General features: G+C 62.5%; 55 protein-coding genes and 1 pseudogene (1 of these 56 running past the window's edge). 29 read left to right on the forward strand and 27 right to left on the reverse strand.

The genetic code is table 11. The features are described from left to right. On the reverse strand, nt 1-1,162 hold the 5' portion of the coding sequence (locus IVA82_RS15710) for an acyl-CoA dehydrogenase family protein (RefSeq protein ID WP_247387534.1). Its footprint begins 74 nt before the window's first position; the window shows 1,162 of its 1,236 coding nt (coding positions 1-1,162); it begins with the start codon at nt 1,160-1,162; its stop codon lies beyond the left edge, outside the window. Nucleotides 1,163-1,379: 217 nt separating this feature from the next. Here IVA82_RS15710 and IVA82_RS15715 point away from each other — a divergent pair, with 217 nt between their 5' ends. Continuing rightward, entirely contained in the window at nt 1,380-2,051 is a 672-nt protein-coding gene (locus tag IVA82_RS15715) for a TetR/AcrR family transcriptional regulator (protein ID WP_247387535.1), read from the forward strand. 222 nt (nt 2,052-2,273) lie between these two features. Here IVA82_RS15715 and IVA82_RS15720 read toward each other — a convergent pair whose 3' ends face one another. The 7 genes from IVA82_RS15720 to IVA82_RS15750 all read right to left on the reverse strand — a co-directional run bounded on the left by IVA82_RS15720 (nt 2,274) and on the right by IVA82_RS15750 (nt 7,628). Beyond that, nucleotides 2,274-2,489 (reverse strand): hypothetical protein, encoded by a 216-nt coding sequence (locus IVA82_RS15720; protein ID WP_247387536.1) that lies wholly within the window; start codon nt 2,487-2,489, stop codon nt 2,274-2,276. Between the two features lie 116 nt (nt 2,490-2,605). Beyond that, a complete protein-coding gene (locus IVA82_RS15725) occupies nt 2,606-2,812 on the reverse strand; it encodes a 3-keto-5-aminohexanoate cleavage protein (protein ID WP_247387537.1) in 207 nt (68 codons plus the stop codon). Between the two features lie 38 nt (nt 2,813-2,850). Beyond that, entirely contained in the window at nt 2,851-4,080 is a 1,230-nt protein-coding gene (locus IVA82_RS15730) for a CaiB/BaiF CoA-transferase family protein (protein ID WP_247387538.1), read from the reverse strand. A gap of 155 nt (nt 4,081-4,235) precedes the next feature. Continuing rightward, complete coding sequence (locus IVA82_RS15735) at nt 4,236-5,441, reverse strand: MFS transporter (protein WP_247387539.1); 1,206 nt, start codon at nt 5,439-5,441, stop codon at nt 4,236-4,238. 173 nt (nt 5,442-5,614) lie between these two features. Further along, nucleotides 5,615-5,818 carry a hypothetical protein gene (locus IVA82_RS15740; protein WP_247387540.1) on the reverse strand — a complete coding sequence of 68 codons (204 nt, stop codon included), beginning with the start codon at nt 5,816-5,818 and terminating at the stop codon, nt 5,615-5,617. Between the two features lie 26 nt (nt 5,819-5,844). Continuing rightward, nucleotides 5,845-7,179: a sorbosone dehydrogenase family protein gene (locus tag IVA82_RS15745; RefSeq protein WP_247387541.1), complete on the reverse strand. Its 1,335-nt coding sequence runs from the start codon at nt 7,177-7,179 to the stop codon at nt 5,845-5,847. Further along, a complete protein-coding gene (locus IVA82_RS15750) occupies nt 7,176-7,628 on the reverse strand; it encodes a DUF2231 domain-containing protein (RefSeq protein WP_247387542.1) in 453 nt (150 codons plus the stop codon). Before IVA82_RS15750 ends, IVA82_RS15745 begins: the two co-directional genes overlap by 4 nt. A 391-nt stretch (nt 7,629-8,019) precedes the next feature. On the opposite strand from IVA82_RS15750, the gene IVA82_RS15755 reads away from it, so the two are divergent. Genes IVA82_RS15755 through IVA82_RS15785 form a run of 7 tightly spaced genes read left to right on the forward strand, consistent with a single transcriptional unit; the run spans nt 8,020 to nt 15,491 of the window. Further along, nucleotides 8,020-8,340: a helix-turn-helix transcriptional regulator gene (locus IVA82_RS15755; RefSeq protein WP_247387592.1), complete on the forward strand. Its 321-nt coding sequence runs from the start codon at nt 8,020-8,022 to the stop codon at nt 8,338-8,340. Then, on the forward strand, nt 8,340-10,355 hold the full coding sequence (gene hyfB, locus IVA82_RS15760; RefSeq protein ID WP_247387543.1) for a hydrogenase 4 subunit B: 2,016 nt from the start codon (nt 8,340-8,342) through the stop codon (nt 10,353-10,355). The genes IVA82_RS15755 and hyfB overlap by 1 nt, the downstream gene beginning before the upstream one ends. Continuing rightward, nucleotides 10,346-11,302 (forward strand): NADH-quinone oxidoreductase subunit H, encoded by a 957-nt coding sequence (locus tag IVA82_RS15765; RefSeq protein WP_247387544.1) that lies wholly within the window; start codon nt 10,346-10,348, stop codon nt 11,300-11,302. Before hyfB ends, IVA82_RS15765 begins: the two co-directional genes overlap by 10 nt. 5 nt (nt 11,303-11,307) lie before the next feature. Then, nucleotides 11,308-11,970 (forward strand): hydrogenase-4 component E, encoded by a 663-nt coding sequence (locus IVA82_RS15770; RefSeq protein ID WP_167770753.1) that lies wholly within the window; start codon nt 11,308-11,310, stop codon nt 11,968-11,970. Continuing rightward, complete coding sequence (locus tag IVA82_RS15775; protein WP_247387545.1) at nt 11,967-13,418, forward strand: hydrogenase 4 subunit F; 1,452 nt, start codon at nt 11,967-11,969, stop codon at nt 13,416-13,418. Before IVA82_RS15770 ends, IVA82_RS15775 begins: the two co-directional genes overlap by 4 nt. A gap of 18 nt (nt 13,419-13,436) precedes the next feature. Continuing rightward, nucleotides 13,437-14,948: an NADH-quinone oxidoreductase subunit C gene (locus IVA82_RS15780; protein WP_247387546.1), complete on the forward strand. Its 1,512-nt coding sequence runs from the start codon at nt 13,437-13,439 to the stop codon at nt 14,946-14,948. A gap of 9 nt (nt 14,949-14,957) precedes the next feature. After that, the gene (locus tag IVA82_RS15785) at nt 14,958-15,491 is read left to right on the forward strand and encodes an NADH-quinone oxidoreductase subunit B family protein (RefSeq protein ID WP_247387547.1); all 534 of its coding nucleotides are present in this window, start codon (nt 14,958-14,960) and stop codon (nt 15,489-15,491) included. 156 nt (nt 15,492-15,647) lie between these two features. Here IVA82_RS15785 and IVA82_RS15790 read toward each other — a convergent pair whose 3' ends face one another. Then, nucleotides 15,648-15,968, reverse strand: coding sequence for a helix-turn-helix transcriptional regulator (locus IVA82_RS15790; protein ID WP_247387548.1), 321 nt, complete (start codon nt 15,966-15,968; stop codon nt 15,648-15,650). 270 nt (nt 15,969-16,238) lie between these two features. Between IVA82_RS15790 and IVA82_RS15795 the strand changes: the two genes are divergently transcribed. The 6 genes from IVA82_RS15795 (at nt 16,239) to IVA82_RS15820 (ending at nt 22,844) form a co-directional block, all read left to right on the forward strand. Then, complete coding sequence (locus IVA82_RS15795; protein WP_247387549.1) at nt 16,239-16,715, forward strand: class I SAM-dependent methyltransferase; 477 nt, start codon at nt 16,239-16,241, stop codon at nt 16,713-16,715. Between the two features lie 2 nt (nt 16,716-16,717). Further along, complete coding sequence (locus IVA82_RS15800; RefSeq protein ID WP_247387550.1) at nt 16,718-16,972, forward strand: hypothetical protein; 255 nt, start codon at nt 16,718-16,720, stop codon at nt 16,970-16,972. 625 nt (nt 16,973-17,597) lie between these two features. Beyond that, nucleotides 17,598-19,250, forward strand: a complete 1,653-nt coding sequence (locus IVA82_RS15805; protein WP_247387551.1) for an ABC transporter substrate-binding protein — start codon at nt 17,598-17,600, stop codon at nt 19,248-19,250. Nucleotides 19,251-19,288: 38 nt separating this feature from the next. After that, on the forward strand, nt 19,289-20,299 hold the full coding sequence (locus IVA82_RS15810; protein WP_247387552.1) for an ABC transporter permease: 1,011 nt from the start codon (nt 19,289-19,291) through the stop codon (nt 20,297-20,299). Continuing rightward, the gene (locus tag IVA82_RS15815) at nt 20,296-21,141 is read left to right on the forward strand and encodes an ABC transporter permease (RefSeq protein ID WP_247387553.1); all 846 of its coding nucleotides are present in this window, start codon (nt 20,296-20,298) and stop codon (nt 21,139-21,141) included. The genes IVA82_RS15810 and IVA82_RS15815 overlap by 4 nt, the downstream gene beginning before the upstream one ends. Next, nucleotides 21,120-22,844 carry an ABC transporter ATP-binding protein gene (locus IVA82_RS15820; protein WP_247387554.1) on the forward strand — a complete coding sequence of 575 codons (1,725 nt, stop codon included), beginning with the start codon at nt 21,120-21,122 and terminating at the stop codon, nt 22,842-22,844. The genes IVA82_RS15815 and IVA82_RS15820 overlap by 22 nt, the downstream gene beginning before the upstream one ends. Nucleotides 22,845-22,913: 69 nt before the next feature. On the opposite strand, the gene IVA82_RS15825 is transcribed toward IVA82_RS15820, so the two are convergent. From IVA82_RS15825 to IVA82_RS15835, 3 genes are all read right to left on the reverse strand, one after another. Beyond that, the gene (locus IVA82_RS15825; RefSeq protein WP_247387555.1) at nt 22,914-23,315 is read right to left on the reverse strand and encodes a VOC family protein; all 402 of its coding nucleotides are present in this window, start codon (nt 23,313-23,315) and stop codon (nt 22,914-22,916) included. A 133-nt stretch (nt 23,316-23,448) separates the two neighbouring features. Beyond that, nucleotides 23,449-24,231: a class II aldolase/adducin family protein gene (locus IVA82_RS15830; protein ID WP_247387556.1), complete on the reverse strand. Its 783-nt coding sequence runs from the start codon at nt 24,229-24,231 to the stop codon at nt 23,449-23,451. Between the two features lie 16 nt (nt 24,232-24,247). Then, nucleotides 24,248-25,240, reverse strand: a complete 993-nt coding sequence (locus tag IVA82_RS15835; protein WP_247387557.1) for an NAD(P)-dependent oxidoreductase — start codon at nt 25,238-25,240, stop codon at nt 24,248-24,250. Nucleotides 25,241-25,459: 219 nt separating this feature from the next. Here IVA82_RS15835 and IVA82_RS15840 point away from each other — a divergent pair, with 219 nt between their 5' ends. Continuing rightward, nucleotides 25,460-25,858, forward strand: coding sequence for a VOC family protein (locus tag IVA82_RS15840; protein WP_247387558.1), 399 nt, complete (start codon nt 25,460-25,462; stop codon nt 25,856-25,858). 11 nt (nt 25,859-25,869) lie between these two features. Here the strand turns inward: IVA82_RS15840 and IVA82_RS15845 are convergent, their stop codons facing one another. From IVA82_RS15845 to IVA82_RS15885, 9 genes are all read right to left on the reverse strand, one after another. After that, entirely contained in the window at nt 25,870-26,256 is a 387-nt protein-coding gene (locus IVA82_RS15845; protein ID WP_247387559.1) for a ferredoxin family protein, read from the reverse strand. Between the two features lie 150 nt (nt 26,257-26,406). Next, nucleotides 26,407-27,852, reverse strand: coding sequence for an FAD-binding protein (locus IVA82_RS15850; protein WP_247387560.1), 1,446 nt, complete (start codon nt 27,850-27,852; stop codon nt 26,407-26,409). 397 nt (nt 27,853-28,249) lie between these two features. Then, on the reverse strand, nt 28,250-28,597 hold the full coding sequence (locus IVA82_RS15855; RefSeq protein WP_247387561.1) for a DUF3088 domain-containing protein: 348 nt from the start codon (nt 28,595-28,597) through the stop codon (nt 28,250-28,252). 27 nt (nt 28,598-28,624) lie between these two features. Then, nucleotides 28,625-28,945, reverse strand: a complete 321-nt coding sequence (locus IVA82_RS15860; RefSeq protein WP_247387562.1) for a ferredoxin family protein — start codon at nt 28,943-28,945, stop codon at nt 28,625-28,627. Beyond that, the gene (locus IVA82_RS15865) at nt 28,942-30,570 is read right to left on the reverse strand and encodes an FAD-binding protein (RefSeq protein ID WP_247387563.1); all 1,629 of its coding nucleotides are present in this window, start codon (nt 30,568-30,570) and stop codon (nt 28,942-28,944) included. The genes IVA82_RS15860 and IVA82_RS15865 overlap by 4 nt, the downstream gene beginning before the upstream one ends. 24 nt (nt 30,571-30,594) lie before the next feature. After that, the gene (locus IVA82_RS15870) at nt 30,595-31,377 is read right to left on the reverse strand and encodes a MetQ/NlpA family ABC transporter substrate-binding protein (protein WP_247387564.1); all 783 of its coding nucleotides are present in this window, start codon (nt 31,375-31,377) and stop codon (nt 30,595-30,597) included. Between the two features lie 42 nt (nt 31,378-31,419). Continuing rightward, a complete protein-coding gene (locus IVA82_RS15875; RefSeq protein WP_247387565.1) occupies nt 31,420-31,662 on the reverse strand; it encodes a hypothetical protein in 243 nt (80 codons plus the stop codon). A gap of 29 nt (nt 31,663-31,691) precedes the next feature. Beyond that, a complete protein-coding gene (locus tag IVA82_RS15880) occupies nt 31,692-32,483 on the reverse strand; it encodes a MetQ/NlpA family ABC transporter substrate-binding protein (RefSeq protein WP_247387566.1) in 792 nt (263 codons plus the stop codon). A 42-nt stretch (nt 32,484-32,525) separates the two neighbouring features. Continuing rightward, nucleotides 32,526-33,845 (reverse strand): PLP-dependent transferase, encoded by a 1,320-nt coding sequence (locus tag IVA82_RS15885; RefSeq protein ID WP_247387567.1) that lies wholly within the window; start codon nt 33,843-33,845, stop codon nt 32,526-32,528. A 254-nt stretch (nt 33,846-34,099) separates the two neighbouring features. On the opposite strand from IVA82_RS15885, the gene IVA82_RS15890 reads away from it, so the two are divergent. From IVA82_RS15890 to IVA82_RS15900, 3 genes are all read left to right on the forward strand, one after another. After that, entirely contained in the window at nt 34,100-35,509 is a 1,410-nt protein-coding gene (locus IVA82_RS15890; RefSeq protein ID WP_247387568.1) for an LLM class flavin-dependent oxidoreductase, read from the forward strand. Between the two features lie 165 nt (nt 35,510-35,674). After that, nucleotides 35,675-36,640 (forward strand): aliphatic sulfonate ABC transporter substrate-binding protein, encoded by a 966-nt coding sequence (locus tag IVA82_RS15895; protein WP_247387569.1) that lies wholly within the window; start codon nt 35,675-35,677, stop codon nt 36,638-36,640. 61 nt (nt 36,641-36,701) lie between these two features. Then, nucleotides 36,702-38,042 (forward strand): LLM class flavin-dependent oxidoreductase, encoded by a 1,341-nt coding sequence (locus tag IVA82_RS15900; RefSeq protein ID WP_247387570.1) that lies wholly within the window; start codon nt 36,702-36,704, stop codon nt 38,040-38,042. On the opposite strand, the gene IVA82_RS15905 is transcribed toward IVA82_RS15900, so the two are convergent. After that, nucleotides 38,039-39,139 carry an LLM class flavin-dependent oxidoreductase gene (locus tag IVA82_RS15905; RefSeq protein ID WP_247387571.1) on the reverse strand — a complete coding sequence of 367 codons (1,101 nt, stop codon included), beginning with the start codon at nt 39,137-39,139 and terminating at the stop codon, nt 38,039-38,041. The two genes, IVA82_RS15900 and IVA82_RS15905, sit on opposite strands and share 4 nt — an antisense overlap. A gap of 360 nt (nt 39,140-39,499) precedes the next feature. Between IVA82_RS15905 and IVA82_RS15910 the strand changes: the two genes are divergently transcribed. The 6 genes from IVA82_RS15910 to epsC are packed head-to-tail and all read left to right on the forward strand — an operon-like array spanning nt 39,500 to nt 44,891. Beyond that, nucleotides 39,500-40,282 (forward strand): ABC transporter permease subunit, encoded by a 783-nt coding sequence (locus IVA82_RS15910; protein WP_247493410.1) that lies wholly within the window; start codon nt 39,500-39,502, stop codon nt 40,280-40,282. Further along, nucleotides 40,279-41,010, forward strand: coding sequence for an ABC transporter ATP-binding protein (locus IVA82_RS15915; protein ID WP_247387572.1), 732 nt, complete (start codon nt 40,279-40,281; stop codon nt 41,008-41,010). The genes IVA82_RS15910 and IVA82_RS15915 overlap by 4 nt, the downstream gene beginning before the upstream one ends. 17 nt (nt 41,011-41,027) lie before the next feature. After that, nucleotides 41,028-42,032 (forward strand): NrtA/SsuA/CpmA family ABC transporter substrate-binding protein, encoded by a 1,005-nt coding sequence (locus IVA82_RS15920; protein WP_247387573.1) that lies wholly within the window; start codon nt 41,028-41,030, stop codon nt 42,030-42,032. Nucleotides 42,033-42,047: 15 nt separating this feature from the next. After that, nucleotides 42,048-43,280: an acyl-CoA dehydrogenase family protein gene (locus tag IVA82_RS15925; protein WP_247387574.1), complete on the forward strand. Its 1,233-nt coding sequence runs from the start codon at nt 42,048-42,050 to the stop codon at nt 43,278-43,280. A gap of 49 nt (nt 43,281-43,329) precedes the next feature. Further along, entirely contained in the window at nt 43,330-43,902 is a 573-nt protein-coding gene (locus IVA82_RS15930) for a flavin reductase family protein (protein WP_247387575.1), read from the forward strand. Nucleotides 43,903-43,940: 38 nt separating this feature from the next. Further along, a complete protein-coding gene (epsC, locus tag IVA82_RS15935; protein WP_247387576.1) occupies nt 43,941-44,891 on the forward strand; it encodes a serine O-acetyltransferase EpsC in 951 nt (316 codons plus the stop codon). On the opposite strand, the gene IVA82_RS15940 is transcribed toward epsC, so the two are convergent. The 4 genes from IVA82_RS15940 to IVA82_RS15955 are packed head-to-tail and all read right to left on the reverse strand — an operon-like array spanning nt 44,888 to nt 48,612. Then, nucleotides 44,888-45,757 carry an ABC transporter permease gene (locus tag IVA82_RS15940; protein ID WP_247387577.1) on the reverse strand — a complete coding sequence of 290 codons (870 nt, stop codon included), beginning with the start codon at nt 45,755-45,757 and terminating at the stop codon, nt 44,888-44,890. The two genes, epsC and IVA82_RS15940, sit on opposite strands and share 4 nt — an antisense overlap. Beyond that, nucleotides 45,750-46,610, reverse strand: coding sequence for an ABC transporter ATP-binding protein (locus tag IVA82_RS15945; protein ID WP_247387578.1), 861 nt, complete (start codon nt 46,608-46,610; stop codon nt 45,750-45,752). Before IVA82_RS15945 ends, IVA82_RS15940 begins: the two co-directional genes overlap by 8 nt. Continuing rightward, the gene (locus IVA82_RS15950; protein WP_247387579.1) at nt 46,607-47,665 is read right to left on the reverse strand and encodes an ABC transporter substrate-binding protein; all 1,059 of its coding nucleotides are present in this window, start codon (nt 47,663-47,665) and stop codon (nt 46,607-46,609) included. The genes IVA82_RS15945 and IVA82_RS15950 overlap by 4 nt, the downstream gene beginning before the upstream one ends. 20 nt (nt 47,666-47,685) lie before the next feature. Then, nucleotides 47,686-48,612 (reverse strand): TauD/TfdA family dioxygenase, encoded by a 927-nt coding sequence (locus tag IVA82_RS15955; protein WP_247387580.1) that lies wholly within the window; start codon nt 48,610-48,612, stop codon nt 47,686-47,688. A gap of 725 nt (nt 48,613-49,337) precedes the next feature. Here IVA82_RS15955 and IVA82_RS15960 point away from each other — a divergent pair. From IVA82_RS15960 to IVA82_RS15980, 5 genes and pseudogenes are all read left to right on the forward strand, one after another. Next, nucleotides 49,338-50,174, forward strand: coding sequence for a methyltransferase domain-containing protein (locus IVA82_RS15960; protein WP_247387582.1), 837 nt, complete (start codon nt 49,338-49,340; stop codon nt 50,172-50,174). Nucleotides 50,175-50,217: 43 nt separating this feature from the next. Beyond that, the gene (locus tag IVA82_RS15965; protein ID WP_247387584.1) at nt 50,218-51,561 is read left to right on the forward strand and encodes an LLM class flavin-dependent oxidoreductase; all 1,344 of its coding nucleotides are present in this window, start codon (nt 50,218-50,220) and stop codon (nt 51,559-51,561) included. Nucleotides 51,562-51,606: 45 nt separating this feature from the next. After that, nucleotides 51,607-52,418 (forward strand): annotated as a pseudogene (locus IVA82_RS15970) (MetQ/NlpA family ABC transporter substrate-binding protein). Between the two features lie 363 nt (nt 52,419-52,781). Continuing rightward, a complete protein-coding gene (locus IVA82_RS15975; protein ID WP_247387586.1) occupies nt 52,782-52,934 on the forward strand; it encodes a hypothetical protein in 153 nt (50 codons plus the stop codon). Nucleotides 52,935-52,986: 52 nt separating this feature from the next. Further along, nucleotides 52,987-53,499, forward strand: a complete 513-nt coding sequence (locus tag IVA82_RS15980) for an Lrp/AsnC family transcriptional regulator (RefSeq protein WP_247387587.1) — start codon at nt 52,987-52,989, stop codon at nt 53,497-53,499. Nucleotides 53,500-53,683: 184 nt separating this feature from the next. Here IVA82_RS15980 and IVA82_RS15985 read toward each other — a convergent pair whose 3' ends face one another. Then, nucleotides 53,684-54,085 carry a hypothetical protein gene (locus IVA82_RS15985; RefSeq protein WP_247387589.1) on the reverse strand — a complete coding sequence of 134 codons (402 nt, stop codon included), beginning with the start codon at nt 54,083-54,085 and terminating at the stop codon, nt 53,684-53,686. Nucleotides 54,086-54,904 lie beyond the last annotated feature (819 nt).

The raw sequence follows: 54,904 nt of genomic DNA on the forward strand, positions 1-54,904 counted from the left end.
CGTCAGCGAGACGCAGCGTGCGGATGCCGGCATAGTCCTTGGCAAGGCCGGCCTCGTCCGAGACGCCGGCGCCGCCAAAGGCCTGGATCGCCTCGTCGATGATCTTCAGCGCCATGTTGGGCGCTGCGACCTTGATCATGGCGATCTCGGCTTGCGCGGTCTTGTTGCCGACCTTGTCCATCATGTCGGCGGCCTTGAGGCAGAGCAGACGCGTCATCTCGATGTTGGTGCGGGCCTCGCCGATGCGCTGCTCCCACACCGAATGCTCCACGATCTTCTTGCCGAACGCGGTGCGCGACATCAGCCGCTTCACCATCTTCTCCAGCGCCTCCTCGGCCTTGCCGATGGTGCGCATGCAGTGATGGATGCGGCCCGGACCGAGGCGGCCCTGCGCGATCTCGAAGCCGCGACCCTCCCCGAGCAGGATGTTCTCTTTCGGCACCCGCACGTTCTCGAGCAGCACCTGAGCGTGACCATGCGGCGCATCGTCGAAGCCGAACACGGGCAGCATCTTCTCGACCTTGATGCCGGGGGTGTCGAGCGGAACCAGGATCTGCGACTGCTGCTGATGCTTGGCCGCCTTGAAGTCGGTCTTGCCCATCAGGATCGCGATCTTGCAGCGGGGATCGCCGACGCCGGATGACCACCATTTGCGGCCGTTGATGACGTAGTGATCGCCGTCCTTCTCGATGCTGGTCTCGATGTTGGTCGCATCCGACGACGCCACCGCCGGTTCCGTCATCAGGAAGGCGGAGCGGATCTCGCCATCCATCAGCGGACGCAGCCATTTGCGCTTCTGCTCCTTGGAGCCGTAGCGCATGAACACTTCCATATTGCCGGTGTCTGGCGCGGAACAGTTGAAGACTTCCGAAGCCCAGGAGATGTGGCCCATCTGCTCCGAGAGCAGCGCATATTCGAGATTGGTCAGGCCCGCGCCGCGGAATTCGTCGTCCTCATGCTCGTTTGGCGGCATGAACATGTTCCAGAGGCCTTCGGCCTTCGCCTTCTTCTTGAGGTCTTCCAGGACTGGGATCACCTTCCAGCGATCGCCGCTCTTGTCCTGCTCGTTGTAGATCGGCACCGCAGGGCGCACGTGCTTGGTCATGAAGGACTGCACGCGGTCGAGCCATTCCTTCTGCTTGGGCGACAGATCGAAATCCATGGGACGCTCCTCGTCTCTCTGTTTTGCAAACCGCTTTTGTGCCGGACTGTCCTCCCGCCTGCGCTGGTCCGCAAGCGCGAATGCATCGCCTGCGGCTTGCCGAGAAACCTGGTCGCAGTTGCGCTGGGTTCTCTGTTGCGGATTGACTTTTCCCGGTCTTCAAACGATAGTTTCATACAACTGTTTGAATTGCAACTCCCCTCCCCTGAGGGCATCCATGGCCAGCGATCATACGAGGTCTGCCATTCTCGCCGCCGCCGAGCGGCTCTATGCCGATCGCGGTTTCGGCGACGTGACGCTGCGCGACATCGTCGCGGAAGCCAATGTCAACCTGGCTGCGGTGAACTATCATTTCGGCTCGAAGGACGAGTTGATCGCGGAACTGTTCGTCACCCGCTCGATTGCGACCAACCGCGAGCGCCTGCACGAATTGAAAACGGCCGAAGAGCGAGGCGGCGGCCGCGCGCCGATCGAGGTGATCTTGCGCGCCCTGGTCGGCCCGACCTTGCGCGGCTGCCTGGGCCCGCAGAACCAGCGCTCGACCGCGGCGCGCTTCATGATCCGCGCCTCGATCGAGTCCGTGCCGCCGATCCGCCGCATCAAGAACCGCGAGATCGACCATCTGCGGAAATTCGTCGGCGCGATGCGCCGCTCGCTGCCAGACCGCAGCGACGTCGATATCTACTGGGGCCTCAATTTCGCACTTGCGATGGCGCATCACACCATCCGCGAGAGCGAGCGGCTGACGAAACTGTCGGAAGGCAAATGCGATCTTGACGACGTCGAGGACGTCGTCGCCCGCGTGGTCAGCGTCGCAACGATGGCTCTGACGGCGGGACGAGTGGAGACGAAGGCGCCGGCGCGCGCGCTGGCGAGAGACGCACGCTAGTGCGCTGCGCTCCATCTCCCCGTTCTTACGGGGCGATAGTTGGGGGCTGCTTCCACAACGACGATGAAAGTTGGACTTGCGGAGAGTCCCCCTCACCCGGAATCCGCGCTACGCGCGCATTCCGACCTCTCCCCGCAAGCGGGGCGAGGTCGGATAACCGCCTGACTACATCATCTTGCAGCTGGCATGCTTCGCTTCTGATCAAAGTGTCCGCGAGAGCGGCTAGGCGTGCTGTGGCATCTCCTCGGCCTCTTCCTTGGCGAGCAGCAGCAGCATCTCGATGCCCATCTCGCCTTCCTGCGGCGAGCGGATGAACTTTATTTCGTCGGAACTTTGCCGCAGCGCGGCAACGATCGCGACAGCTTGGTTGGCCGTTGCCGCCTCGGTCGCCAGGACCGCCGTCTGGTTCCTGGACTGAAACCCGATCGTGTAGGACATTTGTTTCTTCCCCCGAACGCTAATGCACCGGATGCTCAAGATGGGATCAGAGTCGGGCGAAAAGTGGAAGCCGGGTCGACTACGGACCGGATTCACTTGGGGATTGCGGGCAAGCTTCAGGCAAGCCCGAGTATTGCGCGTCCTCTGCGGTCGCGACGATGGCACCGGGGCTCTTGAGGAGCCCCACGGCATGCGCGACGGGTTCCGCATTGGTCGTCGCCAACACGCTCTTGGACATATAACAATACGCTCTTGGACATATAAAGATTGTCCTCCATGCCGACGCGGACATGGCCGCCGAGCAAAAAGGCCTGCGCCAGCATCGCGAATTCGGCCCGCCCGAGAGGCGAAGCAAGAAGCGTCAGATCACGCCCTGCTGCTTCAGCGTCTCGATCTTACCGGCATCATAGCCGAGTTTACCACCGAGCACCTCCTGGGTGTGCTCCCCGAGCAGCGGCGGAGCGCGGTAGGTCTCGATCGGCGTCTCCGAGAAGGTCAGCGCGTTGCGGATCAGCGACAGCTCCGGATCGAACTTGTGCTTCGTCTTCACCCGCATGCCGCGCTCCTGCACGTGCGGATCGGAAAACACCTGCGAGAAATCGTTGATGGGACCTGAGGGCACCCCGGCCTTCTCGAGCTCATCGAGCCAGTAGGCCACCGGCTTTTTCAAGAACAGGCCGGCGAAGATCGCCATGATTTCCCTGCCGTGCACGACGCGGTCGTTGTTCTTGAGGAAGCGCTTGTCATTGGCAAGCTCGGGCTCCCCAAGCACCGCGCAGGTGCGCTGGAACTGGCCGTCATTGCCGACCACCAGCATCAGCTCGCCGTCGGTGCAGCGGAACACGCCGGCCGGCATGCCGCCATTGCCCCAGGTGCCGCGCCGCGGCGGGGTTGTGCCGTTGACGAGGTAGATCTGGAGCCAGTGGCTGAGCGAGGCGATCACGGTGTCGAGCAGGCAGACGTCGAGATGCTGTCCGACACCATCATTGGCGTCGCGATGGTAAAGCGCCGAGAGAATCCCGATCGAGGTATTCATGCCGGTCATGTAGTCGACGATGGAGGGACCGACTTTCATGGGGCCCTCGCCCGGCTCGCCGTCCATATGGCCGGTGACGCTCATCAGGCCGCCCATCGCCTGCAGGATGGCGTCATAGCCAGCGCGCGGCGCGTAGGGGCCGGTCTGGCCGAAGCCGGTAACCGAACAATAGATGATGCCGGGATTGACCGCCTTGATCGTCTCGTAATCGAGCCCGTAGCGCTTGAGATCGCCGACCTTGTAGTTCTCCATGAAGACGTCGACGTCTTTGGCAAGCTCGCGGATGATCGCCTGCCCCTCGGGCTTGGCGATATTGACGGTGACCGACTTCTTGTTGCGGTTGGCGCAGAGATAGAACGAGTTGTTGTTGTTCGCCTTGCCCTCGGGATCGGTCAGGTATGGCGGGCCGAACGCGCGCGCGTCGTCGCCGGTGCCGGGCCGCTCGATCTTGATCACCTCCGCACCGAGATCGCCCAGCATCTGGGCCGACAAAGGTCCCGCGAGCACGCGCGTGAGGTCAAGGATCTTGATGCCTGAAAGCGGCAGGGCCGACATGTCGATTTCCTCCGGGAACTGGGTCTTGGCGCGGCGGCTCGAAGCGGACCTGCGCTTCCTGCGGATACACTATTTTGGGGCGCTGAGCACTGCACTTCGGGCATACGGCCATCCGCCCGCCGGGCCGCACGGTGGTGAATTCCGCGACGCGAATATCACACCGCGCCGGCCGCAGCCATCTGTGGCCGCCTGCGGCGGAGCAGGACCAGGATCAGCACGGTTGCACAAGAGCAGACAAAGGTGAGACTGAGCGCACCGCGGCTGCCGAACTGGGTGAGCAGGCCGACAAGCAGGGGCGGAGAAAGCGCGGAGGCCAGATTGAGCGGCAGCGCGATCATCGACATTGCCCTGGTGAACGCGGCCTGGTCGTAGAAGACCAGCGGGATCGTTGCCCGCGCCACCGCCATCGCGCCGCTGCCGGCGCCATAGAGCAGGATGAAGACGGCGACCGCCCAGGTCGCCCCCTCGCTCATCATCAGGAGCAACATGGCGACCGGCAGCGCCGTCCCTGCGACCAGGCCCGTGGTGATTCCGTCCCATCGCCCGGCGCCGAGGAAGTCGAGCCCACGAGCGCTGACCTGGATCACGCCGAGCATCGAGCCGAACGCGAGCGCCTGCGCCGGCGCCAGCCCCTCTGCCCGGAGCAGCTCGATCATGATGGCGCCTAGGCCGAAATTGACGAAAGCATTGAGCGTGATGGCGGCGACGACGAGGCCGAACGTGCTTCGGGGGATCGCAGGCGCATCCGCAGGCTTGACCGCCGTACCGCCCTCACCCTTGGCGACGCTGCGGCGCGGAGCGGCGAATGCATAGAGCGGAACGGAGACGAGGATCAGCATGGCCGCGTAGACGAGGCAGGTCCAGCGCCAGCCGAGGTGAGCGCTCAGGAACGACGTGGCCGGCCAGAAGATGCTGCTCGACAGCCCCGTCACCAGCATCAGCGCGCCGATGGCGTTCTTGGCCTGCCGCCCGGCGACCTCGTTCAGCATGATGTAGGCGCCGGTCGAGAGCGTGGCGCTGCCGGCCATGCCGAGGATGATCCAGGTGGCGAAATAAAGCACCGGCTCGCGCGCCAGGGACAGCAGAACGAAGCCGGGTACCGCCAGAACCGTGCCGGTCATCATGACCTTTCGCGCGCCATGCCGCGCAAAGACCCTGGCCAGCCAAGGGGCGCACAGCCCCATCGCAATATAGAGAACCGAGGTGCCGGCGAACACCGCCGGCAGGCTCATGCCGAGATCGGCCGCGATCTCGCGCCCGACGATGGCGGGAAGCCCGATCGTGCCCCACCCGACCAGTTGGGTGATCGCCAGCACCAGCAGGACGCCGATGAGCCTGCTGTCAGATTTCAGGAACCGCATTCCAATCGTCACCCACCCGGCAGGCGCGGATCACGCCTGTGCGGAATGTCTTACCCGCACCCGCCGCGATCAGGAAACGTCGGTTCCGAATAGCACCGCGGCGCCAGCCGCAGGTCGGCTCTACGAAGGCAACACAAGGAGCAATGGTCGAAGCATTCGTCTTTCCGGCTGAGCTAGCTCCCGAGTGCAGTCTCACCCGGCTCGCGCCCGGGCACGCTGACATGGACTTCATGTCCCTGGCGCAGCGCCAGCGAGGCCGCAGCCACCGCCGATTCGAATGCCGATTCCTTGGTGGCGTATTTTCCGTTGATGTTGCCGTCGTGCAGCACGCCCCATTCGTCCTGCACCGGCACGATTGCGTATTGAGCAAGGCCCATTGTCCAACTCCTCCCGTTCTCAAGGTCTATCGTTGCGTGACCTGCGGATGCGTTGCGGTGACCCGCCACACCGTGTTGCCGCTGTCGTCGGCGACCAGCAGCGCGCCGGTCTTGTCGATGGCGACGCCGACGGGGCGGCCGCGCGCCTGATTGTCGCTGTTCAAGAAGCCGGTGACGACGTCCTGCGCCGGTCCGCTCGGCTTGCCGTCGCTGAACGGCACGAACACGACCTTGTAGCCGTTCAGGACCTGCCTGTTCCAACTGCCGTGCTCGCCGACGAAGGCGCCGCCACGATAGGCGCTCGGCAGGCTGTTGCTGGTGTTGAAGGCGAGCCCGAGCGGCGCGACATGCGAGCTCAGCGCGTAGTCCGGCACGATCGCCTTGGCGACGAGATCCGGCCGCTCCGGCTTGACGCGGGGATCGACGTGCTGGCCGTAATAGCTGTAGGGCCAGCCATAGAAGCCGCCGTCCTTCACCGAGGTCATGTAATCGGGCACGAGATCGGGGCCGAGTTCGTCGCGCTCGTTCACCACCGTCCACAGCGCCCCGGTCTGCGGCTCGAAGCTCAGGCCGTTTGGATTGCGCAAGCCGCTTGCAAAGATACGCCAGCGGCCACTGGCACGATCGACCTCGAGGATCGCGGCGCGATTGTGCTCGGCCTCCATGCCGTTCTCGGTGATGTTGCTGTTGGAGCCGACGCCGGCATAGAGCTTCGATCCATCGGGGCTTGCCACCAGGCTCTTGGTCCAGTGATGGTTGATCGGCCCGCCCGGCAGCGGCGTCAGCACCGTGCCGGGCGCGGTGATCTTGGTGTCGCCTTCGGTGTAGGGATATCTGACGATCGCGTCGGTGTTGGCGACATAGAGATCGTTGCCGACCAGCGCGACGCCGAACGGCGAGTTGAGATGGTCGAGGAACACGCTCTGCGTCTCCGGCACGCCGTCGCCATTGCTGTCGCGGAGCAGCGTGATGCGGTTGCTCGGACCGCTATCGCCGCCGGATGTCGCCCAGGATTCGACGAAGCCCATGACGATTTCCTTGGGCCGCTTGATCGGTGCGCCCTTCGGCGCCTTGGATTCCACCACCAGCACGTCGCCATTGGGAAGCACGTAGAGGGAACGCGGATGCTGCAAGCCCGTTGCGAATGCCTTGGCCTGCAGGCCCTGCGCGACCGTCGGCGTCTCGTCCTTCTTCCAGCCGACAATGCGCGCGATGTGGATCGGCGGCAGCAGAAATTGCCGGAGCTCCGGCAGCGTCGGGTTGGGGCCGACTTGCGCCTTGGGATCGCCGCTGCCGTCATCGCAGCCGGCGAGACACAGCAGCGAAGAGCACAGCAGCGCGCGGGCAAGCATCGATCTCATGGCGCAACTCCCACGCCGTGGCGATACACCATGGCCCAGCCGAGCCAGCCGGTGATGGGGAGGATCAGCACAGTGATCACCGAAAGAATGAGCCCCGTCGGCCACACCGAGGTCCAGGCGTCGCGCGCGTGGATCAACACATTGACGATCGCCAGGATCAGCGCCAGCCCGTTTCCGATCAGATGCGGCCACGCCGGCGTCTGCGCCCGCACCAGATGGTTGCCGAGAAAATCGGTCAGGCCTGCGATGGCCGCCAGCACGCCGAAGATGACGCCGACGATCAAGAGCCAGGCCGAAAAATCCGCCCACATGATCTCGGCGGTGACGACATAGGCAATGTCGGTCAGCAGCGCGCCGACGAAGCACGCGATCGGAACCGGCACCAGCATCGGATGAATTGGATGGCCGGCGATTTGCGCGGTGGAGCGCAGGCGCACAGCTTCTTGCACGGTTGGCCTCGTGACATTTCGTCCACTCGACCCGCCAACTCGTGCTTGCCGCGAAGGTTCCTGCGGAAGGCTTTAGCTCCCCGCTGTCAGCGCGGTGCGGTCGGAGTTCGCACCTCCGTCGACTCGGTGGAGCGCCGCGAAGTTTGCGAAAGAGGGTTGGACCAGCAGTATCGCTGAGGCGCCGTTCCACAAAAACTGCGACGTCAGATTTGGAGCGGCTGCTGCGCGGTAATCGTTATGCCTGGGCCCCTGCAAGCGCGTATGCCTGCGCCCGAAATGGATCCCTTAGAATAGATATCCTAGATATCATTTCTTGACAAAATTACCTCATTAGTTAGGATACAAGAATGATTTAACATTGGCTGGAATCCCGACGTTGAAGCAGATATCGATGATCACGGCAGCTCAACTGCGGGCTGCCAGGCTGCTTCTCGGCGTCGATCAGCGCCGACTTGCCGAACTCTCCGGATTGTCGGTCCCAACAATCCAGCGAATGGAAGCGAGCGAAACGATAGTTCGAGGCAATGTCGGCTCGCTGGTCAAGCTGATCGCTGCATTCGACGAAGCCGGGATCGAGATGATCGACGAAGGCGCCGTCAGCGACTCTCAAGGACGCGGGGTGCGACTGAAGATGAATTCGGGTTCGGCAAAAACCTACCCGCACAATCAGTCCGAACAAGAATCATCGAACGGAACGAGGGGCTCTGCCTGATGTCTTCCCTCGTTCTGCAAATGTCATGCGCCGCGGGATTGTTGGGGATCGCCGTGCTCGCGATCATGCTCAGTCGCGCAAAGACCTCCACGACAATCATCTACCGCGCCACCACGGCAGTTTCCCTTGTCGCATTGTTCGGATCGATCCGCTTTCTGGTCGGCGAGGCCCCGAATGCCTCCGGCCTGGTCTTGCCGGTCGGGCTACCGTGGCTTGGCGCCCATTTCCGCCTGGATGCGCTGGCGTCGTTTTTTCTCGTTGTGGTCAATCTGGGTGGGGCGTCAGCAAGCCTTTATGGTCTGGGCTATGGGCACCATGATCCAGCGCCGCATCGCGTGCTGCCTTTCTTTCCTGCCTTTCTGGCCGGCATGAACCTTGTGGTGCTGGCGGACGATGCGTTTTCCTATCTGCTCTGTTGGGAGTTTATGTCGCTGGCGTCATGGGCGCTGGTCATGGCGCATCACCGCGAGCCAGGCAATGCGAAGGCAGGTTACGTCTATCTGGTCATGGCGAGCTTCGGTACGCTGGCGTTGCTATTGGCCTTCGGTCTGTTGGCAGGACCGACTGGAGACTACGGATTTGCGGCCATTCGCGCGGCCCGCCACACGCCTTACGTGGCCACGCTGGTATTGATCCTGATGCTGCTCGGAGCAGGCTCAAAGGCTGGCCTTGTGCCGTTGCACGTCTGGCTGCCGCTCGCACATCCCGCAGCGCCAAGTCACGTTTCAGCGCTGATGAGCGGCGTCATGACCAAGGTGGCGATCTACGGCTTCATTCGCGTCACATTCGATCTGCTGGGGCAGCCAATCTGGCCGGCGAGCGTCGTCGTGCTTTTCCTCGGCGGCATCACCGCCGTCATGGGGATTCTCTACGCCTTGATGGAAAAGGATCTGAAGCGCCTGCTGGCCTATAGCACAATTGAGAATATTGGCGTCATTTTTGCGGGCCTCGGCCTTGCCCTGGCCTTTCAGGCCAATGGGCAGAAGCTGGCGGCAGCGCTGGCCTTCACCGCCGCGCTGTTTCACGTACTCAACCACTCCTTCTTCAAGAGCCTGCTGTTTTTTGGAGCCGGCGCCGTCCTGACTGCGACCGGCGAGCGGGACATGGACAAGCTCGGTGGTCTCATCCATCGCATGCCATTCACCAGCTTCGTCGTTCTTGTTGGCTGCGTCGCGATCTCGGCTCTGCCGCCTTTCAACGGTTTCGTTTCGGAATGGTTGATGTTCCAGGCCGTGCTGCAAAGCCCGGAGTTGCCGCAATGGGCACTAAAGATCATGGTGCCGGCGGTCGGCGCACTATTGGCCCTGGCGGCTGCGTTGGCCGCGGCATGCTTCGTCAAGGCGTTCGGCGTGACATTTCTCGGGCGGCCGCGCAGTACGGCAGCAGAAGCCGCCCACGAGGTCGATCGCTACTCGTTGTCAGCTATGTTTATCCTTGCCGCACTTTGCCTGCTCGCTGGCATCCTGCCGGGGCTGGTGATCGATGCGCTTGCGCCGATCACGATCGATATCCTGGGTGGCCGAATGCCGATCCAGGCCAATGAACCCTGGCTTTCAATCGCACCGATTGCAGAGAGCCGCAGTTCATACAACGGATTGCTGGTGATGATATTCATCACGGTATCGGCTTCCCTTTCCGTCTTCGTGATCCATCGCTTCGCCTCGCATGCGCTGCGGCGGGGGCCTGCCTGGGGTTGCGGTTTTTCCGATCCCACTCCTGCAGCCCAGTATTCGGCTGAAAGCTTCGCGCAGCCGATCCGCCGCGTTTTCGGCACACTCGTGTTCCGCGCCCGCGACCATGTCGATATGCCCGCACCCGGAGATGTCAGGCCGGCACGGCTCAGGATCGAATTGCACGATCTGGTCTGGGAGGGGGTTTATCTACCGATCGTGGGGGCGGTCGGCTTTTCTTCCGACCGGCTCAACCGCCTGCAATTCCTGACCATCCGGCGATATCTCAGTCTCGTCTTTGCAACCCTCGTCACCCTGCTTCTGGTGCTTGCGATATGGTCGTGATCTCGGACATCATCGTGCAGGGTGTGCAGATGTTGCTGGTGCTGCTGCTTGCGCCGCTCCTTACCGGCTTCGTGCGCAAGATCAAGGCAAGGCTGGTGCGCCGCCAGGGTGCCTCGGTCTTTCAGCCCTATCGCGATCTGCTACGCCTGCTTCGCAAGGAGGTGGTGCTGGCTGAGAACACCTCGTGGCTGTTCCGCGTGACACCCTATGTGACCTTTGCCGCGATCTGGGTTGCCGCCGCTTTGGTGCCGACCTTTGCGACCGGCCTGTTGTTCAACTGGACGGCCGACCTGATCGCCATCGTTGCGCTGCTCGGAAGCGCGCGCTTCTTTCTGGCTCTTGCCGGAATGGACGTAGGCACCAGCTTTGGCGGCATCGGCTCCAGCCGCGAGGTGATGATTGCTGCCCTCGCTGAGCCCGCCATGCTGCTGGTTTTCTTTTGCATTGCGCTGGTTGCCGGCTCGACCCAACTTTCGACCGTCGCCAATTTCATGGCCTCGTCCTACGTCGGACTGCGGGTCTCACTTGGAATGGCGGTCATCGCACTCATCATGGTGGCGCTGGCCGAAAACGCGCGCATCCCGGTCGACAATCCTACCACTCACCTGGAGCTCACCATGGTGCATGAGGCAATGGTGCTCGAATATTCCGGCCGCCATCTCGCCATGATCGAATTCGGCGCGTTTCTCAAGCTCTTGCTCTACATCTCGCTGATCGCTTGCGTGTTCTTGCCCTGGAAGATCGCGCTGTTCGGCACTGGCCCCTTGGCCTACGCCGTCGGTGCCGGCGCCTACGTCGTCAAACTGGCGGCCGCCGGCTTTTTCCTTGCGCTGTTCGAGACCGCCACCGCCAAAATGAGGGTCTTCCGTATTCCGCAATTTCTTGGGGCCGCGCTCATGCTGGGCTTGCTCGGTACGCTCCTCCTATTCGTGTCGAAGAGTTTCTGATGCAGATGCACAGCCTCGCCTTCGACATCTCGCATACGCTTGCCGGCGGCCTCGTCCTGATCAGCTTCATGATGCTGTACCAGGACAGACTTTATTCGCTGCTCAACGTCTTTGCGCTCCACGCCGTGGTACTTGCACTTTCCGTCGCCTGGCAGGCCTACATCCAGGACGCGCCTCATCTCTACATCACGGCGGTCATCGCCCTCGTCTTCAAGGCAATCGTCATTCCGGTGGCATTGCACCGTATCGTCAAGCAGCTCGGCATTCATCGCGACATCGAGTCAGCCGTGAGCATCGGCCTGACCATGCTGGCCGGGATGGCATTGGTCGCCCTCTCCATGGTCCTGATGCTGCGGGTAACCGCCGACGCCGATCCATTGGCCCGCGAAGATCTCGCATTCGCATTGTCGGTCGTGCTTCTCGGACTACTGGTCATGGTGACGCGACGCAATGCCGTCAGTCAGGTCGTCGGATTCATGTCGCTCGAGAACGGTCTGGTGCTGGCGGCGACCGGCGCCAAAGGGATGCCGCTGGTCGTCGAAATCAGCGTCGCCTTCTCGATCCTGATCGCTTTCATCGTCATCGGCATCTTCCTATTCCGGATCCGCGAGCGCTTCGATTCCGTTGACGTCTCCGCCCTCGACGATTACCGGGGCGAGCGCAGATGACCATGGCATCCCTAGATCCCGTGGCGGCGGTCCTGCTGATCCCGATCCTTTCGGCTGCGCTGCTTGCCGTGCTGCCCGGCTACAGACTGACAGCGCGGTTGAACGTTGTCGCCAGCATGTTGACCTTTGTTTCGGCGCTCTCGCTGTTTGTTATCGAACGCCCCCAGCCAGGACCATACGTGCTGGTCGACGATCTCAATATCGTCTTCATCGTGCTCAACACTTTCGTCGGCTTCACGACCAGCATCTTCAGCGCGAGCTACATCGCCCACGAACTCGAAGCCGGCCGGTTAACACCGGTGTACCTGCGCTTCTACCACGCCATGTACCAGACCATGATGTTCGGCATGAACCTGGCTTTCGTGTCGAACAATATCGGCCTGATGTGGGTCGCGGTGGAAATCGCGACGCTCACCACGGTGCTGATGGTCGGCATCTATCGCACGCACGCGGCCCTGGAAGCGGCGTGGAAGTATTTCATCCTCGGCAGCGTCGGAATTGCGTTCGCGCTGTTTGGCACGATCCTCGTCTACATGGCGGCGCGTCCGATCGTAGGCGAGGGCCAGGACGGCATGATATGGACGCTGTTGATCCAGAATGCAGCGGCCTTCGATCCAGCCCTTCTCAATGTCGCTTTCATTTTCCTGTTTCTTGGCTACGGAACCAAAGTCGGCCTCGCGCCGCTGCACGCGTGGTTGCCGGACGCCCACGCCGAGGGTCCAACCCCGATATCGGCCGTGCTGTCGGGCCTGCTCCTGAACGTCGCGCTTTATGCGCTGCTGCGCTTCAAGATATTGCTTGCCGTCAATCCGCACGCGATCGCTCCGGGCCCATTGATGGTGACAATGGGCCTCGTCTCGTTGATCTTCGCAGCATTCATGCTGTACCGCCGGCGGGACATCAAACGACTGTTCGCCTACTCCTCGATCGAGCACATGGGCATCATCGTCTTTGCGTTCGGAATGGGCGGCCCGCTTGCCAATTTTGCCGGGCTGTTGCACATGGTAATGCACAGCCTGACCAAGTCGGCGATCTTCTACGCCGTCGGCCATATCTCGCAGATCAAGGGCACGCAGAGGATTAGCCGGATCCGGGGCTTGACGGTGACCCATCCGGCGCTTGGCTGGGGTTTGGTGGTGGGCGTTGTCGCAATCGCCGGATTGCCACCGCTTGGCATCTTCATGAGCGAATTCCTCATCGTGAGTTCGACCTTCGCACGGCAGCCACTGCTCGCGGTCGCACTGGTGTTCGGGCTTCTACTTGCCTTTGGCGCGTTGACGTTGCGTCTGACGAGCGTCGCATTCGGCGAACCTCGCGGCAGCACGGCGTCCGCGGAAGCCTCCTACATACCGATGCTCGCGCATCTCGCATTGGTTCTGTGTGCAGGAACCTATCTTCCCGCACCGCTCGTCGTCTGGTTCCAGCACGTGGCTCGTCTTCTTGGATAATTGAGGGATGAACGGGATATGCCGTCGCTGATCGATCTGGTGCTGGAAGGCCGCACGAGCCGGCAGCACATGCCTTGGCCACGCACCGTGGTCGATGCTTCCGTTTGGGCGTTTGCCGCCAACGAGCTGGCACAGGGGCGCTGGAGCCTGCTCGGCCTCTGGGGTGAGCCTTCGACAGCACACATGGCGATCATCGACCGCGACACAACGGAAATCGCGGTCGTCAGCGTCGATTGCCCCAATCGCGTTTATCCCTCGGTCAGCAAGCACCACCCGCCGGCGCTTCGATTGGAGCGTACCGCCAACGATCTATTCGGCTTATCCGCAGAAGGCTTGCCCGACACCCGACGCTGGCTCGATCACAACCATTGGGGCATACGGTTCCCGCTTGGAGATCGCATCGACGCGCTATCGATCACCGCGCCCTACCGTTTCCTGCCGGTGGAAGGCGATGGCGTGCATCAGATTGCAGTCGGGCCCGTGCATGCAGGCATCATTGAGCCCGGACATTTCCGCTTTTCCGCCAGCGGGGAAACCGTGGTCCGGCTGGAGCAGCGGCTGGGATATACCCACAAGGGGATAGAAGGGCTCATGCGAGGCGCACCGATCGAGCGCGCCGCTCAATTGGCCGGACGCGTATCGGGCGATAGCACCGTCGCCTATGCCTATGCCTTTTCAAGGGCCGTCGAGGCTGCGCTGCAGCTTGTCGTGCCGAATCGTGCTGTCTGGCTGCGGGCGCTGCTTGCGGAACTCGAACGGCTCGCCAACCATCTCGGCGACATCGGCGCGATCTGCAATGACGCGTCCTTCGGCTTGATGCAGGCCCACTGCAACGTGCTGCGCGAGGACCTTCTGCGCGCTGCGAACAGCGCCTTTGGTCACCGCCTGATGCGAGACGTCATCATTCCCGGTGGATTGGCTCGCGATCTCGACGCCAAGGGGCAATCAGCCATCCGTGCGGCGCTCGTTAATGTCCAAGTTCGCTTTCCCGAATTGATCGAACTTTACGACAACACCGCGTCGCTTCAGGATCGGACGGTCGGTACCGGCATCGTCGCTGCCGCGCTGGCAGAACAGTATGGTGCGGGAGGATATGTCGGGCGCGCGTCCGGGCGCACGTTCGACGCCCGTCGGGCTCCGGGCTATCCGCCCTATGACGATCTGCGCTTCGAGGTACCGATGCTCGAGGAGGGTGACGTGAACGCCCGCGTCTGGATTCGGATTCGGGAGGTCGAGCAGAGTCTTTTGCTGACCAACCAGATTCTGGACCGCCTTCCCGACGGCCCGTTACGCACGCCACTCAGTGCCGAAGCGGGACCGCGCGAGGGCATGGCGTTGGTCGAAGGTTTCAGGGGCGATATCATGGTCTGGCTCCGGCTCGACGGCGGCCAGGTCGAGCGCTGCTATCTTCGCGATCCATCATGGTTTCAGTGGCCGCTGCTCGAAGCCGCCATCGAACACAACATCGTCGCCGACTTCCCCCTCTGCAACAAATCGTTCAACTGCTCCTATTCCGGGCAGGATCTGTAGGGGAAAACGATGCGCAAACTTCTCTTTCAAAGTTTCTTCCAGAGGCCGCTCACGGAGCAGGCTCCTGCCCTCGACCAGACAGCTGTCGAGGAACTCGCCGCTGCAATTCGGCGCGCCACACGGCGGCGCCTCGGCCGAAGCCTCTCGATCCGCGAAATAGATGCCGGGTCATGCAATGGTTGCGAGCTGGAGATCCATGCGCTGAACAATGCTTATTACGACGTCGAACGTTTTGGTATTCGCTTCGTCGCCTCGCCACGTCACGCCGACGTTCTTTTGGTCACGGGGCCCGTGACCAAAAACATGCGCGATGCACTGGAGCGAACCTATCATGCGACCCCCGACCCGAAATGGGTCATTGCCCTCGGCGACTGCGCACGAGATGGCGGGTGTTTTGCCGGCAGCTACGCGGTGGTCGGAGGGGTCTCGCAAATCGTTCCCGTCGATCTTCATATTCCGGGCTGTCCGCCACCGCCTGTTGCGATTTTGCAGGGACTCCTTTCCCTGCTCGATCGAACGCAAAAAAGCGCCACGTCCACTTGAGGCCCGGGAGACGACTTCGGCTATCCCTGTGGTGATGAACTGGCAGTTCGGCCCCTACGCTGCCACGCCCATACCGTGGTCGGCACTCACCAGCGCCTGCGTGTCCGCTTGGAGCGTTCTTTGATCTGAAAATCCGTTGTCAGCGAATCACTCCATTCATCGAGTCCGCTCCAAAGTCCGCGGTAGCGAGGGCTTGGACTGCTTCATGTTCTTCGCCTTTGGCTTCGTAACATGTTCCCTGAGGCGAACGCCGCGACCGCCGGCTGAACTCGTAACACCTGGATTGATCAATTCGATCCCCGCATTCTCCAACGCAGAAACCAGCTTCATCAGAGAATCGACGTTCCCGCGAATAACGTCATCGCTCGCCTCCATGCGCTGGATGGTAGGGACTGAAAGATCTGCAAGATCGGCAGTCTGCCGCTGATCTATGTTCAGCAGCGCACGGGCTGCCCTGAGTTGGTTGGCCGTAATCATGAAATGGCCGTCTCCAGTGAGATTTCCATCCGGTACATCTAAGACTATCCGAATTATTGTTCAAGCATCAGTTTAGATGGAAAATAGATCATATCCAAATCTGATTCATTGGATCGAACCGAGGTGCCGTCGCAATGTAGCGTGGTCTTCTCGCAAGATACGGAAACCATTATGTGCAATTCCCGAAACGGTTGGCGCAATGCAGATCACATGATAATAGATGTTTAGTGCATGTGTTATGATGTTCGACTTTTAATATGGTTGTCGGCCGTGAAACTGCTGGGGCGTTATCAAGGGAGGAACGGGCAGATCGAAATTGTTGAGTATTCCTGGGACGGAACCCGCGTGTACTTCGAAGAAGGCGTGAGGCAGAGTCAGGCAACGCCCGATGGCGAAAGCGTATTCACCTACGTCAAGCTCATGGACGAACTACTGTCCCGCTCAGAACATATTCTCGTTCTGGGCTGCGGCGGCGGAAATCTTGCGACAGCACTGTCGCGTCTTGGGAAGAGGTTGACCATTGTCGACAACAACCCGATCAGCTTCGTAGTTGCACACAAGTTTCTCGACCTGCCGGACGAATTGCCCTGCATCGTCTCAGACTTTCGGAAATTCGTGTTCGATGATCGCACGTACTACGACGGAATTGCTGTCGACGTCGGTGGACCGGATTTCGGTTCACGGATGAGTTCGATGCCGCAACCTGCGACGCAATCCGCTCGCGCTTGGCACCGGGCGGCCGGATAGTGATGAACGTGACGGTGTCCAACGACATTGATCCGACACCTGACCGGATCGCCGCTCGGCTTGCCGGTGAGGAACTGCGGACATGGATCGTTGATGAGCAGGGCATCGAGGACCGGAATGCAGTCATCGCCTGCATGCCCGAGAAAACACTGGGTTCGCGGGCCGCGCTTGATCGTGTCATCCGCCATAGCCATGAACGGTGGGCTATTCGCCGAGGAAGATTGCGGAGCCGCGATCTCCCCTTTGGATCGCGCTAATGTTGTAATATCCGACAGACCGACGCGACGCGGTAGCTGCGCCGTGGATGAGTCCGCCCCACCCGGGTTCAGCACCTCTTCTCCAAATCAAGATATTCGGTTTTTGATGAGCTCGCACTCGGCCAGTCCAGAGCCGTGCGGGGAATACAACAGCGCATCAAGCGGCACGCGAAAGTCTTTGAAAAGGCTGGAGCGGGTGAAGCGCTTCGTTCCAAATTTTTAGATCGATTTATGATAGCAATTCTAATTAGTTGCGCCTTCGGCTAATTTTCTATGTTGGACGTTTTGTTGGGCGTTTCGTTCGACGCTCAAGTTGGCTTTGCGATTGCGCCAGGCGAGTTAACGAACCTGAAGAGGACTCTTGCAACGCTGTACTCGAATTGACGTGCGATCCTCGTTGAGTGTTTGGTCAAAAGACCAGCTCGATCGAGCCCTTTCGGGCTGATGACAAAATGGATGTCGCGCGCATTGCCCCGACACCGCGACATTTGTTGTCCATCTCCGACAAAATTTGGAATGGCAAGGTCCGCTCGTTTCGCTTTTCCTAGACAGAGATGTCGATCGTATCGAAGCGTCTCTACGAGAGGGCTCTCCGACCGACACCACCAATCGTCAGGGGCTATTCATGACCGCTCGCTTCTCTTCGTTCTTGCTCTCCCGGCGTCGCCTGTTGGCCGCAACCTCCGTGGTGACGGCCGTCGCCTTGACGGCAATGACGGGCCTGTCTCCGGCTCGAAGTGCCGGCGCTCCGCCGAATGGCGGCGACATCACCTTCCTGATCGATTCACTCGGCGGCACCTGGATTCCAAACAACAGCTCCATCTCGAGTTTCCAGGGCCACATCTGGGGCCACGTGACCGACAAGCTCGTCTATGTCGATGCCGACGGCAAGGTCAGTCCGTGGATCGCTGAAAGCTGGGAACAGAGCAGCGACGCCACCCAGTTCACCCTGCACCTCAAGAAGGGCGTGACGTTCTCCGACGGCACGCCGCTCGACGCGTCAGCCGTCGTCGCCAATCTCGACATCTGGTACGCTGGGCGGAAGAACGAAGGCATCAATCCGGTTGGCCTCTTCCCGAAGACCTACGAGCGCGCCGAAGCGGTCGATGCAACCACCGTGAAGGTCTTGTTCAAGGCACCGACACTCGGCTTCATTCCGACGCTCGGCTATCACGGCTCGATTCTCATCTCCCCGAGGACACTCGCGCAGCCCGCAGCCCAGCAGGCCGACCTTGCCAAGACATCCGGCGGCGGGCCGTATGTGGTCGCGTCCTGGAAGGAGGGCGACTTCGTCAAGCTGGTCAAGCGCAAGGACTACAATTGGGGTCCCCCAGCCGTCGGCCACACCGGCCCGGCCTATCTCGACTCGATCACCTACAAGATCGTGTCCGAACCATCGTTGCGCGTCGCCGCCGTGCAGTCCGGCCAGGCCGATGTCGCCTACAGCCCCTCACCGCAGGAATTGAATTCCCTCAAGAATGCCGGCTTCACCACCGCAACCCCACGCTATCTCGGCTTCGTCAACGGCCTCGCGGTCAACACCAAGCTGGAGCCGTATAACGATGTGAAGGTACGACAGGCGCTCCAGGCCGCCATCGACCGGAAGGAGATCGTCGACACCATCTATACGCCCGACTGGAAGCTGGCGACGTCCTTCATCCAGAGCAACGTGCCCGGTGCGACCGACCACAGCGACCTCCTGGCCTACAATCCCGGCAAGGCGGAGAAGCTGCTCGACGAAGCGGGCTGGATCAAGGGCCCCGGCGGCATCCGCGCCAAGGATGGCAAGCAGCTGACACTGACGCTCTATTCCAATCCTTACCTTGCAACAGCGAAGGCGATCGACGAGCTCATCGCCCAGCAACTCGGCAAGATCGGCTGGAAGGTCACCATCCGCGCCTATGACGTCGTGACGTTCGGTGAGAAAGTCCGGTTCGGCGGACCTGCGGTGCCGGCCTATGAGGTGACGCGCAGCTTCATCGATGCCGGCACGGTCGCCAGCATCCTCACCGACGCCAACAATGGCGAGAACTGGTTCAATCTCGGCGATAGCGACAAGAAGCTCAACGATCTCCGCGACAAGATTGCCGGCGCCAGCTCGATCGAGATCCGCAACCCGCTTCTCGACGAGTTGCAGACCTACGTCCTCGAGCAGGGCTACTTCATCCCGCGCACGCAGATCGTCCAGCGGATCTATGTGCAGTCCCCAAGGCTCAAGGGCGAAGTCTACAACGGCATCGCCTATGCCAGCTATTACACCGCCACGAAGGGCGAGTGAGGCGCCGTGCGAACGAACAACACCGCGAAGGAACCGGCATGAGCAACGCTTACCTTGCCTATGCCGCGAAGCGCCTTGCGCAGGCCTTCGTCGTCATCCTGCTGGCTTACGTCTTTACTTTTGTCGTCGTCAGCATTCTACCGGGCGACCCCGTTGCCAACGTCCTGCGTGATCCCCAAAACGGGTTCTCCGAGGACGAGATCAAGGCGATCGTCGCGGCGCAGGGTCTGGACCGGCCGATCCCGGTCCAGCTCTGGACATCGCTGTCCCACTTCGTCGCCGGTGATCTCGGTCTGTCGATGCGGTCCAACCGCCCCGTCGCAACCCTGATCGCCGAGGTTCTGCCGTCGACGCTCATCCTCGCCTCCGAGGCTTTCGCGATCGCGCTGCTGCTGGCGGTGACGATCGCCTACGGCACGCAATTTCTTCCGAACCGATTGGGGCAAGGCCTGCTGCGCGGCTTCCCGTCGCTGTTTCTGTCGGTGCCGAACTTCGTCATCGGCCTGGTCCTGATCCACGTCTTTGGCTTCCAGCTTGGTCTGTTCCGCGTCATCGAACCGAACAGCTTTTGGGCCACTCTCTTTGCCTCGGTCGCGCTCGGAATCCCCGTCTCCGCGCGGATCGCCGAGGTGCTGATCGCAAACCTCGACAAGGAGTCCGAGCAGGAATACGCCGCCGTTGCCCGCGGCCGTGGCCTGACGCAGATGCGCCTCTTTGCCAAGCACTTGCTCAAGCCGTCTTCGCTCCCGGTCGTTACCGTGATTGCACTTGCCATCGGCGAACTGCTCGGCGGTTCGCTGATCACCGAAACGGTGTTCGGACGCACCGGCATCGGCAGCCTGGTGCAGCGTTCGGTGAGCACGCAGGACTTGCCTGTCCTACAGGCGGTCGTCTCACTGGCGGCGGTGGTGTTCGTGATCGTCAATCTGCTCGCCGACCTCGTCTACCCGCTGCTCGACCCGCGCGTGAAGCTGACCGGGGATCGCAAGTATCGCCCGACCACAGCCGACGACAGCGCCACTACCGCATCCGCGGTGATGATATCATGACCCTCGCCTCCTTCTCCGACTCGCGGGGCACGGCAATCAGCCGGCTGACAGCGCTGCGGCTGCCGTCGACTGTTGCGCTTGCCTTCGCGGTCATCGCGATCATAATTGCCTGGTCGCTGGCGCCAGGCTTGTTCACGAGTCATAGCCCGGTCGTCGGTGTTCCCGCCGAGAAGCTGCTCAGCCCCAGCGCCGCGCACTGGTTCGGCACCGATCACCTCGGCCGCGATCTCTATACCCGCGTGGTCTATGGAACGGCGTCCTCGGTGACGAGTGCGCTCATCGCCGTCGCCATCGCCGCCGTCACCGGCGGCTTCATCGGCCTGCTCGCAGGCTTCCTCGGCGGCTGGGTCGACATCGTACTCGCCCGCCTGGTCGACGTACTGCTGGCGATTCCGAACTTCCTGCTGGCCGTCATCGTCGTCACCGCGATCGGCTTCGATACCACCAATGCTGCGATCGCGACCGGCGTGTCGGCGGTTGCCGTGTTCGCACGGGTGATGCGTTCGGAAGTGATCAAGACCCGGCAGGCCGTTTTCGTCGAGGCGGCGTTCCTGATGGGCGGCTCGCGCTGGCACATTCTGCTGCGGCACGTGCTGCCGAACGCATCGCGCTCGGTGCTCCCGCTCGCGGTCTTGCAATTCGGCCTGTCGATCCTGGTGATCGCCAGCCTCGCCTTCCTCGGTTACGGCGATCCCCCTCCCGCCTCCGACTGGGGCCTGCTGATCTCGATCGGCAAAGACTACCTCAAATGGCCGTGGCTGGTGTACGCGCCCGCCTTCGTCACGATCGCGACCGTCCTCTCCGTGAACAGGATCAGCCGATGGCTGCACAAGACAGACTGACCACCAACAAACTCACGCGGACCGAGTTCACCGCGCCAGTGCCGCTGCGCCCGATTCCGCTGCTCCGGGTCGATGGCCTCTCGGTCTCCTACGGGCCGCACGAGGTCGTGACCAAGGTGGGGTTTGAACTCGGCCGCGGCGAGAGCCTCGCCCTCATCGGGGAGTCCGGCTCCGGCAAGTCGACAATCGCCCGCGCGGTGCTGCGGCTGCTCCCGAGCGACGGGCGCGCCACCGGCCGCGTCGCGTTCGACGGCCAGGAGGTGCTTGATATCTCCGAACACGGCTTCCGGCCGCTGCGTGGACGAGCCATCGGGTTCGTGCCGCAAGACCCCGCCAACGCACTCAACCCGGTGCGAACGATCGGTGCTCAGGCGCAGGAGGCGGCCGCGCTGCTCGACGAGCCCGATAGGGCGGTCCGAAAGCAGCTCATCCTGGAGACCTTCGCCGCGGTCGGTCTCGACAATCCACAACGTACTTATGACGCCTATCCGCACCAACTTTCCGGCGGCATGCTCCAGCGCGTGCTGATTGGCCTCGCAATCCTTCCGCGGCCGGAATTGCTGATCGCGGACGAACCGACCTCCGCGCTCGACGTCACGATCCAGAAGCGCATCCTCGATCTACTCGCGCGATTGCAGCACGATCTCAAGATCAGCATGCTGCTCATCACCCACGATCTTGCGATCGCCGCCGAACGGGCGAACGCACTCGTGGTGCTCAAGGACGGCGTTATTCAGGAGGCTGGCCGAACTGCCGCAGTCTTCTCCTCTCCGGCGTCGGCCTACGCGAGGAAGCTGCGCGCCGACGTTCCGGCGCTCAATCCTGATCGTTACGCCGCTCTGCGCGACACGCGCTTGCGAACCCTCAAGACTGGCGCAGGCGACACGCCGAAGATCGAGGTCAGTGCCGTTACAAAGACCTTCACTGTCGACGGCAAGACGCTGACGGCCGCCAGCGATTTGTCGTTCACCGTTCCGGCCGGCACCGCGCACGCGCTGGTGGGCGAGTCCGGCTCGGGCAAGACGACAGCGGTCCGGCTGCTGCTGGGTCTCGAGCAACCCGACAGCGGGACCATCTCGGTCGCAGGCGCGCAGATCACTGGTCGCTCGCCAGAGGCACTGCGTTCGGCGTGGCGTCACCTTCAGCTGGTCTATCAGAACCCGTTCACCTCGCTCGACCCGACCTGGACTGTCGAGCGGCTGGTGCGCGAGCCGCTCGACCGTTTCAAGGTCGGAACCCGCAAGGAGCGCGACGAGCGGGTTCGCGAGGCTCTGGCCGACGTCGGGCTTGGCGAGCACCTGCTCTTTCGCAAGCCCGCGGCCCTGTCGGGCGGCCAGCGCCAGCGCGTCGCCATTGCCCGGTCGCTGGTCCTCAAGCCCGACGTGATCGTGCTCGACGAGCCGACCTCCGCGCTCGATGTCAGCGTCCAGGCCGACATCGTCGACGTCCTGCTCTCGCTGCAAGCCAATCTGGGCTTGACTTATGTGTTCGTTTCTCACGACCTCGCGCTGGTGCGCCAACTCGCCCACACCGTCTCGGTGATGCACCAGGGGCGTATCGTCGAGCACGGGGTCGTCGCCGAGATATTCGACAATCCGCAGCAGTCCTATACGAGGTCGCTGCTGGCGTCGATCCCGTCAGGTAGTGCCAGCGTCGCGCACGCGCCGCAAGCGCGCCGACGGCTGATCACGGCTACAGATTGATTGAGTGAATCTCAGAAGGCGTTTGGCAGCTCAATGGGCACTCTAACGACCGGTGGGCCGAAGAGACAGCTAACCCCGTTCAATGATCTGTGCGATCTCCCAGACATGACCCGAAGGATCGGCAAAGGACGCGGTACGCCGTCCCCAGGGGCGATCGATCGGCCCGTTGACCAGATCGACGCCAATCTCCTGAAGGGCCGAACACACCTGGTCGACGTCAGCAACCCTGATCGTCAGGAGTGCGCGCGCCCCTGCGGAGGACTGCGCAACACGCAACGGCTCGACAAGCGGCGGTGCCTGAGACGCATCAAGAAGGTTGATCAGGAGCCCACCAAATCTCAGCACGGATGAGACCGCATCTTCCCAGACCGCCTCGGACGCGAATACTTTCGCGTAGAAGGCTTTCGCCGACGCAATGTCATCGACGAACAACGTAATGACTTCGACTTCGCTTGGCAGACCAATGGTCATGTCACCCCGCTCCTCACCGTTGCAGCACCGGCCTGCGTGAACGAGACAAGCCGCGCACCGTGATATCTCACGATGTCGCGGCCTGGCGCAATTCCGACGAGCCGGGCAACTGACCGGCCTGGAAGCCCCGATCCTAGTTGAACAGGTCCGGTTCCGTCTCGGTGATCCAGTCCCAGAGCGGTTGGAAGCTGAAGTAGCCGCCCTTGTGCGTACCGACCTGCCGCGATGTCAGGCTGGCGATTTCGTGTGGGATCGGCTTTGGCGTGCCGGCGGCTTCGGCAAGCAACTGGGCGCGCGCGGCGTTGTCCATCGCGATGTACCACCAGGCCGCGGCCTCGATTGTCGGTCCCACCGTGAGCAGGCCGTGATTTTGCAGAATAGCAGCCTTCTTCGATCCCAGCGCCTGCGCGATCTTGCGGCCCTCCTCGGCGTCCAGCACGACGCCGGAGAATGGATCGAACAGGACGTGGTCCTCGTAGAAGGCGCAGGAATCCTGCGTCAGCGGATCGAGCAGGCGACCCAGCGCCGACCAGGCCTTGCCATAGGTCGAATGGGTGTGGGCGGCCGCGATCACGTCCGGATGCGCGGCGTGGATCGACGAGTGAATCACGAAGCCGGCCTGGTTGATCGGCTTGTCGCCGATCAGGATATTGCCATCGTGGTCGACGAGCTGAAGGTCGGACACCTTGATCTGGCTGAAATGCTTTGACAGCGGGTTGATCCAGAAGCGTTCGGGGAACTCCGGATCGCGCACGGTAACGTGGCCTGCGAGGCCTTGATCGAAACCATAGCGCGAGAACAGGCGGAACGTCGCGGCAAGCCGCTGCTTGCGGTGCAGCCGCTCCTCCTCGAACGTCGCCGCCGGCGTGCGCTCGACCAGGGAGTATTTCTTGGGCTTCTCGACGACCTTGTTCATGGTTGCGGCTCCTTCTCTAGTATTCGAGATTCTTGTCAAAGACATCAGCCAGCGCGACGCCATGCGCGTAGGCGTCGAGGTTGACCAGCGTCTTGTCGGCCAGCCGCTTGGCATCCGCGCCTCCCGTCCACGACACATGCGGGGTTAGGACGACCTTGGGATGGCTATAGATCGGATCGCCCAACAGCGGTGGCTCGGGATCGGTGACATCGAGCGTCGCGCCGGCAATCCGTCCGTCGTCGAGCGCCTGCAACAGCGCGCGCTGATCGACGATCCGCCCACGCGCGACATTGATCAGGTGCAGCGACGTCTTGGCGCGTGCGAGCACGTCGGCGTTGATCAGACGCGCCGTCTTGGTCGTCGCCGGCAGAGCGAGAACGAGATGATCGGAAACCTCGACCAGCTCTTCGATGCTGTCGACGGGCTGGATGCCCGGAAGGACATATGGCCACGCCGAGCGGCGCAAAACCCTGATGTTGACGCCGAACGGCTTAGCACGCCCGACGACGGCCCGGCCGATCGCGCCGAAGCCCGCGATCCCGATCGTCTTGCCACTGAGCGAGCCGAGCGGGGTGATCTTCCATTGCTCGCGGCTGCGCGGTCGGATGTCGTGGATGCGCTTCTCGAAGCCGAGGATCGCCGCAAGGACATATTCCGCGATCGGATCGGCCGAGATGCCGCGCCCGACCGTGACCACGGGGCCATCGAGCAGCCAGGCCGGAAAGAAATCGACTCCCGTCGATGCGGTCTGGATCCAGCGCAGGCCAAACGGCCAGCCCGCCGGCTTCTCCTGAGGTGCCTTGTGCCAGCCTGCCAGTGGCCGCGTCAGCAGCACGTCGGCCTCCGGGGCGATCTCCCATGGCGCGCGGTCGGCAGGATGATCGATGATCAGCGGACGCGACCAGTGATCGGCCAGCGCGGCACGAATGTCCGGGCCGAGCTGGTTGGCGATGATTGGTGACCGCACGCTGGCAGATACGCGCCGGCTTTCAATTCGGGGAGTGTTCATGTCGCGACGTTCACAATGGCAGCGAGGCCGACATGCTAAGCGCTCGAGACAAGATAGTCTTTTCAAAGATCATCGGCATCGGGCAACAACAGGATGACGTTTCCGACCCGTGACATAAGGATTCGTCTCTCCACGCGATCTGCCGGCAGCGCTCCGACGCGCACGGCTTGACATCATCGCGAGCGATCCAATCTTGAGCGGAGATCAAGGAGTTCGCTCATGAAGATCCTCAACATCCTGACCCGGCGCTGCCTGCCGCTGGAAGAACTGGACGCGGCCGTCACCTTCTACGAAACGTTGATCGGCCAGAAAGCGCGTCTCCGCTTCGATCATCCGGAGTACGATCTGCGACTGGCACAGGTCGCATCGATCCTGCTCATCGCCGGGACCGAACAGAGCCTGAGGCGGTTCACCGCGACGCACATGACGTTCATGGTGGAGGACATCGAGGGTTTTGCCGCGCATCTGCCGACGGTCGGCGCGACGATCCTGGAGGCGCCGAAGCCAGTCCCGACAGGCCGCAACATGCTGGTGCGGCATCCGGACCAGACGCTGGTCGAATATGTCGAGCACAACGACAAGCATCCCGCGGACGCGCTGTCGTCGGCCTCTCGCTGATCTGGCCGTTTCTATTTCTTGCCGCGAAGGCCCTCAGGCCGGTCAGTCCGCGATTGCGCCGCTGCCTCACCGGCGCGACGGAACACGGTCTCCATCAGCCATTGCTCGTTGGGAAAATGCCCCGCCCATTCATCCCAGCCGGAATGCTTGCGATATTGGCCCAGGCGCCCGGACGCCAGCATATCCTCCTTGCTCACGGAGACGCGACGGTCACAATCGGGCGCGACGTAGATTGCATCTGCGCGGCAATAGAGCTCGCACATGAAACAGTTCTGGCAATCCTCAATGCGTGCGAGAACCGGCAAGCCGTCAGGGCCGGGATCGATCACGTTGGTCGGGCAGACCTCGATGCAGGCCTCACAATCCGTGCAACGCTCTGCAACGATGAGCTCGATCATGACACCGCCTGAAGTTGACCCGGCTGGGCGTTTGCTGATGGTCGATCCAGCGCGAACCAAACTTGGTCCAATCCGCCGCTAAGCAGGCGGGCGGCCAATCGCGGATCCTGTGCAGGATAATCCTCACGACGGTGAAGTCCCCTGCTCTCGTTACGCTCTGCCGCCGTGGCGACGGACCATCGTGGCCAGCAGCGCCGCTGCCTCGCGCAAGGCGATCGAGCCCCCCTGTCCGTGATTGGCGACCTCACTCCACAGACCTTCGAGTGCTTGCGAAGAGGCCGCGAGCCCTGCGCCGGTGCGGAACAAGTTCTTGTCGAACGGATGCATCTCGGCGCGCACGCCGGCTCTGGCTGTGGCCACGTCAACCTCCTTTGGCCGGCCACGCGGACGCAGCCCGGCCTGTCCAAGCGGCGTGAGCTCCGATGAGCGGCTTTTCGTGCTGCGCGCCACGTGCGCCGCCGCGCTTCCCGCAAACACACCGGACGACAGCGCCCATGCCGAATTGATGTTGCCACCGCCGGAGATCGCGCCCGCGACCTTCTCCCGCGATGCGTTATCGCCAGCGACGAACAGTCCCGGCACCGACGTCGCGCCGTTCACATCAAGCACGCGCACTCCGCCGATGCCACGGATCGTGCCGTCGTTGTGCAGGGTGACTTCGAAACGATCGCGATAGGCATCGATCCCCCAACGGTCGAACACCAGCGGAACGTTCGGCGAGATCGTATGCAGCCTCGCCTTGACGTCGTCGGGCAGCCGATGCAGCGAGCAGTAGACCCACCCGCGTTGCAGCGCCCGGGCGAGACGGATGGTTTGATCGGGACCAAACGGGAGATCCAGTTCGTTTCCGTCTTCGTCGTAGTAGGTCGCGTACGAATAGGCCATGCTGCGCGTCATCGTGGAATGCGCCGGCGCGATCGTGTATGCAGCGGTGAATTCCATGCCGGAGAGCTCCGCGCCCGCCTCGGCTGCCATGAGATAGCCGTCACCCGTATTCGTTCGCGACCCCAAAAGGTGCGACAGGAAACTGGTCCCGCCCGCCGCGAGCACCACCGCACCCGCCACGATCCGATACGGGCGCCCGCCGTCCTGACGGCGCTGGCCACGCGCGCCGCCAATCGACCCATCGGACCGCGCCAGCAACTCGACGAGGGGTGAATGATCGAGAATGGTGACGCCGTGGCTCAACACGTGCTGGCGAAGCGCGCGCATATATTCCGGCCCCCGCACCGCGCGGTAATTCACTCTGCCTTCGTCGTCCGTGCCAAACTTGTAGTGCCGGGCAAGCGTCGGCAGCGTGCGCCAGGTCTCGTCGAGGATGCGATACATCCAGTCGGCTTCGCCAAGGCCGAGCCCGGCGGCAACGCGATTGGCGACAACAGCGTCCCGCGCCGCGGGAGGATCCGGCGGCACCCACCAATGGCCCGGCCCCGCGGCTGCCGTGACGCCGCTGGTGCCACAATAGCCCTTGTCAGCCAGGACCACCTTCGCGCCGGCCTGCGCGGCCGAAGCCGCCGCCCAGGCGCCCGCCATGCCGCCACCGACGATCAACACATCAGCCGTCAGCGACAATTCTTCGAGCGACGACGAACCCACCGAGTGCCTCCGGGCAATAGCGCAGCCGCACTCTTGCATCGAACAAATGCAGAAGCATGCCACCTTGTCGCAGCATCTTTGGATGAGGCAACGCACAGGTCAATGAATGGCAAAACTCTTTTCGGCCCGCGTCGCAAACCACTCATGTCGCCGTCGTCAACGTCGGCAAGTCAAGTATTTCAACGTAGAACGGACTTCCCTATGGATGGCAACGGACGACAAAGAGATTTCTGTCATTCGGCGGACAGACGGCGCCAACGCGTGTCCAACATGGCGGGCGCTTCTCCGCCATAGGATGCAGACCGGATGGCATGTCGCGCACCACTTCCATTTTGTTGGACGAAAGTGAACATGGCAAACACTTCGCGATTCAAATCAACGGCAGCTCACTCTATCTTCAATCCAGAACGTACGGGAATGAGTAGCGGTCGGCCAGATAGCGGAGTATTCGCTCTGACGAATCGATGAAGCGCCGACCGTTGGACACCTCCGCATTCTCGGGCACCGGCCGGCTTTCGTCAAAGACTAGAACTGGAAGCGATTGATGTTGTTCGCGAAGGATCGCGACGAGCGTTGATCGCGGGCGTGCGAATGGAAGGCGGTGCACTTCAACCTGCGTTGCGAGACCGGGAAACGACGCCAGCAATCCCTCGATTGCATTGCAGTGCGGGCAGACGAAGAAGCGGCCCGGCTGCTCGGGATCTTCAAATCCCGGCTTCAATAGAAGGAGGCGATCTCCACTCATGGCCGGCTTCCAGAGACGACATGATTTTCAATGGCCGAACAGCCGAAAGCTTCGATCGGCCGCCCGCAGGTGCCGGCTCTCCTCGACCCAGCCCACCGCTCGCCGGTAGCTGCCCAACAGGGTCGCTTCCTTCAACGCCGCCACGTCGACCACTTGCGGCGCATCGGCAAACGGCGAGACGAACAGCGCATCCTCGGGGCAGTAGAGCTCGCACAGGAAGCAGGTCTGGCAATCGCTTTGACGGGCGATTGTGGGAAGGCCGTCGGTCTTGTCAAAGACATTCGTCGGGCACACGCTGACGCAGATGTCACAAGCCGTGCACCGCTCGTTATCGATCACCTCGATCATTCGGCGGCCTCGGCGTAGTGGACGGAAGACAGCGGCCGCGTCGAGGTCCAGACGTCGTCGAGCCCTCCGGTCGTCACATAGTGGCGATAGCGATCGTCCTGCTCGGGATAATCGTCGCGGCGATGCATTCCCCGGCTCTCCTGACGCGCCAGGGCGCTGCGATACATCCAGCGCGCAGTCGCTAGCATGGCGGCGGCCTCACGCGCACGCGGCAGCTCTCGCTCGTCCGGCGCATCGGCAACCGACGCATCGGACCACAATGCATCCAGCCGGCTGAGCGACTCGCCGAGCCTCCCCGCCTCGCGAAAATAGTTCAACTCGTAGGGGAACACCTCGTCCTGGACGCTTTGTGCAAGCGGACTGCCTTGCAACGATCGCCCATTGCCCGAGCGCAGGCCGACCGTGCCGCGCCGGAACGCCTGACGCCCGCTGGTCGTGCCCAGTTGGCGCGCGAATTCCGCTGCGCCCTGCCCGGCCCAATACCCCGACGACATCGCCCAGGCAGCATTGTGGCTGCCGCCGCCGGTGAAGCCGCCGCAGATCAATTCGCGCGTCGCAGCATCGCCTGCCGCATAGAGGCCCGGAACGGTGGTTGCGCAGCTGTCGTCGATGATCCGCAGGCCGCCCGTGCCGCGAACGGTTCCTTCGAGGCGCAACGTGATCGGGAAGCGTTGCGTGAAGGGATCGATACCAGTGCGGTCGAACGGCAGAAAGAAATTCGGCTGCGACACGCGCATGTGCCGCTGCGTGTCTGCATCGGCCTCGTCCAGCTGAGCGTAGACCAGGCCTTTGCGCAGCGCCCGCGCAATCACCGAGCGGCCGCCTTTCGACGAAGCTCCCGGAATGACGCCACCCTGTTCATCGGTGAAGCTTGCCCAGCTGTAGAACAGCGTCTTGGTCACCGATCCGAAAGCCGGTGAGATCGCGTAAGCGTTGGAGAACTCCATGCTGGTCAATTCCGCGCCAGCTTCGGCGGCCAGCAGATAGCCGTCGCCGGTCAGCACGTTCGACCCCAGCGTCTTGCTGAGGAAGGCGCATCCGCCGGTGGCAATCACCACCGCCTTCGCATTGACCGTCCAACGATCGCCCTTCTGCCGTCGCAGACCGGTGGCGCCCGCAACGACGCCACTGCCATCCACGAGCAGTTCAAGCGCCGGAGAGTGATCCAGGATCGTCACGCCGGCTTGCTTTGTTCGCCTGCGCATCAGCCGCATATATTCCGGCCCCTGGAGCGAATTCCGCTGCGGCTTGCCATCGTCATCGGCAGGATACGGATAACCCCAATCGGCGAGCTGGTTGCTCTGCGAATAGGTCCGGTCCAGCACGCGCGCCATCCAGCGACGATCCTGGAGATGGCCACCGAGTTTCTCTCGGCTGGCCATCGCGGCCTCGCGGTGCTCTGGCGTGGGATCGACATACCACACTCCGGTGCCGGCCGCCGCCGTCGCTCCGGACGTGCCGCAAAAGCCCTTGTCCGCGAGTACGACCCGCGCGCCGCGCTTGGCGGCGATGATCGCAGCCCATGTGCCGGCGGGACCGCCGCCGAGCACCAGCACATCGGCGTCGAACACGACCGATCCTGCTGAACTCGACAGCTTTTCGGCGCGGCTGGATGGAGTTGTCATCGCTGGTCTCCCGATTGAGGCTGTTCAGAACGCGGGGATCTGGCCCGGCAGCTTGTCCTTGATGATCCGGCGGATCGTGTCGTTCTGATAGGCGCGCACCAGCTTCGCGACCCAGGGAGCATCCTTGTCCTTCTCGCGGACGGCGATGAAGTTGTTGTAGGGATTATTGACAGAGGATTCGATTGCGATCGAATCCTTGCCGGGAGTGAGGCCGGCCGGGACCGCGTAGTTCGTGTTGATCACGGCAGCATCGACGTCATCCAGGCTGCGCGGCAGCTGGGCGGCATCGATCTCGCGAATCTTGAGCTTCTTTGGGTTTGCGGTCACATCGAGTACGGTAGGCAAAATGCCGACCCCGTCCTTGAGCTCGATGAGCTTCTCCGCCTGAAGCAGCCGTAGCGCGCGGCCGCCGTTCGACGGATCGTTCGGAATGCCGATCGAGGCGCCTTCCTTGACATCGGCAACCGACTTTGCCTTCCGCGAATAGAGCCCGATCGGAGCAACGATCGTCTCGCCGACGGCAATGATCTTGTATCCGCGCGTCTTGATCTGGTTATCCAAGAACGGCTTGTGCTGAAAGGCATTCGCATCGAGATCGCCGACGTCGAGCGCGGCATTGGGCAGCAGGTAGTCGTTGAAGACGACGACCTGAACGTCGAGGCCGTCCTTGGCGGCGATCTCCTTGACCTTGGCCCAGATGATTTCGGCATCGCCTCCCGATATCCCGACCTTGATCTTCTGATCCGCAGCGGCCGGCCCGGCGAACAGAGCAAGGGCGGCCATCACGAGGAATAAGCGGCGCTTCATGATCGACGATCTCCTATCAAGCAAAATGTTTGGTTCAGACGGCTACCCGATGCGGGCAACCAGGATGTCCGCCGCGGCATCCGCGAATTCGGCAGAGATGTCGTGGAAGACGACACGCTCCTGAACGGTCGCGATGCGCAGTTGATTGTTCAAGGTCTTCGGATTCAGGAAAGACCGGCCGATTGCCCGCGCAAATCGCGGTGAGCCGGCAATCTGCGCGGCCTGCGTCTCGCTACGGGCTGCGAACGCAAGGCTCATGTGATCGACGTCGACGATATAGATCATGACGTGATGTCCCTGCGCAGCGCGCCCACTCAGCTGCTGAACCCCGCCGGGATGAACGCCGGCAGCTGGTCCTCGATGAACTGCTTCACCTCGGGCGAGTTGAACACCTGAATGAAGGCCTTCAGGCGCGGATCGTCCTTCTTGTCGGGGCGAGCCGTGAAGCGAAGCACCAGGCCCTCGTCGACGGTGCGATCGATAATCAATGCGGACTTAGGATCGCCGCCGGCTGGAATGAGATAGGTGATGTTGACGAGCGCCAGCGTCACGTCGTCGAGCGAGCGATAGGTCTGCGCCGGGTCGAGCTCGACGATTTTGAGGTTTTTCGGATTGTCAGTGATGTCGAACTTGCTGACCGAAAAACCCTTACCAGGCGCGAGTTTGATCAGCCCAGCCCGTTCGAGCAGGATGAGGCCGCGCGCGCCGTTGAGCGGCTCGTTCGGGATGGCGACGCTGTCGCCCGACTTGATCTCGTCGAGCTTCTTGATCTTCTTCGAGAACAGGCCGACCGGCGCGATCACGCCGACCTTGTCCGCCTGCACCAGGTTGAAGCCGCGCTGCTTGTTCTGGAGTGCCAGATAGGTCGCATGCTGGAACAGATTGGCGTCGACGTCACCGCTGTTCACGACTTCGTTCAACGCCACCCAGTCCGACAGCTCGACGATCTTGACGTCCTGCCCCCTCTCCTTGGCGAGCTTGGCGGCAAAGGACGCCAATTGCCCGACGGGGCCGGCGCTGGTCGCGATCTTCAGCGGTTCGCCCGCGAAGGCGGCCGCCGTGAATGCAAGCCAGAGACCGGCGACCTGGGCTGTACGACGAAGCATTTTCATTGCCTCAAGTTCCCCTTCCAATTCAGGTAAAATGTCTCACGCAGCCTTGCGCGCGCCTGCTTCGGCCTGCGCCAGCGCCTGACCGAGATCAGCCAGGATGTCGTCTGGATGCTCGATGCCGACCGACAGACGGACGTAACCAGGGGTGACGCCAGCGGTGAGCTGCTCGGCTGTGGTGAGCTGCTGATGCGTCGTTGACGCCGGATGAATGGCCAGCGAGCGCGCGTCGCCGATATTGGCGACGTGATAGAACAGCTTGAGCGCGTCGATGAACCGCCGGCCGGCTTCGACGCCCCCTTTCAGCTCGAAGCCGACCAGCCCGCCAAAGCCGCCCTTCAGGTAGGCGTCCGCCCTGCGCCGGTTCTCCCCACTTTGCAGTCCGGGAAAGATCACGTTCGATACTGAGCTGTGCTTGGCGAGGAAGTTCGCGACCTTCACCGCATTTTCGTTGTGCTGCCGGATCCGCAGCGGCAGGGTCTCGATGCCCTGGATGAACTGGAAGGCGTTTTGCGGCGCGATCGATGCGCCGAGGTCACGCAGCAGCCTGACGCGGGCGCGAAGGATGTAGGCGATCGGGCCGAGCGGCTTCGCAGCTTCCGTCCAGATCGCGCCGTGATAGGCTTCGTCAGGCTTGTTTAGCAGCGGGAAGCGCGCCGCATGAGCGATCCAATCGAAATTGCCGCCGTCGACGATGGCGCCACCGATCGCGGTGCCGTGGCCACCGATATATTTGGTCGTGGAATAGACAACCACGGCAGCGCCGTGCTCGAACGGACGCGCGATCAGGGGCGACGCGGTGTTGTCGAGAACGAGCGGAACGCCGAGCGAGCGGCCGATATCCGCGACTTCCTTGATCGGAAAGACATTCAGCTTCGGGTTTGGGAGCGTCTCGCCGAAATAGGCGCGCGTCTTCGCGTCCGTGGCACGGCGAAAGTTTTCGGGGTCCGCGGGATCGACGAACCGGACCTCGATGCCGAACTGCTTCAGGGTCTGCGAAAACAGCGTCCATGTTCCGCCGTAGAGATCCGTCGAGGATACGATATTGTCGCCGGCTTGCGCGATGTTGAATATCGCGAAGGCGGACGCCGTCTGTCCGGAGGCAACAGCGAGGGCGGCCGCCCCGCCCTCGAGTGCAGCAAGCCGATCCTCAAAAGCCTGCTGGGTCGGATTACCGATACGAGTGTAGATCGGACCAAGCTGCTCGAGCGCGAACAGGCGCGAGGCGTGATCCGTGTTTTCGAACTGGAATGACGTGGTCTGGTAGATCGGAACCGCTACCGCGCCAGTGGCCGGGTCGGTGCGGTACGATCCACCATGCAACGCGAGCGTCTCGAAGTTTCGGATCTCCAACGCCATCTGCAATTCCCTTTTCGATCTTGAGAGCGCGCGTCGTGCGCGACAAGCCGTGCTCGTCGACGAAAATGATGCGGTCGGATTCCGCGGCTGTCGAGCGTGTCTGAAAAATAGCGATGCGCGTGCTGCGTCACCGTCGCTTCGTAACGCGTTTCTTTCAGCTCCTTCGCCGAATTGGAAACAAACTCGCTCACGTAAAATGTTAAAAATGGTCGCGCGGAGAAAATGTTCTTCGCAATTGACGACCGGACGAGACCATGACCAGACCGCGCGAGCTACGCTTTAACGCCTTCAACATGACCGCGCCGAGCCACAATTGGGCCGGTCTATGGTCTCATCCGCGCGACGCATCGATCGACTACAACACGCTCGAATATTGGGCTGACTACGCCCGGACTGCGGAGCGTGGGCTGCTCGACGGCATCTTCCTGGCCGACGTGTTCGGCGTGTACGACGTCTTCGGCGGCAATGCCGATGCGGCAGCATTACATGCTGTGCAACTGCCCAACGCGGACCCGACACTGCTGGTGTCCGCTATGGCGCTCGTCACCCATCACCTCGGCTTCGGTATCACCTCGAACCTGACCTTCGAGCATCCTTATCAATTGGCCCGCAAGTTTTCGACGCTCGACCATCTGACCCAGGGGAGGATCGGCTGGAACATCGTCACCGGCTATCTCGACAGCGGCGCGCGCGGCATGGGGCTTCCGGCCGGTCGCGCCCATGATGACCGTTATGACGCAGCCGAAGACTTTCTCACCGCGGCCTACAAGCTGTGGGAAGGAAGCTGGGAGGACGACGCCGTCCGCCGTGATCGCGGCAAGCGCATTTTCACCGATCCGGCAAAGCTCCACCGCGTGCTGCACGAGGGTCCTTATTTCAAGGTCGACGGCATCCATCTCGCCGAGCCTTCGCCGCAGCGAACGCCACTGCTGTATCAAGCCGGCACCTCAAGGCGCGGTCGCGCCTTCGCGGCCCAGCATTCGGAAGCGATCTTTCTTAATGGCCAGACCAAACCGATCCTTGCGCGCGCGGTGCGCGAGATCCGCGAAGCGGCCAAGACCTATGGCCGCGATCCCTATGACATCCGCATGTTCGCCGGCGCGACCTCGATCGTGGCGCCGACCCGCGGCGAAGCGAACGACCTGCTTGAGGACTACGCGCGACACGTCGACCAGACCGGCCAGCTCGCCCTGCTCTCGGGCTGGATTGGCATCGATTTGTCGACCTACAGATCGGACCAGCCGATCGAATATGTCGAGAGCAATGCTATTCAGTCGATGGTCGAGAATTTTACGGTGCGGAGCGATCGACCGGTCAATGTCGGCGACCTCGCCAGATTAAGCCGTGCCGGCGCCCGGTCGCCCTTCGTGGTCGGCTCGCCGCAGGACGTCGCCGACGAGCTGATTGCCTGGGCCGACGAGACTGACGTTGACGGCTTCAATCTGTTCCGCCTGGTCGCGCCGGAATCATTGAATGCCTTCGTCGACCTCGTGGTGCCGGAACTGCAATCGCGCGGCGTCTACAAGACCGCCTATCGCGACGGCACGCTACGCGAAAAGCTGTTTCCGGGGCGCGGTCCGCGGCTGCACAGCACGCATCCCGGCGCGAACTTTCGGCACACAGGATCGACAAAGGTCGCGTTCCAATCCGACGCTGCGGAATAGCGCCGGGAAACCCCGTTCTCAGATCGAAACCGACTGGAGAATGTTCGTTCCGTGCCGAGCGATACCTTGAAATTGCAAGGCGGCGTCGATTGCCGGCACATTGCAGGCTTACTGCGTTGTCCATATGAGCTGCTTAAAGCGGCTGAGCCCCAAGGATAGCCCTTCATGTCTCATCCCCTGTCCCGCCTGCGAGCTCTCGCCGCGGCTGCGCTCGGCTTCTTCGCCATGGCGTCCGTTCAGCCCGCGACGTCCGAGGAGCTCCGCATCGGCTATCAAAAATCCTCGACACTGACGGCGATTCTGAAGACCAACCGCGAGCTGGAGAAGGCACTGGCGCCGCGCGGCGTCACCATCTCCTGGCACGAATTCACCAGCGGCCTCCCGCTACTCGAAGCCATCAACATCGGCAGCATCGATTTCGGTGCCGACGTTGCCGACACGGTGCCGATCTTCGCGCAGGCTGCGGGCGCCAAGCTCGCCTATGTCGCGGAGGAGGCCGCGTCGCCTGCCGCACAAGCAATCGTCGTTCCGCAATCTTCGACCATCAAAAGCATCGCTGAGCTGAAGGGCAAGAAGATCGCGGTGACCAAGGGCGCTGGCAGCCACTATCTGCTGCTCGCGGCACTGGCGAAATCCGGTCTCAGCTTCAAGGACATCACGCCTGCCTATCTGACGCCAGCGGACGGCCGCGCGGCGTTCGTCAGCAACAATGTCGATGCGTGGGTCGCCTGGGATCCATTTCTGACCAGCGCCCTGCAGCAGACCAAGGGCCGCATCCTGACCGACGGCAGAAACGGCCTTGCAAGTTATAAGCGCTACTATCTCGCCTCGGCCGCCTATGCAGACAAGCATGCCGAAGTGCTCAACGTGGTCTTCGCAAAGCTCTCAGAGAGCGGCAAATGGGTGAAGGCCCAGCCGAAGGAAGCTGCCGCGTTGCTTGCCGGGCTCTGGGGTATCGATACGGCAACCGTCGAAGAGGCCAATAGCCACCGCTCCTACCAGGTGGGCGCAGTCACCGGAGCCGGCCTGTCGGAGCAGCAGCGCATTGCAGATGCATTTCACGCCGAGGGTCTGATCCCCGTGAAGATCGACACCACCGCCATCAAGATCTGGTCCCCGAAGGGGTCCTGATCTCCAGCGGCCGCCCTGTTGCACATCGCGATCGCACAACACGCTGACTACCGGAATTCTCATGCCGCCACGACAACTGCACCTGAACGTCAACCTGCTTCACTCCGGTGTCTATCCGTCGGCGTGGCGCCTTCCGGACAGCGATCCGCGCGCCTTCTTCGATCTCGGTCATTATGTGCGTGTGGCTCAAATTGCCGAACGAGGGAAATTCGACGCGATCTTTCTGGCGGACTCCCCAGCCGTGAACGACCGCATCGACTACCGGTCGTTCACGTCGCTGGAGCCGACCATCGTGCTGGCGACGGTTGCCGCTGCGACGAAGCACGTCGGGCTGATCGGGACGGTGTCCACAACCTACAACGAGCCTTACAACATCGCGCGCCGCTTCGTGACGCTCGATCACGCCAGCGGCGGGCGCTCGGGATGGAACGCGGTCACGACGGCAGACGCCGCTTCAGGCCGGAATTTCGGCCTCTCGTCGGTGACGGAGCACAAAGCCCGCTACGATCGCGCCAAGGAATTCACAGAAGTCGTCCACGCCTTGTTCGACAGCTGGGAGGACGATGCCTTCGTCGGCGACAAGGCGAGCGCCAGATTTGTCGATACGTCCAAGGTGCATCCGATCGCCCATCGCGGCTCGCATTATTCGGTGGCTGGACCGCTGAACGTCCCGCGCTCGCCGCAGGGCCGTCCGGTCACGGTGCAGGCGGGCGGTTCGAACGACGGACGCGACTTCGCGGCGGCCTATGCAGAAGCCGTGTTCACGCTGGCGCAGAGCATCGAGGAAGGCGTCGCCTATGCGCGCGACTTGCGTGCGCGCGCCGCGACTTATGGTCGGTCGGGCGATTCCATCGTCATCCTGCCGGGGCTCGCCACCGTCATCGGCAACACCGAGGCGGAAGCCAAGCGGCGGCAGGACGAGCTATGGGAGCTGGTGCCGATCGAATACAGCCTGGCGCGCCTCGCCGGAACACTCCAGATCGACGCTGCCTTGCTCGAACTCGACAAGCCCCTGCCGGATCCGCTGCCGCTGCCGGTCAACGCCAATCACACGATGTTCCAGGGCACCGTGAACCTAGCCCGCCGCGACAACCTCACCGTCCGCCAGTTGCTGCGCGCGCTCGGAGGCGGCGTCGGGCATCGCATCGTTGTCGGCACGCCGGAACAGATCGCCGACGACATCGAGGCCTGGTTCAAGGCCGGTGCCGCTGACGGCTTCAATCTGATGCCGGATGTCCTCCCATCCGGGCTCGAAACCTTCGTCGATACTGTCGTGCCCATCCTTCAGAGGCGCGGACTGTTCAGGACCGAATACACCGGCGCGACGCTGCGCGATCATTTTGGCCTGCTGCGATCGGCGAGCCGCTATGCCAAGCGGTCGCCAGAAGTTGCCTCGGCCTAGCCGCCTCGGCCTGAGGACTGGGCCTGCCGCTCGACGGGCCCAGCCGATCGCCTCGCCCGCACACGCGGAATGACCTCAAGCGCAAAGCGCCGCATCTCGGCCTCGAACGGCTGGAATTGCAGCATGAAGAGCTCGATGCCGGCCGCATGGAACGCCTCGATGCGCTCCGCCACCTCGTCATAGCTGCCGACCAGCCCCGCGGCCGTACCGCCATTGCTGCCGACGCGCGGGGTCTTCTGCATGGTCTGCATCATCACGACCTTCGGGTCGGTATTCTGCTTCTGGATCGCCTTCATCGGCGCATCCTTCGCGGCGAGGCTCAGCAGCCGCTCGTAGGCAGATTGCGCCTGCTCCCGAGTTTCTCGGGCGACGACGAAAGCGGATAGACCGAAGCGCAACGGCGGCGCCGAACCGCGCTGGCGGTCCGCGACATCGGCAATCAGGCCGGCGACATCCTGGAGCGGCTGGCCGTTGATGAACCAGACATCGCCATGGCCGGCGACGAGATCGCGCGCCGGCTCTGATTCCCCTCCGACATAGATGGTTGGCCGCCTGCGGTAGAGACTTGTCGGGCGGAGCGCATAGTCTAAGACGTCGAAGTGATCGCCGCTGAAATTGAGCCGTTCACCCTCCATCAGGCGGGACACCACGGAGATCCATTCCTTGCCGTAAGCATAGCGAGCATCATGCTCCGGGAAGCCGATCCCGGCCTTCTCCAGTTCCGGGCGATTCCAGGCGTTCACCAGATTGATCGCAAACCGGCCACGGCTGATGTTCTCGATCCCGAGCGCCAGCTTCGCGAGCACGACGGGGTGATATAGATACGGCTTGATCGCGGCGATGATCTCGATGCGCTTCGTCAGCGCGGCAATTGCGGCTGCAGCGCTCCAGGCCTCGAGCTGATCGAGATCGTCCTGATGCGGATTGATCGTATGCTGCGCGATCAGCGTGGAATCATAACCAAGTTCCTCGGCTGCAAGAATGAGATCGCGATTGCGCTCCCAGGACGCATCATAGGGCTCTTCCGGATCCTGATGCGCCGCACGCGGCCCGTGAACCAGGGCCCAGATGCCGAAGCGAAGGGGTGCAGTCGCCATCGTGCTCTCCCGTAACTATCTTTGGTGATGCCATCGATCGTCACCTGTTCTCGCCAAGGGCTGATGCAAGATCAAGCACATCCACCTCAAAAGATTTTCCTTGTCGTGCAGCGGCGCCGTAACGACAGCAGATCACTCCGTATCGAATGACAATTGAAATAGCGCTCTATTTCTGTCGAGCCGATTTTGTGGGACATTTTCGGTAGACGACAAGTCATTGGCGTCGCACCTCCCGCATCGGATGCGGGAGGTGGAACGAGGTCTCGCGTCTTGAGCAACATCGAACTGAGCCAAATCGACCGCACGGCGATCGGCGCGGATAATGCGCCGTCATCGCATGGCAGTACTCGATCCCCCGCGATAGCAAGCAAGCTTGGCGCTCGCGGCCTTCAGCTCCTGTCCTGGATTGCACCCGTGCTGCTCGTCATTGTCTGGGAGGCGCTTGCACAGGCGGGATGGCTTTCGCCACAGGTTTTGCCCGCGCCGAGCAAAGTTATCCGGACAGCGTTCAAGCTTGCGACCACCGGGAGCCTGTTGAACGACCTCGGCGTCAGCCTCCTGCGTGCCGCAGCCGGCTTTGCGATCGGCGCTGCGGTCGGCGCAACGCTGGGCGTTTTTGTCGGCTTCTCACGAATTGCGGAGGCCGCGATCGACCGCAGCGTGCAGATGATCAGGGCCGTCCCTTTCCTCGCCGCACTCCCCCTCGTCATCGTCTGGCTCGGCGTCGGCGAAGCGGAAAAGATCTTTCTTGTCGCACTCGGCGTCACTTTCCCGATCTACGTCAATACCGTGCTTGGTATCCGCCAGGTCGATCCCAAGCTTCTCGAGCTGGGACGGGTCCAAGGCCTGAGCTCGCTCCAACTGATCCGCCGGATCATCCTTCCCGGCGCATTGCCGTCGATCCTGACCGGTGTTCGTTATGCTCTCGCCACGGCGTGGCTCGCGCTAGTGGTGGCTGAAACCATCGGTGCCCAATCCGGGATCGGATTCCTCGCGATGGATGCGCGCGAATTCTTGCGCACCGATGTGATCGTCCTGACGATCGTGATCTACGCGCTTATCGGCGTCGCAGCCGACGCCATTGCCCGCTTTCTCGAACAGCGTCTGCTCGGCTGGCATCCGAACTACGGAGCGGCGCGATGAACGTGTACGTCGTTCCGCAGTCTTCCACACCATTCGAATCCGGACCGGCCGTGGTTGTCAGGAACCTCGTCCGCAGCTACGGCAGCCGCGTCGTAATCGAGAAATTGAACCTGCGCATCGATCGCGGCGAGTTCGTCGCCCTGCTCGGCGAGAGCGGGTGCGGCAAGACAACGCTGTTGCGCGCACTGGCTGGGCTCGATCCCATCCAAAGTGGCCGTATCGCGGCGCCCCCCCGCCGGCCGGCCGTGGTGTTTCAGGAGCATCGCCTCCTGCCATGGGACAATCTCTGGCGGAACGTGGCGCTCGGCTTGCAGGTTCCGGATCCTCGCGAGCGCGCCGCCGAAGCGCTTACCGAGGTCGGCCTCGGTGACAGGCTCGAAGACTGGCCCCGCAATCTTTCCGGCGGGCAAGCCCAGCGCGTCGCCCTCGCTCGAGCGCTGGTGCAGCAGCCGGAGCTTCTGCTGCTCGACGAGCCGTTTGCCGCGCTCGATGCGCTGACCCGTATCCGCATGCACGAGTTGGTCCGCGAACTGGTGGCCAATCATCAGCCGGGCGTCCTGCTCGTCACCCATGATGTCGACGAAGCGATCGCCCTCGCCGATCGCATCCTCGTGATGCGCAACGGCGGGATCGCCTTCGAGCATCGCGCCGTGCGTGACGGCTCGACACCCATCTCGCGCGCCGAGCTCCTCGGCGAGCTTGGTGTGGTCGCCCATTCTCACAGCTAGTCATCTGGAAGGCCGACATGTCCGACTTTTCGTCCGCCAAACCATCCCGGCGCAGCTTCCTCGGCTCCGCAGCCTTCGGCATTGGCGCGCTCGCCGGCATGAATATCAGCGAATTCGCCCAGGCCGCACCTGGCCGGACCACCGACACGGTCCGCCTCACCTGGGGCCTGAGCGGCCTCAATCTGATCGCCAAGGAGCGCGGCGAGTTCGAGAAGGTGCTGGCCAGGGACGGCATCAAGGTCGAATGGCTCGGCCCCTTCCCGAACCATGCGCCGACCTTGCAGGCGGTGACCGGCGGCAGCGCAGATTTCAGCTTTGGCGGCAGCACCACGCCGGCATTGGCCGCCATCATCGCTGGCTCGCCGCTGGTGTTCACGCAGTTCGTGGTCTACGAGCCGCGCACCACGGCGATCATCGCCAAGGACGGCTCCGGCATCGACAGGATCGAGGATCTCGTCGGCAAATCGGTCGCAGTCAACCGCTCCGGCCTCGGCGAATTCCTTCTGGTCGCCGCGCTGGAAAAGCACAAGGTCGACCGCTCTGCGGTGAAGTTCGTCTATCTCAATCCGCCGGACGCCGCGCCGGCACTCGCCTCAGGCAAGGTTGACGCCTGGTCGATGTGGAGCCCCGGCGTCGACATCGCCCGGCTCGAATACAAGGCGCACGATATCTTCCTGGAGGGTCGCGATCTCGAATTCCAGATCGACTACACCTCCTACCTGACCACCCCCAAATTCGCGACCGACAATTCCGCCCTCGTCCGCGCTGTGAACGATGCGTTCCGCGCCGAGGGCAAGTGGATCTCGGAGAACAGCAAGGACGCTGAGTACATCGCCCAGAAGGCGGGGAAATACAGCGATCAGGTCCGCGACCAGTTCATCGCGATGAACCGCAAATACCGCTACTTCGCAGTCAACGACGAGCAGTTCGTGGGCGAGTTGCAGAAGGCTGCAGACTGGCTCGTCGCGCGCAAGGTTCTACCCGAGCCGGTCAAGGTGACCGATCATCTCGCCCAGCTCTAATAACAGGCCAAGACAATGAACAAGACCGTATCTGCTCTCTCCATCGGCAAATCCGTGCCGCTCAAGATCGGTTCGCCGGAGCTGGAGGCTCTGCTCAACCAGATCGCCGAGGGGGCCAGTGACCGCGAGCGCGACCGCGTCCTGCCCTTCGAGGTCATCGATCTCATTCGCCGGGCCCGCCTTGGCGCGCTGCGTTTGCCGGTGAACGCGGGCGGCGCCGGCAGCACAATCCGCGATCTCTTCGCTTTCGTCATCCGCCTTGGCGGGGCCGACGCTAATGTCGCGCACATCCTGCGCAACCATTTCAGCGTGGTCGAGCGCCTGGTGCGTACACCCAAGGACGAGAAGAGCCAGCAATGGCAGGAGGCGGTCGCCGAGGGCGCCATCATCGGACTTGCGACGACCGAGCTCGAAAGCCCGCGGGTCGGCAATGTCACGCCCGGGACGACGTTCACGCCGGACGGCAACGGCGATTATCTGCTGAACGGCACCAAATATTACAGCACCGGCACGTTGTACTCCGATTATGTGCTGGTGCGCGCGGCCGATCCGTCCGGCGCGACCGGCGCCACGATCGTGCCGATCAAGCGCGAGGGCATCGAGCTGGTCGATGACTGGGACGGGCTCGGGCAGCGGCTCACTGCGACCGGCACGACGCACTTCCGCAACGTCAAGGTCAAGCGCCAGGAAGTGGTGTTCGATACGCCTGACGGCGGTTATGGCGTGCCCTATTCCAATACGTTCGCGCAGCTGTTTCTGACGGCGATCGTTGCGGGCATTGCGCGTGCGACGCTGCGGGATGCGACAGCCCTGGTCCGCTCGCGCAAGCGTACGTTCTACTATGCGCCGACCGAGATCCCGACCGACGATCCGCTCCTGCAACAGACGGTTGGCCAGATCGCCAGCGGCGCCTTTGCGGCCGAAACCGTCGTGCTGGCGGCCGCCGAAGCGCTGGACATCGCGACCGACGCATTCGACGCCGGCGCTGCGAACGCGGCGGATGCTGCGCACACGGCCGCCCTGCTCTCGGCCAAAGCAAAGATCATCGCCGACGATTTCACCATCCGCGGCGGCAGCCTGCTGTTCGACGTCGGCGGCGCGTCAGCTACCAAGAAGGTCACGAACTTCGATCGTCACTGGCGCAACGCGCGGACGCTGTCGTCGCACAACCCGACGACCTACAAGGCGCGCTCGATCGGGGAACACGAAATCAACGGCACGCCGTTGCCGGCGAAGGGCTTCTTCTAGCGGAGGAATCCAAATCCAGTACCGGCAGGCGCGATGCGAGGAAAGTCAGATGGGAAAGTCGGACATTCATCTGGTCAGCGGCGGCAACGAAATCGAGCACCAGTTTCGTGCCGTGATGCGTCGTCTTGCGGGTGGCGTCAGCATCATCACCGCGGGCCGCGACCAGGACATCACGGGCATGACGGTGACATCGCTGACTTCACTAAGCGCGAGCCCACCCCGCGTGCTGGTCAGCGTCAATCGGCAAGCTTCCTCCTTTGCTCCGATCGATCGTCATCGGGTCTTTGGAGTCAACATCCTCGGATCCGATCAGCAGGAGCTGGCAAGCCGGTTCAGCAACAGCAGGCTCAAAGGTGCGGAGCGCTTCGAAGATATATCGTGGACCACCGGCACATCGGGCGTCCCTCTGCTCGGCCATTCGCTGGCAACGATCGAATGCCAGGTGGAGGAGATCATCGAGAGGTATTCGCACGGGATCATCGTCGGCAGCATCCTGAGCTTCGAGCTGTCACCCCAGGTCTCCGGACTGGTCTACTGGAACGGCCAGTACATCGAGATCAACCACGACGTTGATCTCGATCTGCTCGCCGAGATCAGTATTCCCCTGGCCCATGTCAGGTGAGATTATCGTCCGACATCACCCCGATGGACTGAGGCGGCATGAAGCACGAAATCCCCCGCAAACCATCCGATAACGAGGCGCGCAGCCCCGATAACCCGGCGCAGAAGCGGTGGCAGCTCGAGCGGGTCGTCGCCGCGCTCCGCGTCTCCCGGGAGGAGACCCACAGCATCCGCCGGGATGGCGAGGCCCGCCGCGCCCCTTCGCGCGAGGCGCTTCAGATCATCCTGGACGGCCTGACCGAGGCGCTATTCCCACGCCATTACGGCCAGTTCGATCTCGACGGGGAGAATATCGACTATTTCGTCGGCAACCGCCTCAGCATTGCGCTCGACAGCCTTAGCGACCAGGTCCATCGCGCCGCGCTCTTCATCGGCGACGAGCTCACGCCCGGCTTCCAGCGCGATGATGCGATCGAGCTGACACGCGACTTCGCGTCGCAGCTTCCCGACGTGCGCGGGCTGATCATCAGCGATCTTCGTGCCGCCTTCGTGGGCGACCCCGCGGCCAGGAACTTTCCCGAGATCCTGATCGGCTATCCCGGGATGACCGCGATCATCCACCACCGTCTCGCCCACATCCTCCATCAGCTCGGCGCGCGGCTGATAGCGCGGCTGGTCGCCGAGATCGCCCATACCCGAACCGGCATCGACATTCATCCCGGCGCCAGCATCGGCTCCGGCTTCTTCATTGATCATGGCACCGGCGTCGTCATCGGCGAAACTGCCATCATCGGGGGCAACGTCCGCATCTATCAGGCGGTGACGCTCGGGGCGCGACACTTTCCAACCGACGATGAAGGCAGTCTGATCAAGGGCGACGCCCGGCATCCGATTGTGGAAGACGACGTCGTCATCTACGCCGGTGCGACCATCCTCGGACGGATCACGATCGGCCGGGGCTCGACCATCGGCGGCAACGTCTGGGTGACCCAGGATGTGCCGCCGAACAGCGTCGTGACGCAGGCTACGGCCCGCAACAAACCCGGCTAGGCGCCTACGGGTGCCTTCCAGCGCATCAGACGGCGCTCCAGCGCCTCGAGGATCGCGTTGAAGAGGAGACCGATCACGGTGATTCCGAGGATGCCGAAATACATCTGCGGGATCAGGAAGCTGTACTGGCTGTTGATGATGAGATAGCCGAGCCCGGACTTCGCACCGACCATCTCGGAGGCCACCAGCACCAGCATCGCCGAGGCGCTTGCCAGGCGGATGCCGACGAAGATCGTCGGCAGCGACGCCGGCAAGATCACCTTCCGGAACAGTTGGCTTGGCGTCGCGCCCATCGTCCGCGCCGACTTGACCAGCAGCGGATCGACCTGCCGGACGGCCGCGATCGTATTGAGCAGCAGCGGCCAGGCACAGCTGTAGACCACCATCGTGACTTTCGAGAGCTCGCCGATGCCGAGCAGCAGGATGAACACCGGCAGCAGCGCCAGCGGCGCCGTGTTGCGCGCGATCTCGATGGTCTGGTTCAGGAGATCGCCCAGCCGGGCGTACCATCCCGTGAACAGGCCCAGCGGCACCATCAGAACGACGGCAATCAGGAATCCGCTCAGCGCCCGCAGCAGGCTCACGCCGACGTCGTCGTAGAGTTCACCGCTCTGCGCGAGCTGCCAGCCCGCGGCGATCACCTCGGAGAACGGCGGCAGAAACGTCACGTCGACCAGACCCAGCCGCGGCGCCGTCTCCCAGACGGTCAGGAACAACAGCAGTAGCAGCGATCGCTGTCCGATGGCGCCGAACCATCGCGCGAAGCCGCCTGTCAGCGCAGTGAGTGCGCCGGCGCGTTGTGCGGCCCGGTCCTTCGGGCTCCCCTCGGCCAGCTCCAGCAGCGTCAGTATTTCCAGATTAGACATGAGCCAATTCCTTAGCCTTTGCGACGCGCTCGCCTTCAGCTGCGGCTACCTGAGCTCCTTGCGCCTTCAACACTTCGTCGCGCAGCAAGGACCACACCTCGTGCCTGACCTGCCCGAACTCCGGCAGCGAGCGGACGTCCTCAGTCTCGCTGTGCAGCTCGTCGGGAATATCGACGATCTGCTTGATCCGGCCAGGACGCGAGGTCATCACCGCCACGCGCTGGCCGAGCACGACGGCCTCGTCGATGCCATGCGTGATGAACAGGATGGTCTTTCCGGTGCTGCGCCAGATCCGCAACAGCTCGCCTTGCAGCGTCTCGCGCGTCTGTGCGTCGAGCGCCGCGAACGGCTCGTCCATCAGCAGCACCTCCGGGTCGTAGGCGAGGCTGCGGGCGATGGCGACGCGCTGCTTCATGCCGCCCGAGAGCTCGTGCGGATACCGGTCGGCAAAGCCGGACAGCCCGACCAGATCGAGATAGTGCAGCGCCTTCTCCCGCCGCGCCCTGGCCTTCAGGCCGGCGATGTCGAGCCCGAACTCGACATTCTGCGCAGCCGTGCGCCAGGGAAACAGCGCGTATTGCTGGAACACGATGCCGCGATCACGTGCCGGCCCATCGATGACCTTGCCGTCGAGCACGATGCGCCCGCTGCTTGGCGCCGTCAGGCCGCCGAGCAGGTCCAGCAAGGTCGACTTGCCGCAGCCGCTCGGCCCGACCAGCGCCAGGAACTCGCCGGGACGGACATCCAGCGTGATGTCGTCCAGCGCGGTGAAGCGCTGTGCCGGCCTGCCATCCGGGCCCCGGACCAGGAACTCCTTCCGTACATGCTCGAATCTGATCTTGGCCGTGGTCATTTGGCCTCCGCGGTCTTGCCGGGGCGGAAATAGTTGAACGCGTTGGTGTAGAGATCAGACGGCTTGAGCTGATCCGGCTTCAAGAGACCATCCTTGACCAGCCAGTCGACCCACACCTGAAGCTCGCCATCGCCGATCACGCCGCCCTTGGTGGCGACACCCGTGCTCCTCCAATACTTGATGGGTGTGGCGTCCTCGTTGCGCTTGCGATCAGCGATGATGCGCTCGAAGCGGGCGCGAACCTCCTCCGGCGGCGTCGTTTGCGCCCAAGCGATGGCACGGGACACGCCCTCGACCAGCTTGCGCGAGGTGTTGGGATTGTCCTTGATAAACTTGTCCCTCAGCACGTAGGACCCGCCGGTGAAGTTTCCGAAGATGTCGGTATCGGCAAACAGCCTGCGAATCCCACCGCGTTCGAGTGCCTTATCGCGCAGCACGCCGCTGAGCGTGGCCACCTCGACCTGCCCCTGCCGCAATACCTGCTCGCCGGTGACGGGCGGGATCGCGACCAGCGTCACCTGCTTCGCCTCCGCCGGCGTCAGGCCATTTCGCGCCAGATACTCGCGCAGCACAAATTCGAGATGTGCACCGAGCGTGTTGACCGCGACCTTCTTGCCGATCAGGTCCCGCGCAGTCTTGATCGGGCTGTCTTCTTTCACGTAATAGCCGTTGTAGGTGTTGTCGTCCGAGCCGTAGTAGCCGACCACCGCCTTGATCGGCGCCTTGGCAGCGATCAACTTGATGATCGCGCCATAGAACGCGCCGCCGATATCGATGTCGCCGGTCACCACCGTCTGGATGTCCTGCGGACCGCTGATGGTGTTGCCGATCCATTTCAGCTTGAGCGGGGCGAGATAGCCGAGATCGTCGGCCAGCTCGACGAAGGTCACCTGCCCGGCCCAGCCTTGGTAGCGGATCTCGGCCTTTTCGAGCTGCGGCTCGGCCATGGCGCTGCCGACCAGCCCCGTCAGCCCGAGGGCGGCGAGACCAAGTTGCCGTCCTCTTGCACGTAGACCGGCGACCAGGCGACGCAGCGCAGAGATAGCGATTCCCATTGTATTCACTCCTTGCTCTTTCAGGCGGCCTTCGCCTGCGGCTTGGTCGACTTGATGCGGGTGACGCTGTTGCGGCCGTCGATGCTGACCGGCACCTCACCGTCGATGGTGGCGCGCCGGACGACGCGGCGCTGATCGCCGTAATCGTTGACGGCGTAGTGCTGCGTGGCACGGTTGTCCCAGATCACCACGTCGCCCTGGCGCCAGTTCCAGCGCACCGTGTTCTCGGGCGCGGTGATGTGGGACTGGAACAGATCGAACAGCTTCTGGCTGTCGTATTTGGACAGGCCAACGAAGCGCTGGACGAAATTTCCGAGCACCAGCGTGCGTTCGCCGGTCTCGGGATGGACGCGAACGACGGGATGCTCGGTCTCGTAGATCGTACCGGTGAAGACCTCCTCGAAGTGCTTCCTGTCGGCTTCGCTTGCGCGCGTCTTGACCGCGTAATCATAGGCGTTGCTGTGCACCGCCCAGAGCTCGTCCGCGAGATTGCGGAGCGGCGCCGGCAGATCGAGATAGGATGCCGCCGTGTTCGACCAGATCGTGTCGCCGCCGAACTCAGGGATCACGACGCCACGCAGGACGGAGATCTTGGGATACGCGTCAACGAAGGTGACGTCAGTGTGCCACTGGTCGGCGCGGCCGCCGCCCCGCCCGGAGTCCAGTTCGAGGATCGACGCGGTGCCCTTGGTGGCGCCGACCGTCGGGTGCGGCACCAGCTTGCCGAGCCTCACGGCGAAACTCTCCTGCCCCGCATCGTCGAGATGGTTCTGGTCGCGGAAGAAGACGACCTTGTGTTCGAGCAAGACCTGGTTGATCGCCGCGATCGTCCGGTCCGGCAGATCGCCCGAGAGCTTGATGTTCCTGATCTCCGCGCCGATCCGTGCCGAGCGCTTGACGACGTCAGCACGCGGAATGACGTTGTCGATGGTGATTGCGTCCGTCATGTCATCTTCCCCAAGATTGCGATCCAATTTTGACAAGGCTCCGCCGCTCGCCGATCGCTGACGCGATAGCGGAGTAAACACACAGTGATGGTCACGATCGATCCCCTTGCAGCGTCGCCGTCTGCTCTGGCGGCAATCGCGTCCGCCTGGATCTTTACCGAGACGCTGCATCAATGCAGCCTCTCGCTCAGTCATAAGATGCTAGCTCAAGGCTTTCGGAAATAGCTTCCAAAGTTGAAGGGAGCCGGAAAATAGTTGCACGCACCCACACGACGTATCCGACTGTATTCTGCGCTTTCTGCTATTCAGCCGCGACAGTGTTCGGCGAGCGACACGCCGCATAGAGCGCAGTTCGAAATCATCGGCGATGGGCGCGCGCTGCTCAACCAAGGGCCGGAACGAAGCAGCGTCGTGGGCCGCATCGATCACCGTACCTTTTCAACCCGAACAACGAACCCATTTCCGGGCTACAGCGCGTTGAAAGATTTGCGTCGCCGGCGTGGCGCGAACCGGAGAGCGAGGAGAGGCGCTCGGCATGCGCGGCAGCTTTGAATTGAGGCGATCGACCTGCAACATCATCTCTTCGACGCATGCGTGTCGCTAGATTCATGCTCGCATCGGACTGAACAACGCAAATTCATTTCATCGACATTCCTCTCTCCGACAACATAAAGTTCGTGCCGATTAAGCCGTCTCGACGGCCCGTTGGAGATTTGGGAAGCACGATGTCGACCCCCGGCGTCATCAGCCTTGAACGAGACACGCCCGAGCTTGCACGCACGTACGAGCAGGCCGGCATCCTTCAGTTTCACCACGGCAAATTCCTCGTCGGCCCGCTCGCATTGAAGTCCGGGGATCGCGTGCTCGATATCGGCGCCGGCACTGGCCGCCTCACCGAATTCGTCGCGGGGCTTGTCGGCCCCGACGGCCGCGTGATCGGCATCGATCCTCTCGAGAACCGCATAGCCATCGCACATCTCCGCGCGTCGAAGGCGCTGACGTTCGACGTTGGCCGCGCCGAGGACCTTTCGCGCTTTGAATCCGCATCATTCGATGCCGTCTACCTCAATAGCGTTTTCCATTGGATCGCGGACAAGGGGCTGGCGCTGCGCGAGATCGAACGTGTCCTCAAGCCGGGCGGCCGGATCGGGTTGAACATTCAGGACCCGACCAAACCTCACGAATCCCGCGCCTTGCTTCGGCAGGCCATCGACCAGGCCGGTTTCGCCGAGAGGAGTGGTGAAGCGCAACGGGTACTCGGAGCAACCGACGATGAACTCAAAGCGCTCTTCGTTGCGGTCGGCCTCGTCGATTACCGAAGCGACCTGCGTTCACTGGTCGATCTGCACGGTGACGTGAATTCAGCGCTCGGATGGTCCGAAGCCAGTGCATTCGGCAACTTCCTCTGCGGCTTTTCTCCGGCGGAACGGGCCGCGATCGACGCAGCCTTTGCTGCGCTGGTCGAGGCGAAGCGCACGCCGGAGGGTCTGCGCCTGGAGCGATATCTGCGTTACGCCTTCGCGCGAAAGCCGGGGCCTCAACCCGTCCCTTCGATCCCCTAGCCGCTCCGCCTCCTCTTCGGCCATCGCACCTGGACGTCAAACCATGAGCAACCAACGGCAGCTTGTTCTCAATCTCTTCATCTATCCCGGCGGCCATCACGAAGCTGCGTGGCGCTACAAGGGATCTGAACCAGATCGCATCCTCGACATCACGCATTATCAGGAGCTGGCGCAGCGCGCCGAGGCGAGCAAGTTCGACGCGATCTTCTTCGCCGACGGGCCGGCGCTGGCCGACAACGTCCGTTACGCCCAGCGTTTTCGTTTCGAGCCGATCACCTGGCTCGCGGCGATCGCCGCGGTGACGAAACGCATCGGCCTGATCGCAACCGCGTCGACCACCTATACCGAGCCCTACAATCTCGCGCGCCTGTTCGCCTCGCTCGACCATCTGAGCAAGGGCCGTGCCGGCTGGAATATCGTGACGACCAGCGCGCCGCAGGCCGCGCAGAACTTCGGGCTGCCCGAGCATCCCCTTCACCATGAGCGCTACGAGCGCGCCCGCGAATATATCGAGGTGATCTCGCGGCTGTGGGACAGCTGGGAGGATGACGCGCTCGTCAACGATCCCGCCTCCGGAGTCTTCGCCGATACCAGCAAGATCCACACGCTCGACCACGTCGGCAAGCATTTTCGCGTGCGCGGCCCGCTGAACATTTCGCGCGTGCCGCAGGGCCGGCCGGTCTATGTGCAGGCCGGCGCCTCCGATGACGGCCGTGCCTTCGCCGCCCGATATGCGGAGGCGATCTTCACGGCGCATCAGACCCTGGACTCGGCGAAGGGGTTCTATGCGGACATCAAGCGTCAGGCCCGCGCCTTCGACCGCGGTCCCGACGAGATCAAGATCCTGCCCGGCATCAGCCCCTTCATCGGCAGCACGCAAGCCGAAGCGGATCGCCTCCAGGACGAGTTCAACGCGCTGATCCAGCCCGAATATTCCCTGACCCAGCTGCGCCAGATGATCGGCGTCGATCTTACCGGCTACGATTTCGACGATCCCGTGCCGCGCCATTTGATTGACACCGCAAGCGCGCGCGGCGTCGCCAGCCGATTCAAGCTGGTGGTCGATATTGTAGACCGCGAAAAGCCGACGATCCGTCAGCTGGTGCAGCGCCTAGCCGGCGCGCGCGGCCACTGGGTCATCGCCGGAACTCCGGAGAAGATCGCCGATGACATCCAGATCTGGTTCGAGGGCGGCGCGGCCGACGGCTTCAATGTGATGCCGCCCTGGCTGCCCGGCGGCTTTGACACATTCGCCGAGCAGGTCGTTCCGATCCTGCGCAAACGCGGCCTGTTCCGCGAAGACTACACCGGCACGACCTTGCGCGAGCACTACGGACTCGCGCGGCCGGCCAGCGTCTACTCCAACGCAGTCAAGGCGATCGCCTGAGACCGTTTTCGCACCCACATCCGAACTTGAGATCGGCAAGCAGACATGAAGACAGCATTGTTTCTCCTCTCCGGCCTTTTGGCTGTTTCTCAGCTCGCCGCCGGAGACGGCTTTGCACAGCAGCCCACAAAACCGGAGCTGCGAGTTGGTTTCGTGCCGGGGCCCTATATCGACGAGTTCAAGATCGGCGTCGAGCCGGAGCTGAAGAAGGGCTACAAGATCCGCTATGTCGAGTTCTCGACCGGCCTTGAAGCCAACAACGCCGTGTTCAAGTCCGAGATCGATGCCAATGTGATGCAGCACACGATCTTCCTCGACTCCTACAACGAGCGCCAAAAGACCGATCTCGTCGGCATCGTCCACGTCCCCACACCACCAATGGGCCTCTACTCGAAGAAGCACCCGCTGGGCACGCCGATCAAGCCGGGCTCGAGCGTCGCAGTGCCGAACGATCCCGTCAATTTGCAGCGCGCGCTGCGGGTGCTGCGCGACCTCGGCCTGATCGAGATCCGCGATAGCAAGCCGGTCGACGTCACCGAACTCGACGTCCTGAAGAACCCCGGCGGCATCAAGCTCGTTCCACTCGAAGCCGCGCAGGCGCCGCGGGTGCTCGATGACGTCGATTTTGCCGCCATCCAGGGCAATTTCGCGATCTTCACGGACTGAAGCTGACCAACGCCTTCGCGCTGGAGAAGATGACGACACCCTACATCAACGTGCTCGCCGTGAAGAAGGCCAACGCCAGCGCTGAGTGGGCTCAGGACATCGTCGCCAGCTATAAATCGGCGACATTCAGGACGGCGATCCAGGCAGACCGGTTCTACGACGGATTCACCTTGCCAGACTACATGAAGTGAGGAGCTCGCGGCGCGCCGACCTGAGCCTGCTGTATGCATCGTTCGACAGCATGGGCATGCCTATGATGCCTAATGTGTCAGACTCGTGCCGCAGACCGCTGAAGGCCGGTTCCCCACAGCACCTGCGGCACGCCGACGTGCTCGCGCTGCTCGCGAACGACTGATCCAACGCCTCCGCTCCCGGTACACCCTATGAAAAATGTCCCTTGCGAAACGGCGCCATGGAATTTTCTGCTCGGACCAATGACAGCTTCAGTACGATCCAACCAAACTGATCGTTGCCAACGCCTGGCGATGTTCGACGTCTGGTCGCTCGTGATAGCGTTGCCGGGTTCTCGCCCCACAATGTTGTCCGGAGTGAACATGAGCTACGTCATCTCGCTGTATTCAAGCTTCGCCAGCTGGCTCGAACAGGCACGCGGATGGTTCCGGCGCTCGCTGCGGCCACAGACGGGCGGTGAGAGCGGCCATCAGGACGACCTCTACGAGATCTTCCTGTTCGGGCCCCACGGGTAGCAATCCTGCGTAAGTGCCGCCCCCGCCTCCCCTGACACAAAGGTAATCCGACATGACCGACGCTGCGCTGCAGGTCGCCGAGACGAGCCGCCGCCTCGATGCCATCGACCGCAAGATCCTGACGGTGCTCCAGGACGACGCCTCGCTCTCGGTGGCCGAGATCGGCGACCGGGTCGGTCTGTCTTCGACGCCGTGCTGGAAGCGCATCCAGCGGCTCGAAGCCGACGGCGTGATCCAGAAGCGCGTCGCGCTGGTCGACCAGAACAAGATCGGCCTCGGTCTCTCCGTGTTCGTCTCTGTGGAAAGCGCCGATCACTCGGATGCGTGGCTAAAGCGTTTCGCCGCGGCGGTGAGCGCCATGCCCGAAGTGATGGAATTCTACCGTATGGCTGGCGATGTCGACTACATGTTGCGCGTCGTCATTCCGGACATGCAGAACTACGACGTGTTCTACAAGAAGCTGATCCACGCCGTCCCACTCAAGAATGTCACCTCGCGCTTCGCGATGGAGAAGATCAAGTCGATCACGGCCTTGCCGATTCCGCTGGCTGTGACGGTGGAATAAATGTTGACGAACGGCGGGCCTAGCGCGACTGATTCAACCACAGCGCATCAAAGCATCCTAAACTAACTACGCCGCGAAGTCTTTCGGGTCTGGTTGATTGGAGGTATCTGCGGACAGCTGCCGCCTGTCGCCACGTCGCATATCCCCCGCTCTCGGCACTCGTGCGCCTTGCTCCACGAGTGCTTCAATCCACTCTTGACGTCGACTCACACTGGCCTTGATGGGATTGTTCTTGATCTCCCGGTGCACGCGTCGTGCAGACCACGCCTTCTAACCAGCTGAAAAACTTGAAGTCTCCGTTCCAACCATCATGGGGAATATTGCAGGGCCTCAACGGCCGAAAAAGCCGATGCGGCGCCATCGAGCGAGCGCGATCGCAGAAAATCGCAGTCCGGCGCAGGAAATCGCACAAAATCGTGGAGCGGGTGAAGGGAATCGAACCCTCGTATTCAGCTTGGAAGTCGGGGAATTTCTGTTGCGATCTCAACAGGCATTCCGACAATTCACAGCCTTTTTGCTTGTTGAGATCACTACAGAATTTGCTCTTGTCGGAATGATGTTCGAGTTGGCTGCCAACTGGCGACAAGATACTCCGACTGCCCCTCCGGGCTCGACAGCCACACCTCAGCTTTTCGATTTCAGAAGTGAGCGCTCGACCTGGCCGACGCTCGGCTCGATTACTGCGCGGTCGCGGCGCGCTCCAAATTCCGTCTAATGACAACCAACGTCATCTAACGTGGGTCAGTCCAGTCCATCATGGGTGCCACAGAAAAGCGATAGTCTTGATATTTCAACAGTTTATCTTACTCTTCAATGGGATGAACCGCGAACGTGTGCACTCCAAACTAGACGAAATTGCACACGTTTGTACCCGTTTTGACCTCTCGGTGCACACATAGTGCACACGAAAGTCGGAGTGCACACGCGTGGCGACCTTCACACAAATGGCATCCGGAAACTGGCGCGTCCAGGTCCGCCGCAATGACCCGCTATGTGGCCGAGACATTCCGAAGGCGCAAGGATGCCGAAGAGTGGGCGCTCGAAATGGAGCGCAACATCGACCGCAACGGTTCGGTTAACCGATCTGGCAGCTCTGGTATGAAGCCCCCAAAAACTGCTTTGAAATTGCCTCGGTATTGCAGACGGAAGCCATTGAAGAGTGGCCGGTGAGCATACCGATGGCTGGGCCGGCACATGGAACGAGTGCAGCGACGAGACCACTGACGCGACAGTGATAGCGACGGCGGCTTACCGAGCTATCGCCCAAAGTTGGTGACGGCGGGAATCGGGAAGGCGGCATATCGTGGGGGTGCTTGACGCCTCCACTTCTCCACCGAAGGAGCGATATGCCGTGTCCAACGATAACGTCATCCAGCTGATACAGCCAGGAATCTTCGACGACCAA

Source organism: Bradyrhizobium sp. 142 (assembly GCF_023074015.1).
Lineage (GTDB): Bacteria > Pseudomonadota > Alphaproteobacteria > Rhizobiales > Xanthobacteraceae > Bradyrhizobium.

What these genes read in the sequence shown, in the direction of transcription:
- IVA82_RS15715 (WP_247387535.1), top strand. Translation starts at nt 1,380, where the DNA reads ATGGCCAGCGATCATACGAGGTCTGCCATTCTCGCCGCCGCCGAGCGG.
- IVA82_RS15720 (WP_247387536.1), bottom strand. Translation starts at nt 2,489, where the DNA reads ATGTCCTACACGATCGGGTTTCAGTCCAGGAACCAGACGGCGGTCCTG.
- IVA82_RS15725 (WP_247387537.1), bottom strand. Translation starts at nt 2,812, where the DNA reads ATGCTGGCGCAGGCCTTTTTGCTCGGCGGCCATGTCCGCGTCGGCATG.
- IVA82_RS15730 (WP_247387538.1), bottom strand. Translation starts at nt 4,080, where the DNA reads ATGTCGGCCCTGCCGCTTTCAGGCATCAAGATCCTTGACCTCACGCGC.
- IVA82_RS15735 (WP_247387539.1), bottom strand. Translation starts at nt 5,441, where the DNA reads ATGCGGTTCCTGAAATCTGACAGCAGGCTCATCGGCGTCCTGCTGGTG.
- IVA82_RS15740 (WP_247387540.1), bottom strand. Translation starts at nt 5,818, where the DNA reads ATGGGCCTTGCTCAATACGCAATCGTGCCGGTGCAGGACGAATGGGGC.
- IVA82_RS15745 (WP_247387541.1), bottom strand. Translation starts at nt 7,179, where the DNA reads ATGAGATCGATGCTTGCCCGCGCGCTGCTGTGCTCTTCGCTGCTGTGT.
- IVA82_RS15755 (WP_247387592.1), top strand. Translation starts at nt 8,020, where the DNA reads ATGATCACGGCAGCTCAACTGCGGGCTGCCAGGCTGCTTCTCGGCGTC.
- hyfB (WP_247387543.1), top strand. Translation starts at nt 8,340, where the DNA reads ATGTCTTCCCTCGTTCTGCAAATGTCATGCGCCGCGGGATTGTTGGGG.
- IVA82_RS15765 (WP_247387544.1), top strand. Translation starts at nt 10,346, where the DNA reads ATGGTCGTGATCTCGGACATCATCGTGCAGGGTGTGCAGATGTTGCTG.
- IVA82_RS15770 (WP_167770753.1), top strand. Translation starts at nt 11,308, where the DNA reads ATGCACAGCCTCGCCTTCGACATCTCGCATACGCTTGCCGGCGGCCTC.
- IVA82_RS15775 (WP_247387545.1), top strand. Translation starts at nt 11,967, where the DNA reads ATGACCATGGCATCCCTAGATCCCGTGGCGGCGGTCCTGCTGATCCCG.
- IVA82_RS15780 (WP_247387546.1), top strand. Translation starts at nt 13,437, where the DNA reads ATGCCGTCGCTGATCGATCTGGTGCTGGAAGGCCGCACGAGCCGGCAG.
- IVA82_RS15785 (WP_247387547.1), top strand. Translation starts at nt 14,958, where the DNA reads ATGCGCAAACTTCTCTTTCAAAGTTTCTTCCAGAGGCCGCTCACGGAG.
- IVA82_RS15790 (WP_247387548.1), bottom strand. Translation starts at nt 15,968, where the DNA reads ATGATTACGGCCAACCAACTCAGGGCAGCCCGTGCGCTGCTGAACATA.
- IVA82_RS15800 (WP_247387550.1), top strand. Translation starts at nt 16,718, where the DNA reads ATGAACGTGACGGTGTCCAACGACATTGATCCGACACCTGACCGGATC.
- IVA82_RS15805 (WP_247387551.1), top strand. Translation starts at nt 17,598, where the DNA reads ATGACCGCTCGCTTCTCTTCGTTCTTGCTCTCCCGGCGTCGCCTGTTG.
- IVA82_RS15810 (WP_247387552.1), top strand. Translation starts at nt 19,289, where the DNA reads ATGAGCAACGCTTACCTTGCCTATGCCGCGAAGCGCCTTGCGCAGGCC.
- IVA82_RS15815 (WP_247387553.1), top strand. Translation starts at nt 20,296, where the DNA reads ATGACCCTCGCCTCCTTCTCCGACTCGCGGGGCACGGCAATCAGCCGG.
- IVA82_RS15820 (WP_247387554.1), top strand. Translation starts at nt 21,120, where the DNA reads ATGGCTGCACAAGACAGACTGACCACCAACAAACTCACGCGGACCGAG.
- IVA82_RS15825 (WP_247387555.1), bottom strand. Translation starts at nt 23,315, where the DNA reads ATGACCATTGGTCTGCCAAGCGAAGTCGAAGTCATTACGTTGTTCGTC.
- IVA82_RS15830 (WP_247387556.1), bottom strand. Translation starts at nt 24,231, where the DNA reads ATGAACAAGGTCGTCGAGAAGCCCAAGAAATACTCCCTGGTCGAGCGC.
- IVA82_RS15835 (WP_247387557.1), bottom strand. Translation starts at nt 25,240, where the DNA reads ATGAACACTCCCCGAATTGAAAGCCGGCGCGTATCTGCCAGCGTGCGG.
- IVA82_RS15840 (WP_247387558.1), top strand. Translation starts at nt 25,460, where the DNA reads ATGAAGATCCTCAACATCCTGACCCGGCGCTGCCTGCCGCTGGAAGAA.
- IVA82_RS15845 (WP_247387559.1), bottom strand. Translation starts at nt 26,256, where the DNA reads ATGATCGAGCTCATCGTTGCAGAGCGTTGCACGGATTGTGAGGCCTGC.
- IVA82_RS15855 (WP_247387561.1), bottom strand. Translation starts at nt 28,597, where the DNA reads ATGAGTGGAGATCGCCTCCTTCTATTGAAGCCGGGATTTGAAGATCCC.
- IVA82_RS15860 (WP_247387562.1), bottom strand. Translation starts at nt 28,945, where the DNA reads ATGATCGAGGTGATCGATAACGAGCGGTGCACGGCTTGTGACATCTGC.
- IVA82_RS15865 (WP_247387563.1), bottom strand. Translation starts at nt 30,570, where the DNA reads ATGACAACTCCATCCAGCCGCGCCGAAAAGCTGTCGAGTTCAGCAGGA.
- IVA82_RS15870 (WP_247387564.1), bottom strand. Translation starts at nt 31,377, where the DNA reads ATGAAGCGCCGCTTATTCCTCGTGATGGCCGCCCTTGCTCTGTTCGCC.
- IVA82_RS15875 (WP_247387565.1), bottom strand. Translation starts at nt 31,662, where the DNA reads ATGATCTATATCGTCGACGTCGATCACATGAGCCTTGCGTTCGCAGCC.
- IVA82_RS15880 (WP_247387566.1), bottom strand. Translation starts at nt 32,483, where the DNA reads ATGCTTCGTCGTACAGCCCAGGTCGCCGGTCTCTGGCTTGCATTCACG.
- IVA82_RS15885 (WP_247387567.1), bottom strand. Translation starts at nt 33,845, where the DNA reads ATGGCGTTGGAGATCCGAAACTTCGAGACGCTCGCGTTGCATGGTGGA.
- IVA82_RS15890 (WP_247387568.1), top strand. Translation starts at nt 34,100, where the DNA reads ATGACCAGACCGCGCGAGCTACGCTTTAACGCCTTCAACATGACCGCG.
- IVA82_RS15895 (WP_247387569.1), top strand. Translation starts at nt 35,675, where the DNA reads ATGTCTCATCCCCTGTCCCGCCTGCGAGCTCTCGCCGCGGCTGCGCTC.
- IVA82_RS15900 (WP_247387570.1), top strand. Translation starts at nt 36,702, where the DNA reads ATGCCGCCACGACAACTGCACCTGAACGTCAACCTGCTTCACTCCGGT.
- IVA82_RS15905 (WP_247387571.1), bottom strand. Translation starts at nt 39,139, where the DNA reads ATGGCGACTGCACCCCTTCGCTTCGGCATCTGGGCCCTGGTTCACGGG.
- IVA82_RS15915 (WP_247387572.1), top strand. Translation starts at nt 40,279, where the DNA reads ATGAACGTGTACGTCGTTCCGCAGTCTTCCACACCATTCGAATCCGGA.
- IVA82_RS15920 (WP_247387573.1), top strand. Translation starts at nt 41,028, where the DNA reads ATGTCCGACTTTTCGTCCGCCAAACCATCCCGGCGCAGCTTCCTCGGC.
- IVA82_RS15925 (WP_247387574.1), top strand. Translation starts at nt 42,048, where the DNA reads ATGAACAAGACCGTATCTGCTCTCTCCATCGGCAAATCCGTGCCGCTC.
- IVA82_RS15930 (WP_247387575.1), top strand. Translation starts at nt 43,330, where the DNA reads ATGGGAAAGTCGGACATTCATCTGGTCAGCGGCGGCAACGAAATCGAG.
- epsC (WP_247387576.1), top strand. Translation starts at nt 43,941, where the DNA reads ATGAAGCACGAAATCCCCCGCAAACCATCCGATAACGAGGCGCGCAGC.
- IVA82_RS15940 (WP_247387577.1), bottom strand. Translation starts at nt 45,757, where the DNA reads ATGTCTAATCTGGAAATACTGACGCTGCTGGAGCTGGCCGAGGGGAGC.
- IVA82_RS15945 (WP_247387578.1), bottom strand. Translation starts at nt 46,610, where the DNA reads ATGACCACGGCCAAGATCAGATTCGAGCATGTACGGAAGGAGTTCCTG.
- IVA82_RS15950 (WP_247387579.1), bottom strand. Translation starts at nt 47,665, where the DNA reads ATGGGAATCGCTATCTCTGCGCTGCGTCGCCTGGTCGCCGGTCTACGT.
- IVA82_RS15955 (WP_247387580.1), bottom strand. Translation starts at nt 48,612, where the DNA reads ATGACGGACGCAATCACCATCGACAACGTCATTCCGCGTGCTGACGTC.
- IVA82_RS15960 (WP_247387582.1), top strand. Translation starts at nt 49,338, where the DNA reads ATGTCGACCCCCGGCGTCATCAGCCTTGAACGAGACACGCCCGAGCTT.
- IVA82_RS15965 (WP_247387584.1), top strand. Translation starts at nt 50,218, where the DNA reads ATGAGCAACCAACGGCAGCTTGTTCTCAATCTCTTCATCTATCCCGGC.
- IVA82_RS15975 (WP_247387586.1), top strand. Translation starts at nt 52,782, where the DNA reads ATGAGCTACGTCATCTCGCTGTATTCAAGCTTCGCCAGCTGGCTCGAA.
- IVA82_RS15980 (WP_247387587.1), top strand. Translation starts at nt 52,987, where the DNA reads ATGACCGACGCTGCGCTGCAGGTCGCCGAGACGAGCCGCCGCCTCGAT.